The organism is Amycolatopsis sp. w19 (genome assembly GCF_051373225.1).
GTDB lineage: Bacteria > Actinomycetota > Actinomycetes > Mycobacteriales > Pseudonocardiaceae > Amycolatopsis > Amycolatopsis japonica.
Window position 1 is genome coordinate 56571 of the sequence record NZ_JBPQFM010000009.1, and the last position, 57008, is coordinate 113578.

Annotated in this window: 53 protein-coding genes (2 of these 53 cut by a window edge); 14 read left to right on the top strand and 39 right to left on the bottom strand. The window is 69.6% G+C overall.

Annotated elements, in window-relative coordinates; genetic code table 11:
* Both ACSMFO_RS19370 and guaB read right to left on the bottom strand, forming a co-directional pair.
* On the bottom strand, positions 1-279 hold the 5' portion of the coding sequence (locus tag ACSMFO_RS19370) for a DUF3574 domain-containing protein (RefSeq protein ID WP_436459987.1). 192 nt of this gene lie to the left of the window's left edge; only the first 279 of its 471 coding nucleotides appear in the window; its start codon is at positions 277-279; its stop codon lies beyond the left edge, outside the window.
* A gap of 81 nt (positions 280-360) precedes the next feature.
* The gene (guaB, locus tag ACSMFO_RS19375) at positions 361-1872 is read right to left on the bottom strand and encodes an IMP dehydrogenase (protein WP_038519695.1); all 1512 of its coding nucleotides are present in this window, start codon (positions 1870-1872) and stop codon (positions 361-363) included.
* Positions 1873-2007: 135 nt separating this feature from the next.
* Here guaB and ACSMFO_RS19380 point away from each other — a divergent pair, with 135 nt between their 5' ends.
* A complete protein-coding gene (locus tag ACSMFO_RS19380; RefSeq protein WP_005166667.1) occupies positions 2008-2394 on the top strand; it encodes a DUF5319 domain-containing protein in 387 nt (128 codons plus the stop codon).
* A gap of 89 nt (positions 2395-2483) precedes the next feature.
* Here the strand turns inward: ACSMFO_RS19380 and ACSMFO_RS19385 are convergent, their stop codons facing one another.
* From ACSMFO_RS19385 to ACSMFO_RS19405, 5 genes are all read right to left on the bottom strand, one after another.
* Positions 2484-3431 carry an anti-sigma-D factor RsdA gene (locus ACSMFO_RS19385; RefSeq protein ID WP_073847346.1) on the bottom strand — a complete coding sequence of 316 codons (948 nt, stop codon included), beginning with the start codon at positions 3429-3431 and terminating at the stop codon, positions 2484-2486.
* Positions 3432-4004: a sigma-70 family RNA polymerase sigma factor gene (locus ACSMFO_RS19390; protein WP_026467317.1), complete on the bottom strand. Its 573-nt coding sequence runs from the start codon at positions 4002-4004 to the stop codon at positions 3432-3434.
* A gap of 382 nt (positions 4005-4386) precedes the next feature.
* Positions 4387-4983 (bottom strand): response regulator transcription factor, encoded by a 597-nt coding sequence (locus ACSMFO_RS19395; RefSeq protein WP_003073605.1) that lies wholly within the window; start codon positions 4981-4983, stop codon positions 4387-4389.
* Between the two features lie 140 nt (positions 4984-5123).
* Positions 5124-5963 carry a hypothetical protein gene (locus ACSMFO_RS19400; RefSeq protein WP_436459988.1) on the bottom strand — a complete coding sequence of 280 codons (840 nt, stop codon included), beginning with the start codon at positions 5961-5963 and terminating at the stop codon, positions 5124-5126.
* 9 nt (positions 5964-5972) lie between these two features.
* A complete protein-coding gene (locus ACSMFO_RS19405; RefSeq protein ID WP_174492115.1) occupies positions 5973-6887 on the bottom strand; it encodes a MerR family transcriptional regulator in 915 nt (304 codons plus the stop codon).
* A gap of 248 nt (positions 6888-7135) precedes the next feature.
* Between ACSMFO_RS19405 and ACSMFO_RS19410 the strand changes: the two genes are divergently transcribed.
* Positions 7136-7438: a WhiB family transcriptional regulator gene (locus ACSMFO_RS19410; RefSeq protein ID WP_034305019.1), complete on the top strand. Its 303-nt coding sequence runs from the start codon at positions 7136-7138 to the stop codon at positions 7436-7438.
* Positions 7439-7765: 327 nt separating this feature from the next.
* Here the strand turns inward: ACSMFO_RS19410 and groL are convergent, their stop codons facing one another.
* The 3 genes from groL to ACSMFO_RS19425 all read right to left on the bottom strand — a co-directional run bounded on the left by groL (position 7766) and on the right by ACSMFO_RS19425 (position 10631).
* Positions 7766-9379, bottom strand: coding sequence for a chaperonin GroEL (gene groL, locus ACSMFO_RS19415; RefSeq protein ID WP_436459989.1), 1614 nt, complete (start codon positions 9377-9379; stop codon positions 7766-7768).
* A 100-nt stretch (positions 9380-9479) separates the two neighbouring features.
* On the bottom strand, positions 9480-9773 hold the full coding sequence (gene groES / locus ACSMFO_RS19420) for a co-chaperone GroES (protein ID WP_007031106.1): 294 nt from the start codon (positions 9771-9773) through the stop codon (positions 9480-9482).
* 207 nt (positions 9774-9980) lie between these two features.
* Positions 9981-10631 carry an HAD family hydrolase gene (locus ACSMFO_RS19425; protein WP_436459990.1) on the bottom strand — a complete coding sequence of 217 codons (651 nt, stop codon included), beginning with the start codon at positions 10629-10631 and terminating at the stop codon, positions 9981-9983.
* Positions 10632-10772: 141 nt separating this feature from the next.
* Between ACSMFO_RS19425 and ACSMFO_RS19430 the strand changes: the two genes are divergently transcribed.
* Positions 10773-12668 carry an N-acetylmuramoyl-L-alanine amidase gene (locus tag ACSMFO_RS19430; protein ID WP_436459991.1) on the top strand — a complete coding sequence of 632 codons (1896 nt, stop codon included), beginning with the start codon at positions 10773-10775 and terminating at the stop codon, positions 12666-12668.
* A gap of 14 nt (positions 12669-12682) precedes the next feature.
* On the opposite strand, the gene ACSMFO_RS19435 is transcribed toward ACSMFO_RS19430, so the two are convergent.
* Both ACSMFO_RS19435 and xrtP read right to left on the bottom strand, forming a co-directional pair.
* Positions 12683-14071: a glycosyltransferase gene (locus ACSMFO_RS19435; RefSeq protein WP_350575952.1), complete on the bottom strand. Its 1389-nt coding sequence runs from the start codon at positions 14069-14071 to the stop codon at positions 12683-12685.
* Positions 14071-14574, bottom strand: a complete 504-nt coding sequence (gene xrtP / locus ACSMFO_RS19440) for an exosortase P (RefSeq protein WP_436459992.1) — start codon at positions 14572-14574, stop codon at positions 14071-14073. The genes ACSMFO_RS19435 and xrtP overlap by 1 nt, the downstream gene beginning before the upstream one ends.
* Before the next feature lie 430 nt (positions 14575-15004).
* Between xrtP and ACSMFO_RS19445 the strand changes: the two genes are divergently transcribed.
* From ACSMFO_RS19445 to wecB, 3 genes are all read left to right on the top strand, one after another.
* Complete coding sequence (locus ACSMFO_RS19445) at positions 15005-15781, top strand: choice-of-anchor P family protein (protein WP_436459993.1); 777 nt, start codon at positions 15005-15007, stop codon at positions 15779-15781.
* A gap of 21 nt (positions 15782-15802) precedes the next feature.
* On the top strand, positions 15803-15982 hold the full coding sequence (locus tag ACSMFO_RS19450; RefSeq protein WP_007031099.1) for an LPXTG cell wall anchor domain-containing protein: 180 nt from the start codon (positions 15803-15805) through the stop codon (positions 15980-15982).
* A 106-nt stretch (positions 15983-16088) separates the two neighbouring features.
* A complete protein-coding gene (gene wecB / locus ACSMFO_RS19455) occupies positions 16089-17240 on the top strand; it encodes a non-hydrolyzing UDP-N-acetylglucosamine 2-epimerase (RefSeq protein WP_436460093.1) in 1152 nt (383 codons plus the stop codon).
* Here wecB and tsaD read toward each other — a convergent pair.
* Genes tsaD through tsaB form a run of 3 tightly spaced genes read right to left on the bottom strand, consistent with a single transcriptional unit; the run spans position 17237 to position 19418 of the window.
* Entirely contained in the window at positions 17237-18283 is a 1047-nt protein-coding gene (tsaD, locus tag ACSMFO_RS19460; protein ID WP_436459994.1) for a tRNA (adenosine(37)-N6)-threonylcarbamoyltransferase complex transferase subunit TsaD, read from the bottom strand. The genes wecB and tsaD overlap by 4 nt on opposite strands.
* A complete protein-coding gene (gene rimI, locus ACSMFO_RS19465; RefSeq protein WP_436459995.1) occupies positions 18283-18762 on the bottom strand; it encodes a ribosomal protein S18-alanine N-acetyltransferase in 480 nt (159 codons plus the stop codon). The genes tsaD and rimI overlap by 1 nt, the downstream gene beginning before the upstream one ends.
* Positions 18759-19418, bottom strand: a complete 660-nt coding sequence (gene tsaB, locus ACSMFO_RS19470) for a tRNA (adenosine(37)-N6)-threonylcarbamoyltransferase complex dimerization subunit type 1 TsaB (RefSeq protein WP_436459996.1) — start codon at positions 19416-19418, stop codon at positions 18759-18761. Before tsaB ends, rimI begins: the two co-directional genes overlap by 4 nt.
* Before the next feature lie 398 nt (positions 19419-19816).
* Here tsaB and ACSMFO_RS19475 point away from each other — a divergent pair, with 398 nt between their 5' ends.
* A complete protein-coding gene (locus ACSMFO_RS19475) occupies positions 19817-21238 on the top strand; it encodes an acyl-CoA synthetase (protein ID WP_436459997.1) in 1422 nt (473 codons plus the stop codon).
* Positions 21235-22566, top strand: a complete 1332-nt coding sequence (locus ACSMFO_RS19480; protein WP_436459998.1) for a carboxyl transferase domain-containing protein — start codon at positions 21235-21237, stop codon at positions 22564-22566. Before ACSMFO_RS19475 ends, ACSMFO_RS19480 begins: the two co-directional genes overlap by 4 nt.
* A gap of 73 nt (positions 22567-22639) precedes the next feature.
* Here ACSMFO_RS19480 and tsaE read toward each other — a convergent pair whose 3' ends face one another.
* The 8 genes from tsaE to glmS form a co-directional block, all read right to left on the bottom strand.
* Positions 22640-23104, bottom strand: a complete 465-nt coding sequence (tsaE, locus tag ACSMFO_RS19485; RefSeq protein WP_350591992.1) for a tRNA (adenosine(37)-N6)-threonylcarbamoyltransferase complex ATPase subunit type 1 TsaE — start codon at positions 23102-23104, stop codon at positions 22640-22642.
* Positions 23104-24201 carry an alpha/beta fold hydrolase gene (locus tag ACSMFO_RS19490; RefSeq protein ID WP_350575969.1) on the bottom strand — a complete coding sequence of 366 codons (1098 nt, stop codon included), beginning with the start codon at positions 24199-24201 and terminating at the stop codon, positions 23104-23106. Before ACSMFO_RS19490 ends, tsaE begins: the two co-directional genes overlap by 1 nt.
* Positions 24198-25328, bottom strand: a complete 1131-nt coding sequence (gene alr / locus ACSMFO_RS19495; protein ID WP_436459999.1) for an alanine racemase — start codon at positions 25326-25328, stop codon at positions 24198-24200. The genes ACSMFO_RS19490 and alr overlap by 4 nt, the downstream gene beginning before the upstream one ends.
* Before the next feature lie 28 nt (positions 25329-25356).
* Positions 25357-26448 carry an ABC transporter ATP-binding protein gene (locus ACSMFO_RS19500; RefSeq protein ID WP_038519743.1) on the bottom strand — a complete coding sequence of 364 codons (1092 nt, stop codon included), beginning with the start codon at positions 26446-26448 and terminating at the stop codon, positions 25357-25359.
* Between the two features lie 4 nt (positions 26449-26452).
* Complete coding sequence (gene xylB, locus ACSMFO_RS19505) at positions 26453-27880, bottom strand: xylulokinase (RefSeq protein ID WP_436460000.1); 1428 nt, start codon at positions 27878-27880, stop codon at positions 26453-26455.
* Entirely contained in the window at positions 27870-28685 is an 816-nt protein-coding gene (locus ACSMFO_RS19510) for a DeoR/GlpR family DNA-binding transcription regulator (protein WP_360123363.1), read from the bottom strand. Before ACSMFO_RS19510 ends, xylB begins: the two co-directional genes overlap by 11 nt.
* Before the next feature lie 266 nt (positions 28686-28951).
* Positions 28952-30391, bottom strand: a complete 1440-nt coding sequence (locus tag ACSMFO_RS19515) for an NAD(P)H-hydrate dehydratase (RefSeq protein WP_436460001.1) — start codon at positions 30389-30391, stop codon at positions 28952-28954.
* Positions 30392-30405: 14 nt separating this feature from the next.
* Positions 30406-32268: a glutamine--fructose-6-phosphate transaminase (isomerizing) gene (gene glmS, locus ACSMFO_RS19520; RefSeq protein ID WP_073847616.1), complete on the bottom strand. Its 1863-nt coding sequence runs from the start codon at positions 32266-32268 to the stop codon at positions 30406-30408.
* Positions 32269-32397: 129 nt separating this feature from the next.
* On the opposite strand from glmS, the gene ACSMFO_RS19525 reads away from it, so the two are divergent.
* Entirely contained in the window at positions 32398-33222 is an 825-nt protein-coding gene (locus ACSMFO_RS19525; protein ID WP_436460002.1) for a dienelactone hydrolase family protein, read from the top strand.
* Between the two features lie 51 nt (positions 33223-33273).
* On the opposite strand, the gene ACSMFO_RS19530 is transcribed toward ACSMFO_RS19525, so the two are convergent.
* The 5 genes from ACSMFO_RS19530 to ACSMFO_RS19550 all read right to left on the bottom strand — a co-directional run bounded on the left by ACSMFO_RS19530 (position 33274) and on the right by ACSMFO_RS19550 (position 38699).
* Positions 33274-33810 (bottom strand): hypothetical protein, encoded by a 537-nt coding sequence (locus ACSMFO_RS19530; protein ID WP_436460003.1) that lies wholly within the window; start codon positions 33808-33810, stop codon positions 33274-33276.
* A 29-nt stretch (positions 33811-33839) separates the two neighbouring features.
* A complete protein-coding gene (locus tag ACSMFO_RS19535) occupies positions 33840-36254 on the bottom strand; it encodes a hypothetical protein (RefSeq protein WP_436460004.1) in 2415 nt (804 codons plus the stop codon).
* On the bottom strand, positions 36254-36568 hold the full coding sequence (locus ACSMFO_RS19540) for a hypothetical protein (protein ID WP_005166844.1): 315 nt from the start codon (positions 36566-36568) through the stop codon (positions 36254-36256). Before ACSMFO_RS19540 ends, ACSMFO_RS19535 begins: the two co-directional genes overlap by 1 nt.
* Before the next feature lie 138 nt (positions 36569-36706).
* The gene (locus ACSMFO_RS19545; protein WP_037332633.1) at positions 36707-37012 is read right to left on the bottom strand and encodes an acyl carrier protein; all 306 of its coding nucleotides are present in this window, start codon (positions 37010-37012) and stop codon (positions 36707-36709) included.
* Entirely contained in the window at positions 37002-38699 is a 1698-nt protein-coding gene (locus tag ACSMFO_RS19550; RefSeq protein WP_436460005.1) for a fatty acyl-AMP ligase, read from the bottom strand. The genes ACSMFO_RS19545 and ACSMFO_RS19550 overlap by 11 nt, the downstream gene beginning before the upstream one ends.
* 15 nt (positions 38700-38714) lie before the next feature.
* Between ACSMFO_RS19550 and ACSMFO_RS19555 the strand changes: the two genes are divergently transcribed.
* Complete coding sequence (locus tag ACSMFO_RS19555; protein ID WP_436460006.1) at positions 38715-39647, top strand: cytochrome P450; 933 nt, start codon at positions 38715-38717, stop codon at positions 39645-39647.
* Between the two features lie 4 nt (positions 39648-39651).
* Here ACSMFO_RS19555 and ACSMFO_RS19560 read toward each other — a convergent pair whose 3' ends face one another.
* From ACSMFO_RS19560 to rplM, 6 genes are all read right to left on the bottom strand, one after another.
* A complete protein-coding gene (locus ACSMFO_RS19560) occupies positions 39652-40131 on the bottom strand; it encodes a hypothetical protein (RefSeq protein WP_360123342.1) in 480 nt (159 codons plus the stop codon).
* Between the two features lie 29 nt (positions 40132-40160).
* Positions 40161-42665 (bottom strand): WXG100 family type VII secretion target, encoded by a 2505-nt coding sequence (locus ACSMFO_RS19565; RefSeq protein WP_436460007.1) that lies wholly within the window; start codon positions 42663-42665, stop codon positions 40161-40163.
* Positions 42662-42973, bottom strand: a complete 312-nt coding sequence (locus ACSMFO_RS19570) for a hypothetical protein (RefSeq protein ID WP_037332644.1) — start codon at positions 42971-42973, stop codon at positions 42662-42664. The genes ACSMFO_RS19565 and ACSMFO_RS19570 overlap by 4 nt, the downstream gene beginning before the upstream one ends.
* Before the next feature lie 136 nt (positions 42974-43109).
* Complete coding sequence (gene glmM / locus ACSMFO_RS19575) at positions 43110-44444, bottom strand: phosphoglucosamine mutase (RefSeq protein WP_038519774.1); 1335 nt, start codon at positions 44442-44444, stop codon at positions 43110-43112.
* Between the two features lie 257 nt (positions 44445-44701).
* The gene (rpsI, locus tag ACSMFO_RS19580; RefSeq protein ID WP_038519777.1) at positions 44702-45199 is read right to left on the bottom strand and encodes a 30S ribosomal protein S9; all 498 of its coding nucleotides are present in this window, start codon (positions 45197-45199) and stop codon (positions 44702-44704) included.
* A 14-nt stretch (positions 45200-45213) separates the two neighbouring features.
* On the bottom strand, positions 45214-45666 hold the full coding sequence (gene rplM / locus ACSMFO_RS19585) for a 50S ribosomal protein L13 (RefSeq protein WP_016331117.1): 453 nt from the start codon (positions 45664-45666) through the stop codon (positions 45214-45216).
* A 276-nt stretch (positions 45667-45942) separates the two neighbouring features.
* On the opposite strand from rplM, the gene ACSMFO_RS19590 reads away from it, so the two are divergent.
* The gene (locus ACSMFO_RS19590; RefSeq protein WP_436460008.1) at positions 45943-46833 is read left to right on the top strand and encodes a hypothetical protein; all 891 of its coding nucleotides are present in this window, start codon (positions 45943-45945) and stop codon (positions 46831-46833) included.
* 3 nt (positions 46834-46836) lie between these two features.
* Positions 46837-47583 carry a DUF4333 domain-containing protein gene (locus tag ACSMFO_RS19595; RefSeq protein WP_436460009.1) on the top strand — a complete coding sequence of 249 codons (747 nt, stop codon included), beginning with the start codon at positions 46837-46839 and terminating at the stop codon, positions 47581-47583.
* 121 nt (positions 47584-47704) lie between these two features.
* Here the strand turns inward: ACSMFO_RS19595 and ACSMFO_RS19600 are convergent, their stop codons facing one another.
* The 5 genes from ACSMFO_RS19600 to eccCa all read right to left on the bottom strand — a co-directional run bounded on the left by ACSMFO_RS19600 (position 47705) and on the right by eccCa (position 54988).
* Entirely contained in the window at positions 47705-47989 is a 285-nt protein-coding gene (locus tag ACSMFO_RS19600; protein ID WP_073847324.1) for a WXG100 family type VII secretion target, read from the bottom strand.
* A gap of 50 nt (positions 47990-48039) precedes the next feature.
* Positions 48040-48360, bottom strand: coding sequence for a WXG100 family type VII secretion target (locus ACSMFO_RS19605; protein ID WP_073847323.1), 321 nt, complete (start codon positions 48358-48360; stop codon positions 48040-48042).
* Positions 48361-48593: 233 nt separating this feature from the next.
* Positions 48594-48956, bottom strand: coding sequence for a hypothetical protein (locus ACSMFO_RS19610; RefSeq protein WP_038519792.1), 363 nt, complete (start codon positions 48954-48956; stop codon positions 48594-48596).
* A gap of 12 nt (positions 48957-48968) precedes the next feature.
* Positions 48969-50912 carry a type VII secretion-associated protein gene (locus tag ACSMFO_RS19615; RefSeq protein ID WP_038519795.1) on the bottom strand — a complete coding sequence of 648 codons (1944 nt, stop codon included), beginning with the start codon at positions 50910-50912 and terminating at the stop codon, positions 48969-48971.
* Positions 50913-50980: 68 nt separating this feature from the next.
* Positions 50981-54988 (bottom strand): type VII secretion protein EccCa, encoded by a 4008-nt coding sequence (gene eccCa / locus ACSMFO_RS19620; protein ID WP_436460010.1) that lies wholly within the window; start codon positions 54986-54988, stop codon positions 50981-50983.
* Between the two features lie 514 nt (positions 54989-55502).
* Here eccCa and eccD point away from each other — a divergent pair.
* Both eccD and ACSMFO_RS19630 read left to right on the top strand, forming a co-directional pair.
* A complete protein-coding gene (gene eccD / locus ACSMFO_RS19625) occupies positions 55503-56867 on the top strand; it encodes a type VII secretion integral membrane protein EccD (protein WP_083650020.1) in 1365 nt (454 codons plus the stop codon).
* Between the two features lie 23 nt (positions 56868-56890).
* Positions 56891-57008: the beginning of a S8 family serine peptidase gene (locus ACSMFO_RS19630; RefSeq protein ID WP_436460011.1), read on the top strand. The gene runs 1535 nt beyond the window's last position; only the first 118 of its 1653 coding nucleotides appear in the window; its start codon is at positions 56891-56893; its stop codon lies beyond the right edge, outside the window.

Genomic DNA, 57008 nt, shown 5'->3' on the forward strand with positions numbered 1-57008 from the left:
CAGCTCGGTGAACCCGTCCGGGAACCTCGGCGTGACGGCCTTGTCGGTGAACGCGGTGAACTCGGCGTCGGTCAGCTCCCCGCCGCCCGGCTTCGTCGTCCCGAAGTACAGCTCGGTGCGCTTCCACAGCTCACCCGGCGACGCCTGGAGAGCGACGGCCTCGGGTGCGGACGGCGCGGCGGAAGCGGTGGGGACCGCGGAAGCCGCCACCCCGCCGCCGAGCCCGAGGGCAGCGGCGGCGAAGACGGCGAGCGCGGTTCGGCGCGACGTGAAAGACATCGGGTTCCTCCCAGGAGACTTGATCAGCGGGCCAAGTCTCCCGGGAACGGAACCGGATGGGTAAGTGTCCTAAGGGGCGGACTAACGGGTGGTGTAGTTCGGCGCCTCGACGGTCATGGTGATGTCGTGCGGATGGCTCTCCTTGAGCCCGGCCGCGGTGATCCGCACCAGCTGCGCCTCCTGCAGCTCGGGGATCGTCGACGCACCCGCGTAACCCATACCCGACCGCAGCCCGCCCACCAGCTGGTGGACGACGTTCGCGAGCGGCCCGCGGAACGGGATCCGCCCCTCGATGCCCTCGGGGACCAGCTTGTCCTCGCTCAGCACGTCGTCCTGGGCGTAGCGGTCCTTCGAGTAGGACTTCGCCTCGCCGCGGGACTGCATGGCGCCCAGCGAGCCCATGCCGCGGTAGGTCTTGAACTGCTTGCCGTTGACCAGGATCAGGTCACCGGGCGATTCGGCGGTGCCCGCGAGCAGGCTGCCGAGCATCACCGTGGACGCGCCGGACGCGATCGCCTTCGCGATGTCACCCGAGTACTGGATGCCGCCGTCGCCGATCACCGGGATCCCTGCCGGGCGCGCCGCCTGGTCGGCCTCGTAGATCGCGGAGATCTGCGGTACGCCGACCCCGGCGACGATGCGGGTGGTGCAGATGGAACCGGGGCCGACGCCGACCTTGATCCCGTCCGCGCCCGCGTCCACCAGTGCCTGCGCACCGGCCCGGGTCGCGACGTTGCCGCCGACGATGTCGACGGTTTCGCCCAGTTCCTTCTTCAGCAGCGCGACGGTCTCGACGACGGCGCGGGAGTGCCCGTGCGCGGTGTCGACCATCAGCACGTCCACCCCGGCGTCGGCCAGCGCCATCGCGCGCTTGTGCCCGTCCGGGCCGACCCCCACGGCGGCGCCGACGATCAGGCGGCCATTGGTGTCCTTCGAGGCGTTGGGGTACTGCTCGGTCTTGACGAAGTCCTTGACCGTGATCAGCCCGCGCAGCTTGCCCGCACCGTCGACGATGGGCAGCTTCTCGATCTTGTGACGGCGCAGCAGCCCGAGCGCGGCCTCCGCGGTGACGCCGACCTGTGCGGTGACCAGCGGCAGCTTCGTCATCACCTCGTGCACCGCGCGGGTGTGGTCGACCTCGAACCGCATGTCGCGGTTGGTGATGATGCCCACGAGCGTCCCGGCGGCGTCCGTGACGGGCACACCGGAGATCCGGAACCGCGCGCACAGGGCGTCGACCTCGGCGAGGGTGTCCTCGGGCGAGCACGTGACCGGGTCGGTCACCATGCCCGCTTCGGAGCGCTTGACGACCTCGACGGCGGCCGCCTGGTCGTCGATCGGCAGGTTGCGCTGCAGCACGCCCATCCCGCCCTGGCGCGCCATCGCGATGGCCATCCGGCCTTCGGTGACCGTGTCCATGGCGGCGGAGACCAGCGGGATGTTCAGGGTGACGTTGCGCGAGAGCCGGGTGCGGGTGCTGACCGCACTGGGCACCACGTCGGACTCGGCCGGCAGCAGCAGCACGTCGTCGAAGGTCAGCCCGAGCATGGCGAACTTGCTCGGGACGGGGGCGGTGACGCTGTCGCTGGTCATAGCAGGCGAAGGGCCTTCCTGGCGGTGATGGAGGGAAGCCGCCGTGGCTGGTGGCATCGTGGCGGGGGCCTGCTCCTCATGATATCCGGGCCGGGCGGCCGCCCGGCCCGGGTGGGCGCCCGGTAGCGTGCAGGCGTGCCGCAAGATGCGTTGCCCCCAGACCCGTTCGCGGATGACCCGGACGACCCGGCCCGCGCGTTCATCGACGACGCCGACCGGCTCGACGAGCCGATCAGCGACGAAGAGCGCACCGAGTTGCTGGCCGACCTCTCCGATCTCGCCGTGTACCAGGCGCTTCTCGAGCCGCGAGGAGTACGCGGGATCGTGGTCGACTGCGGTGAATGCGACGAACCCCACTATCACGACTGGCATCTGCTGCGCGCCAGTCTCGAGCAGCTGCTCGCCGACGGCCGCATGCGGCCGCACGAGCCCGCGTTCGATCCGAACCCCGGCGACTATGTGAGCTGGGACTACTGCCGCGGCTTCGCGGACGGTGTCACAGCCAACGAAAGCGCCTACTGAGCGCGTTTAGCCCGCTAAACGCGATTTGAGCCGGAAAGAGAAAGGGCCTGGTGAGAGATCTCACCAGGCCCTTTCGGCGTTCTGGGGTGTTACGGCGTCTCGACGGCGGCCGCGGGAGCCTGCGCCCCGGCACCCGGCGACGGTTCGTTCCGCGAGCCGCCCGGGTCGTTGCCCGAGGCCGGCGGGGTGGTCGACGTCGTGGGCGGCGGAGGCTCACTGGTCGTGGTCGGCGGAGTCGGCGAGGGAGTCGTGGTGCCCGGCAAAGTCGTGCCGGGGTTGCCGCCTCCCGGCAGCGACGTCGGCGGGGCCGTCGGCTGCGTGGTGGGCTGCGGGGTGGTCGCGACCGGAGTCTGCGAAGGCGACTGCTGATCCGGAGGCAGCGGCTGCTGACCGGGGTTCTGCAGCTGAGCGCTCAACTGACGGTGCTGTTCGAGCAGCTGATCGCGGTTCTCTTCGTCGGTCACCTGGTTCAGCGCGGCCTGGGCCTCGTCGAGCGCCTTGCGTGCGTCGTCGAGGCGCCCGCCGGCGAGCGCGAGGTTGGCCTTCTCGAGATCGAGTTTGGCCGCCGCGGCGGCCTCGACCGACCGGGCATGGTCGGCGTAAAGCACCTTGGTCAGGCCCCAGAGAGTGTCACCAGGCTGCGCGTCCTTCGCGGCGAGACCGGTACCGGCGAAGGCGATGGCCAGGACGGCCGCGGCGGCGGCCACCGGGACCAGCAGCCGGCGTCTTCCCCCGTGTTTACGGGCGAGCGCGGCGGTCTTCACGGTGACGACGGCGGTGTCGACGTCGACGAGTTCCGCCAGCGGTTCGCTGTCGATGTCACGACGCCAGGCCAGCAGCAGGGCGTTGAGCTCTTGGTCGCCGAGGTCGTCGGCCATCTTCGGATCCGAGCCGCCGAGAGCGTCGAGCAGCGCGTCATCGGCCTGAACGGCCGACAGATCCGCGGCGAACTCGGCTTCCGAGGGCGTCAGCCCTCTTTCGAAAGCCGTCAGTTCACGATCGGTCCCAGGGGAGAACCGACGGTCGCGATCGGTCACTCAGATCACCTCCTCAGCGGCCAGAACCTTACGTAGGCGCGCGAGGGCGCGATGCTGGGCCACCCGGACGGCGCCGGGGGTGGACCCCACGGCCTCTGCCGTCTCTTCGGCGGACAATCCCACGACAACCCGCAGGACCACGATCTCACGCTGTTTGTCGGGAAGGACGCGCAGCAGCTGCGACATGCGCTCGTTCAGCTCGCCTTGGAGAGCACGCTGCTCGGGACCGACGCCGCCCTCGACCTCGTCGGGGACCTCGGCGACCGGCTCGGCGCGGTTGCGGGCCGCGGCGCGATGCGCGTCGGCCACCTTGTGCTGGGCGATCCCGTAGACGAAGGCCAGGAACGGGCGGCCCTGATCACGGTACGAAGGCAATGCCGTGAGCACCGCGAGACACACCTCCTGAGCAACGTCGTCTGCGGAAGCGAACGAACGCTCCTGCCTGCCAACCCGAGCGCGGCAGTACCGCACTACCAAAGGACGGATGGCCGCCAGCAACCGCTCGACCGCTTGAGGATCACCCTCAACAGCAGCGGCGACCGGCTCATCCAGTCCGTCCCCCACATTGGCCATCGCAGACAACAGTCCCAGTGTTACGTATAGGCGTGCAAAGAGTCCGGCGTGTGACTTCGGAGACCACTACCGGTGACAGCTACCGTACCGCCCGGGTCCGACACCTTCACTGACGGCCGTCATCGGCGCGCCGCCTTTCCGGCGAGCACGCTGAACCCGGGTCCTTCCTGGTTCCCTTCGCTCGTAGTCGAACTTTCAACGAGCCAGAACGCAGTGGGGTACGACGGTCCGCCCGGAGGCGGACTCGCTCGGGCAAGAGTGCCCGAGCGTCGAACATAAAAGCGCGAAGCGTGACAGGGAACACAGGTACGGGCCAGGGGTACTCCCCCGGCCCGTTCGTCACCCGTTGTGCAATCTGACCGATGAAATCAGGAAAGCGTTGTCAGGAAACAAGTCCACGGCGAAATCCGTGGGCGACCGCCTGTGCGCGGTCCCGAACGCCGAGCTTGCGGAACAAGCGGCGCGCGTGGGTCTTCACGGTGTCTTCGGACAGGTACAGCTCGCGGCCGATCTGTCCGTTGCTCTTGCCCTGGCTCATCCCGCGGAGCACCTGGAGCTCGCGCTCGGTGAGCTGGACGCCGGGGTCGGATGGCTGGCGCGGCGCCGGCACCGAGGTGCTGGCGAGCGTGTGCGCCAGTGCGGCGACCAGCTCGGGACGCGAGGCGTCCCAGCGCAGGTAGCCGCGCGCACCGCCGGCGATGGCGGCGGCGATGCTGCCCGCGTCGTCCGGGGCGCCGAACACGATCACGTTCGCTTGGGGGTTCGCAGAGACGAGCCGCCGGGTGGCTTCGACGCCAGTCGGGACAGCGCGCTGGGTTCCGACCAGCACGACGTCGACCGGCTGACGGGAGTACCGGGCCAGCAGCTCGTCACCGTGCGCTACGCAGTCGATGCGACTGACCCCTGGGACCGCGGACATCACTCGAGTGAGCCCTTCGCGGACACTGCGTCGGTCGTCGCAGATCAAGACCGTCGTCACGGGGTTTCCTTCCTGCAGCCGGGTGACATTCCACTTCCCCTATCGGACGCTTTAGCCCGAACCTTGACACGATCCGGTGGCTTTTTTTGAAAGTTCTTAGCCCGGTTGCCGGAATGGGCCCTCCAACAGGCTAGACGCCCTCAGAGGGGGACCCACGGAGATTCCCGGGCGAGCCACCTCCCGCAAGGATCCGCATGCCGTAACACTGCGTGCAACAGTTCGGCACTTCTGGATCGATACTCATCGGCGTGTCCTGCCCCGAAGTCCGCCTCGAGCAGGCACGCCACCCACAGAAGTGAATTGAATTCGTATTTCTCGGCGGTTTCGCGCGCGCTCTCTACCAGCGCTTTCGCACGATCCCGCTCAGCGGAACCGCCATTCGCGATCGTCACGGCGAGTACAAGGCTCGATTTGACGACATGTCGGCACGCACCCCTGGCATACGCGGTTTCCCACGCCATTTCCGCCGGCGCGATGGCCGCCCCGGAAATGTTACCCGCCAGTTCGATTTCCGCGCCCACCCAACCGGCCCTGGTCCGGGTCCGCCAGTTGCCGCAGTGCACGTCCGCACTCGCGACCAACCGCCGAGCAGCGGTCAGCCTGCCGCGCCCGAGATTGTCCGCCGCGAGCCCCAGAAGGGCGTCCGCCCGCGCGCCCTCGGCGTCCAGACCATCCGGGTCGGGCTCGCCTGGCGGCTCCGTGATCACCAGCGCGAGCGCCTCGCCGTCGAGGACGAGGGCCGCCGCGTGCCCGCCCAACTGCCGCCGATGCGACGCCAGCGTGCTCGCGGCCAGCGACGCGAACACCGGGCCACCGTTCGCGCGCAACCCGTTCAGCAGCGTGGCCGCCGCCGCGTACCGGCCGCGGGCACCGAGCCCGATCGCGGCGAGCAGCCGTCCGCGAGGCGACGCGGGCACCGCGAACGGGCTCGGCGGCGGCACGCCGTCACCGAACGCGGCGGACCGCAAGGACGATTCCATGCGTCCTTTCTATCGCCTCGCACCGACAAGAACGTGCTCGATCCGGTCGGCTGCGGTCGTCAGTTCGCCGAGCAGTTCGATCTTGTCCGGGAGCGTGGCGGGATCCCAGCCGGGACCGCACGCGAACAGCCTGCTGCGCTGACGGCCGCGGGACACCCTGGCGAACAGGCGCGGGTCCGCGGTCGCCCGCCGCCCCGACCACAGGACGACCGCCGCCGGGACACTGCGGCGGACGGTCACCGCGAGCACTTCGGCGGGCAGGGACGCCCCGAACAGCTGGGCGCCGATCCGACGTCCCGCCAGCGCCGCGGCGAGGGCGTACATCGGCATGTTGTCGCGCTCGTCGGGGACACAGGTCAGCAGGACAGGGCGTTGGTTACGCGGCTCGCGGAGCACTGGTGTCGCGCGGACGAGGGCGGCGTACACGCATTCGGCGAGCAGGTACTCGACCTCCGCTCCGGCGCTCACTCCGCGCCAGCGCGCACCGAGTGCGGTCAGGACCGGCGACACGACACCGGTCCAGGCGGGCAGGACGCCGAGTTCGCGGATCGTGTCGGCGAGCATGCGCTGGACCGCGCCGAAATCCATCGCGAGAGCGGCCGTGCTCAACCGCCTGGCGAGGCGGGACGGGACGTCGTGATCTTCGGCGGCCGGCGCGGCGGCCTGCTCCGCCACTTGGACGACGGCGGATTCCGGGGGCTCCGTCGCCATCCTGGGCATCTGCTCGAGTGCGTACTTCGCCGCTTCGGCCGTCGAGGCACCGCGAAGGAGCGCGCGCTGCATCAGTTCGAGACGGCCGATGTCGGAGCTGCCGTAGCGGCGGTGACGGCCGTTGGTGTGGCGGCTCGGCCCTACGCCGTATCTGCGGTCCCAGGTGCGCAGGGTGGACGGTGCGACCCCGAGCCGGCGAGCGACGGAGGCCACCGGCAGGGTGGGTTCTTCACTGCTGGTCCGAGATCCCACTCGACCCAATATCCAGGCAGGCCGGGAGAGGGGCAACCGGAGCGGAAAGTACGGCTCACACATCCGGGGGATGCCTAACGGCTGAATCGTCTTGAATCTCTTGAACAAGTATTGGCGCGCTTCTAACGTTACCGCCGTTGCACCGAATGGAGTATCCGCAGCGCAGCAGAGCAGGTAAACGCTTCGACCGGATGACGGAGGCGGTCAGGATGGCGGACACACGCAGGCTCCCGGGGCCCAACGCGGATGTATGGGACTGGCAGCTCGAAGGGTCGTGCCGAGGCATGGACAGCGCGTCCTTCTTTCACCCTGACGGCGAGCGCGGGCCGGCCAGAGCCCGCCGCGAGGCGCGGGCCAAAGCCGTGTGCCTGGCCTGCCCGGTACTGGCGATGTGCCGGAACCACGCACTCGCCGTGCACGAGCCGTATGGGATCTGGGGCGGGCTGTCGGAATCGGAACGCGAGCACATCATCAAGGCGGACAAGCGCCAATTGAGCATGTCGAACGGCTGATCCGGCCGGGTCGGCAACGCGGAAGGGCGGCATCCGGGTGGGGTGCCGCCCTTCCGCATGTCCGGGCACCGGATCGCGTTTAGCCCGCGAAACGCAGGTCAGCACGGCCAGGGCACCCGGATCGCGATTAGCCCGCGAAACGCAGGTCGGCGCGGGGGTCCCGTCAGATCGCGGTTAGCCCGCGAAAGTCGCTCTGCCCGCGGTCGCGCCCCTCCCCGGCGCTGGATCGCGTTTCGCGGGCTAAACGCGATCCGGGCGCGGGAGGGGGCGGGACAGCAAAACGGGGCGGCCCTCCGAGTGGAGTGCCGCCCCGTTTCAGGGGTGGAACTAGTGCGCGTGGCCGTGACCGGCCGCGGCGGGCTCCTCCTCGACCGGCTTCTCGACGACGGAGCTCTCCGTCGTGAGCACGAGCCGGGCGATGGAAGCGGCGTTCGCCACCGCGGACCGGGTCACCTTGACCGGGTCGACGATGCCGGCGGCCAGCAGGTCGGTGAGCTCACCGGTGGCGGCGTTGAAGCCGTGCCCCCAGTTCTGCTCCTGGACCTTGTTCACGATGACCGCACCCTCGTGGCCCGCGTTGGTCGCGATCCAGAACAGCGGGGCGGACAGCGCGTCGCGGACGATGCGCACACCGGTCGCTTCGTCGCCCTCGAGGCCGAGGCCGCCGTCGAGCTCCTTGACCGCGTGCACGAGAGCCGAGCCACCGCCGGGCAGGATGCCCTCTTCGACGGCCGCCTTGGTCGAAGCCACGGCGTCCTCGATGCGGTGCTTGCGCTCGTTCAGCTCGGTCTCGGTGGCCGCGCCGACCTTGATCACCGCGACACCGCCGCCGAGCTTCGCCAGCCGCTCCTGCAGCTTTTCGCGGTCCCAGTCGGAGTCGGTGTTCTCGATCTCCTTGCGGATCTGCGCGACGCGGCCCGCGATGTCGTCCTTGGTGCCGGCACCGTCGACGAGCGTGGTGTCGTCCTTGGTGACGACGATCCGGCGGGCGTTGCCCAACTGCGCCAGCGTGGTCTCGGACAGCTTGTGCCCGATCTCGGCCGAGATGACCTCACCGCCGGTGACGACCGCGAGGTCGTCCAGGAACGCCTTGCGGCGGTCGCCGAAGAACGGCGCCTTGACCGCGACGGCGGTGATCGTCTTGCGCAGCGAGTTCACCACGAGGGTGGACAGCGCTTCGCCGTCGACGTCCTCGGCGATGATCAGCAGCGGCTTCTTGGCCTCGACGACCTTCTCCAGCACCGGGAGCAGGTCGGCCAGCGACGAGATCTTCTCGCGGACGAGCAGGATGAAGGCGTCCTCGAGGATCGCCTTCTGCTCCTCCGGGTTGGTCGCGAAGTGCGCCGAGAGGAAACCCTTGTCGAACTGGACACCCTCGGTGATCACGAGCTCGGTCGCCAGCGTGGACGACTCCTCGATCGTGATGACGCCGTCTTCGCCGACCCGCTCGACGGCCTCGCCGAGCAGGGCGCCGATGGCCGCGTCACGCGAGGTGACGGTGCCGACCTGGGCGATGTTGTCGCGGCCCTTGACCGGGGTCGCCTTCTCCTTGAGCACCGCGATGACCTTCTCCGCGGCGGCCTCGATGCCACGGCCGACGGCGGTCGGGTTGGCACCGGCGGCGACGTTGCGCAGGCCGACCTTCACCAGCGACTGCGCGAGCACGGTCGCGGTCGTGGTGCCGTCACCGGCGACGTCGTTGGTCTTGGTGGCGACGCTCTTGGCGAGCTGGGCGCCGAGGTTCTCGAACGGGTCGTCGAGCTCGATCTCGCGAGCGACGGTGACGCCGTCGAGGGTGATGGTCGGTCCACCGAACTTCTTGTCGAGCACGACGTGGCGACCGCGCGGGCCGAGGGTGACCTTGACCGCGTCGGCGAGCTTGTTCACCCCGCGCTCGAGCGCGCGACGAGCGTCCTCGTCGAAACTGATCTGCTTGGGCATGGCCTGTTCCGCTTACCTTCCAGTTCTAAAGCTCGGAAAACACGAACGCCCCGTTCCCCGGCAATGCGGGGCCCGGGGCGTCATGCGCTGAGAGCGGACGTCAGTTGATGACGGCCAGCACGTCGCGAGCGGAAAGGATCAAGTAGTCCTCACCGTTGTACTTCACTTCGGTGCCGCCGTACTTGGAGTAGATGACGACGTCGCCGACGGAAACGTCGAGCGGGACGCGGTTGCCCTTGTCGTCGATGCGGCCCGGGCCCACGGCCAGAACCTTGCCCTCCTGGGGCTTCTCCTTGGCGGTGTCGGGGATGACGAGGCCGGAAGCGGTCGTCTCCTCGGCCTCACTCGTCTGGACAACGATCTTGTCCTCGAGCGGCTTGATGTTCACGCTCACCGGGTTGACCTCCACGGTCGTCGAAAGCGTTGGCAGGATGAGTTACGGCTCCTACCACCCCCGCCGTCGCGGGTGCCGGGGCGTGTTCGGGCCGTGCAATTAGCACTCTAGCCATGTGAGTGCCAGCTTCGCAAGGAGGGTCCGCTCACCTTGTCCGCGAGCCCCTGACCGGCCGTTTTGTTCCGCCCCGGTTCCACCGGAGCGCGTTTAGCCCGCGAAACGCAGGTCGGCGAGGTCGGTCACCAGGGCATCGGGACCGAGGGCGGCGAGGGCCCGGCGCTTCGCCGGCGTCTTCGCGAGAGCGATCGAGGCGACACCGGCGGCGCGAGCGGCCAGGATGTCCGCCGCCGAGTCGCCGACCATGACGCACTGCCCCGGCGACGTGCCGAGCGCCTTCACCGCTGCGTCGAGGAGCGCGGGGTCGGGCTTCAGCCGCGCCGGGTCGCTCGTCGTCCGCGCGCTGATCCCGCGAACGAGCTCGGCGAGGTCGTGCAGCCCCAGGAACGCCCTGACCGCGTCGACGGAGTTGTTGCTGACGATCGTCACCGTGAACCCCTGCGCACGCCAGTCACGCAGCACGTCGGCGACCCCGGGCGACGGCGAGACCTGCGCGACCGCCTCCCCTTCGAAACGGCTGAGCTGCCGCTCGACGACGTTCGCGGCGTTCGGCCCGCAAGAGGCCGCGAACCGGAGCACGTCGAACGGATCGGCCGAGGCGATCACCTCGGGTTCGACGAGGCGTTTCAGCCTGTCGGCCACCTCGCTCGCCGGAAGCCGGGCGAACACGTCGCACACCGGACCGTCGAAGTCGAGGAAGACGTGGTCCTTCTCCCGCAGCAGCTCCCGCACCTCACCCATGCCCCCACCTTGCCACCGACCTGCGTTTAGCCCCCTAATCGCGATCCGGAGGGGCCTTACGGACCAAGCCGGTTTCTGGTTAGGTTCCGACCATTGGGGTCGGTCCTGTTCAGCAGACCTAGTCACTGGGGGTATACGCCCATGCCGCGTCCCTTCCGTCCCGTTTCCCTCGCGCCGCCCCGGCGCCGGTCCAGACGGACCGCCGGGCTCGCGATCCTCAGCCTCACCGCCGGGCTCCTCGCCGCTGTCCCCGCTGAAGCCGCTCCGGCGGATCAACAGCGTCAGCGGGACTTCGCGGCCGCCGCGCGTGAGTTCGGCGTTCCCGAGAACGTCCTGCTCGGCGTCTCGTTCCTGGAATCGCGCTGGGATTTCAACGCCGGCACCCCGAGCACGTCCGCCGGCTACGGCCCGATGCACCTGACCGACCTGCGCGAAGCGGGCACGGGCACGCATCACGACGACGGCGAGGAGGATCCGCGCGGAGACGACGCCCGCACGGCGAAACTCCCGGTGACGCCGGCGCCGAAGCCTCCCCCGCCCGGTCTCCAGACCATCGACGAGGCGGCCACGCTGATCGGCCAGGACGTCGCGACGCTGCGCACGAACACCACGCAGAACATCCGCGGTGGCGCCGCCCTGCTGGCGAAGTACCAGCGCGAAACCGGCGACTGGAGGGCCGCTGTCGCGCGCTACAGCGGCGCGAAGGACGCGGAGGGCGCGCAGTCCTTCGCCGACGAAGTCTTCGACACCATCTCCAAGGGCGTCAGCCGCAGGACCGACGACGGTCAGAACGTCACCCTCGCCGCGTCACCGGTGAGCCCGGCGCGCGCCGAGGCGGAGGCACCGAAGACGGAGTGCCCGAAGAAGGTCTCGTGCCTTTCGGTGCCGGCGCCGTACCAGGAGCTGCCGGACAACGACTACGGCAACCACGACAAGGCGGACCGGCCGAAGAGCCAAAAGGTCGAATACATCATCATCCACGACACCGAGGGCTACTGGGACACGGCGATGGATCTCGTCCGTGACCCGACCTACGTGAGCTGGCACTACACGATCCGTTCGTCGGACGGCCAGATCGCGCAGCACGTGCCGACCAAGGACGTCGCCTGGCACGCGGGCAACTGGTACGTAAACGCGAAGTCGGTCGGCATCGAGCACGAGGGCTTCGCCGCGAAGGGCACTTGGTACACGGAGGCGATGTACCGCACCTCCGCGAAGCTCGTCGGCTACCTCGCGCGGAAGTACGACATCCCGCTCGACCGCGCGCACATCCTCGGCCACGACAACGTCCCCGGCACCATCCCCTCGACCATCAAGGGCATGCACTGGGACCCGGGCCCGTACTGGGACTGGGCGCACTACTTCGACCTGATGGGCGCGCCGCTGTCCGGTTTCGGCCGCCCCGGCTCGCCGCTGGTGACCATCACGCCGGACTTCGCCACGAACCAGCCCGCGTTCACCGGCTGCGAGACCGCGGGAAAGCCTTGCCCGGCAAGGGGTTCCGGTTCGGTCGTGCTGCGCAGCGAGCCGAACGACGCGGCACCGCTGCTGAAGGACATCGGCCTGCGCCCGGACGGTTCGGCGAGCACGATGGCCGTTTCCGACATCGGCAGCCGCGCGGAGACCGGCCAGCGTTACGTGGTCGCCGAGCGGCGTGACGGCTGGACGGCGATCTGGTACCTCGGCCAGAAGGGCTGGTTCCGCGACCAGCGCACGACGAGCCCGGCGTTCGGCCTGGTCGTCACGCCGAAGCCCGGCCTGGCGACCGTGCCGGTGTTCGGTCGCGCGTATCCCGAGGCGGAGGCGTACCCGGCGAACGTGCCGGTGCAGCAGGTGATCCCGCTGCCGTACACGTTCTCGGCCGGGCAGCGGTACTCGCTCGGCAACGTCCTCGGTTCCGAGTACTACTCGGCGACGACGTTCGACCCGGCGAACCACGTGGTCGTCAAGGGCAAGACGAAGTACGTGCAGATCCAGTTCGGACACCGCATCGCGTTCGTGAAGGCGGACGACGTCCGGATCCTGCCCGCCATCTGAACCCGTCCCCGGGGTCAGGAGTCCAGCGCGACCTTGACCCCGGGGGCGTGCTCGGTGTTCCGCCGCGTCTTCGACCAGCCGTTGCGGCCGCGCACCAGCCGGAACAGCGCCCGCCACGACGTGATGTAGAACGTGTAGATGTAAAGCGCGTAGGCGAAGCCCATCCCCAGTCCACGTAGGACATTGCGGCTCTTCAGGCATTTGAACTGGTAGATCGGGCCCCACACGATGAACGGCAGCAGCCCGAACGAGCCGTAGATCGCGAACAGGATCCACGCGCCGTCGTCGGCGAACCAGGTCCACACCTGCGCCGGATCCCCCGCGGTGCTGAAGAGCAGCAGGATGAACGGGATCGGGTACAGCAGCGAGCCGAGCAGCTGCATCCACGGCTGCGCGAGGTAGTACATCATCTCCGCCGCGCCCAGCGTGCTCACGTGCGGCGAATCCCAGATCCGCCGCAGATACCGCGAACACTGCATCGTGCCCTGGCCCCAGCGCGTGCGCTGCACCAGGAATCGACGCAGGCTGTACAGACCTTCCTGTTTCACATGGGAATCCGGCGTGTAGCCGGTCCGCCAGCCCGCGGTCAGCAGGTGCACGCCGAGTTCGAAATCCTCCAGCAGCGAACCGCGCCACGGCTGCTCGTCCGGCCCGGCGATCGAGTCCAATGCGGACAGTCGTGTGAACTGACCGTTGCCGCCCATGGAGATCGTGCCGGTGAACCCGCGCGAGGTCTGGATGGCCGCGATGGCCGTGCGGAACTCGAGATCCTGCATCTGGGCCAGCTTCAGCCCGAACGCGCGGGAGAACCAGTTCTTCCCCGGCGGACGGGTGCCCGCGTTGCCCATCCAGACGTCGAGTTGCACGGCGCCGATCGTCTCGTCGCCGAAGAGATGGTCCGCGGCGCACACCTCGAGGCAGTTCTCCGCCGGCCGTCCGTCCGCGTCGACGACCACGACGACCACGTCGTCACGGCTCGCGTCCGGCCCCATCCAGTCGTTGAGCGCCTGATAGGCCGCGTTGAGCGCGTCACCCTTGCCCGTCCTCGCTTCCGGACGGCGGCGGGGAACGAGGTGCAGATAAGGGTCGTAGCCGCCGTTGCGCCGCCAGATCGACCGGACCACCCGGGCGGTGCGGTCCTCGGAGTCGTCGTCGACGACCCAGACGTGCGCCTGCCGGAACGTCGAACGCAGGTACCGCACGGTTTCCCGGATGACGGTCTGTTCGTCCCGGCACGGGACGAAGAAGTGCCAGGTGAAGTCGTCGGCGTCGCCGACGGGCGCGGGTTTGCGCCGCAGGTACGGCACGACGATCACGACGACGTAGACGATGAAGGCCACGCTCATGGTGAGCGCGAAGGCCTGCGTGATCGCGAGAAGGATCTTGATCGAGCCGCCGCCCATCAGGCGGTCCCGCGTTCGGCGCGGGGCTTGCGGGTGCTCAACCAGACGAACAGGACGAGGGCGACCGCGCCACCGAGGACGCTGACCATCGAACCGAGCAAGGTGTGCCCCCAGTAATAACCCTCGTCGATACCCATCACGTTCACGAGACCGACGATGGCCAAAACCCTCATCTGATTGACAAGAATGACGACGATCGCGGAAATCATCAACGAAGTGAAGAGCCTCTTCGCATTTCCCGGACGGAAATACAACATGACGGCGGTCACCAGGAGCAGCGGTAGCAACATGAATGCCGACGAGCATTCCGGAGTCATTCTTAACCCGAGTGGAGTATCGCCCGACAACCCAAAGTAGACAGTCTCGCGTTCACCGGCGACAAAGACACCCGATGTGGTGACGACCCGCAGTATCAGACCCGAGAGCTGGACCTCGAACACCCGGTACAGACGTTCGGCCAGCACCAGGCCGACCGCGACGGCGATCACCGCCGGCACCGCCATACGCAGGGTAAACCGGTGGTGACTCGGCAAAGGAGCGCTCGCAACGGCCACGGTGACCCTCTCAGGAAAGACGCAGCAGACGACGGGGATCCGGCGCAGCGGACAGGAACTCGCCGACGAGCGTAAGTCAGCGAGAACCGGCCCTTTCGACCGGGGTTCGCATTTCCAACGTGATCATGGGCCCTTTCGGCACGATCGTGGAAAAACTGACTAGGCCGAAAGGGTGAAGCATCCGGCGACCTGCGGGAAATATCCGCAAGACCACCTGATCCGGTGATCCTCGCAGTTTTCTGTTCAATTTAAGAAACACTCGGCGATAGACGATCCGCGAGCCGAGTCAGGCCAGCTGAGGATTCGTCCGCGACGGTTGTGCCTTCGTGCCGACCGCAGATCCAGAGAAACTCCCCCACGAATCAATTCGGAGGACCAGTTGAAGAACACGCACCTCTTGCGACGAGGCGGAGTACTCGCCGCTGTGGTGGCGAGCGTGGCTCTCGCCGGTGCGGTGCCCGCCTCGGCGGCCCCCGGCGACGGCTCCGCGTATGGCGTCAAGGTCGATGTGAAGCTCCTCGGCCTCGACGCGGTGAAGGCCGGGCCGCTCGCCGAGGCGAAGACCTCCGGGCCGACCACCAACAGCCTCGCGAAGGCCGACCTCACCGGTGTGCTGACCGCGGGCGCGATCAACACCGAGGCCAAGCGCGACGACAACTCCGGTGCCGTGACGGCCAAGGCCAGCACCGCCGACGTCGGCTTGCCGCTGTTGAAGGGTGCCCTCGGCGACGTCGGCATCAAAGTCGTCGAAGCCACCTGCACCGCGACCCAGAAGGGTGTGCAGGGCGCTACCAACCTGGTCGGCGCGAACTTCGGCAGCGCGGGCGCGGTCGACGCGACGCCCGCCCCGAACACGCAGATCAAGGTCGGCCTCGGCACGGTCAACGTCGCGACGATCATCCTGAACGAGCAGATCAAGAACCCCGACGGCAGCCTCACGGTCAACGCCATCCACGTGAAGCTGCTCGGTGACGCCCTCACCCCGCTCGGTTCCGGCGACGTGATCGTCTCGTCGGCGACCTGCGGTCCGGCCGGTCTGCCCGTGCCGCTCGCTTCGGGCGCGGGGCTGTGGATCGGTCTCGGCCTGCTCGGTGCCGTCGCCATCCCGGTCGGCATCCGCGTGGTCCGCAACCGGCGTCCGGCGACCACCGCCTGACCAGGGTGAAGTGAGGTCGAAATGTACAAGTTGCCTGGCGCCGGAGTCGGCGTCGCCGGTGGCGGGGTGGGTGCCCTCGCCGCCACCGGGGCCGATGTCGGCTGGTGGCTGGCCGTCGGCGTGATCCTGCTGGTTCTCGGAACCATCGCGGTCATCGCGGGCTACCGCCGCACGAAACGGCTCGGCGAGATGGGGAGCTGACGCTCTCCTGGACGGAACGGCCGCCGGCGTGGGCCCCTCGCACGCCGGCGGCCGGCACCCGCGTTTGTGCGGGACACTCGAATACGTGGATGAGGAGCGCGAACGCGTGGATGTGATGTTGCTGGCCGGGACGCGGCCGGAGGCGGTCAAGCTCGCGCCGCTGGCGCTGGCACTGGCGGAGCACCCGCACCTACGGCCCTTCGTAGTCCACAGTGGACAGCATCCGGGCATGGTCGAACAGGCGCTGATCCCGTTCGGCCTGCCTGTCGACGCCTGGCTCGACACCCCGCCCAGGGCCACCGGCACCCAGGCGGAACTGGTCTCCGGCCTGCTTCCCGCGCTCGACGAGGTGCTGCGACGGGTCGCGCCGGCCGCGATCGTCGTCCAGGGCGACACGACGACGGGACTCGCGGGCGCGCTCGCGGCGTTCTGGCAGGGCATCCCGGTCGTGCACCTGGAAGCGGGACTGCGCACCCACGACCTCGCCGCGCCGTTCCCCGAAGAGGGAACGCGGCAGATGCTCTCGCGCATCGCCGCCCTGCACCTCGCGCCGACGCCGGGCGCCGCGGCCGCGCTGCGCACGGAAGGCGTTCCGCGCCAACGGATCGCCGTCACCGGTAACACCGTCGTCGACGCCGTGATCGCGATCGCCGAACGTGATCTCCCCGCGCGGGACACCGCGCTCGCCTTGCTGGAGATGGAAATCGCCGAGGCGGGTGAGCGGCTCGTCCTCGTGACGTCGCACCGGCGCGAGTCCTGGGGCGAGCCGCTGAGCCGCACGCTCGCGGCCATCGAACTGATCGTCGCGGAACACAGCGACGTCCAGGTGCTGTTCCCGGTGCATCCCAATCCGGCCGTGCGGGATCAGGTGACGGCCGCGCTCGGCGGGACGCCGAGGGTGACGATCACCGAACCGCTCGAGTATCCCGATCTCGTGCGCGCGTTGCGGCTCGCCGAGCTCGTCCTGACCGATTCCGGTGGTATCCAAGAGGAAGCGCCGACGTTCGGTACACCCGTCCTGGTGCTTCGCGACGTCACCGAACGACGCGAAGCGATCGAGTCCGGCTGCGCCTGGCTGGTCGGGACGGACACCGGTCTCATCGCCGACACCGCGGCGAAGATCCTGAGTGGCGATCTGCATCCGACGCACGCCGGAAACCCTTACGGAGAAGGCAATGCCGCCGCGTTGTCGGTGGCGGCGCTGGAGGAACTGCTCAATCTCGCCCCGGCGCCGCGCACCGCCGCCGAATCCCGCTAGATCGAGACGATCTGCACCGGCAAGGCCGGGTTGGCGGAGAAGTCGAGCGAGGCTCGCGGCCGTCCGGCGGCGACCACGTGCGCACCGAGCGCGGCGATCATCGCGCCGTTGTCCGTGCACAGCCGCGGACGCGGGACCCGCAGGGTGATCCCGGCTTCGGCGCAGCGCTCGGCGGCGAGTTCGGACAGTCGTGAATTCGCCGCCACGCCACCGGAGATCACCAGCGTGTCCACGCCGTGTTCCTTCGCCGCGCGGATCGCCTTCATGGTGAGGACGTCGGCGACGGCCTCCTGGAACGACGCGGCGACGTCGTCGACGGGAATGTCCTCGCCACGACGCTCCGAACCCTCGACCCAGCGCGCGACCGCGGTTTTCAAGCCGGAGAAGGAGAAATCGAACTTGGCGTCGCGCGGCCCGGTCATCCCCCGGGGGAACGCGATGGCCGCGCCGTCACCGTTCTTGGCGGCCTTGTCGATAGGCGGGCCGCCGGGGTACGGGAGGCCTAGGACGCGGGCGACCTTGTCGTACGCCTCCCCCGCGGCGTCGTCCACAGTGGACCCGAGCTCGGTGATCTCGGACGCGATGTCGTCCACCAGCAGCAATTGCGTGTGCCCGCCCGAGACGAGCAGGGCGAGGCAGCGCTCGGGCAACGGGCCGTGCTGGAGCGTGTCGACGGCGATGTGCCCGGCGAGGTGGTTGACGCCGTAGAGCGGGATGTCGAGCGCGGCGGCGTACGCCTTGGCGGCGGCGACACCGACGAGCAGCGCACCGGCGAGACCGGGTCCGGCGGTGACCGCGATGGCGTCCACATCGGACAGTTTCAGCCCGGCCTTGGCGAAGGCGCGTTCGACCGTCGGGACCATCGCCTCCAGGTGCGCGCGGCTGGCGACCTCGGGCACGACGCCGCCGAAGCGGGCGTGCTGGTCGACGCTGGAGGCGACCTCGTCGGCGAGGAGTTCGACCGTGTTGTCGTCGTGCAGGCGGACGAGGCCGACACCGGTCTCGTCGCACGAACTCTCGATGCCCATGATGATGCGCGGCATCAGCCCGCCACCTCGTCTCGGACCTGGGCCCGCGGGCGGGCCATCGTGTAGGCGTCGGCGCCGGAAGGCTGGTAGTAGCGCTTCCGGAGGCCGACGCGTTCGAAACCGTGCCGCTCGTAGAGCGTGATCGCCGCGTCGTTGTCGGTGCGGACGTCGAGGAAGACCGGCGCGGCGAGCTCGTCCGCGCGGTCGAGGAGCGCTTTCAGCAGGATGGTGCCGATGCCCTGGCGCTGGTGGCCGGGGTCGACGCCGATCGTGTGGATGCTCGCCTCGTAGTCGCCGCGACGGCCGACGACGGCGAGCCCGGCGTACCCGATGACCTCGTCGGTCTCATCCGGACGGGCGACGAGATAGTGGCCGCCGGCGTCGAGCTCCGCGTGGAAGGCGTAGGCGGTCCAGGGCGAATCGCCGGGGAAGAGGATCTTCTCTATCTCGACACAGCGCGGGATGTCCTTGCGGCGTAAGGGTTCCAGCCTCACGGCGTGGTCACCTTCTTGCGCGCGGCCGGTTCCACGGCGTCGGGGCGGCGGAGGTAGAGAGGGGTGAGCGGCGCGGGCTCTTGGTCGAAGTCCTTGCGCGCGGCCTTGACCAGTCCGAGGGGCGACGGGAAGCGCGGCTCGATCGGCTGGACGCCGAGGGTGTCCGCGTAGAGGAGGGCGCCGTCGCCCGCCGCGACCTTGATGGTGGTCTGGAGGTCCGCGGGCCGCTCGACGTGGGGGCCGTCGGTGCGGGAGCCGTCAGCGGCGTAGGCGGCCCAGTAGACCTCGCGGCGCCTCGCGTCGGTGAGGACGAGGAAGGGCGCTTCGCCGGGGGCGACGTCGGCGGCGATCGCGTCGAGGCTGCAGACCGGGTAGGCGGGGATGCCGAGGGCGTGGGCGAGCGACGCGGCAGTGGCCATACCGGCGCGAAGGCCGGTGAAGGGGCCGGGGCCGACGCCGCAAACGATGGCGTCGAGGTCGCGAAGCGTGACGCCCGCGGCCTTGACGGCTTCGAGGGCGTGCGGCGTGATCAGCTCGCCGTGGGCGCGCGGGTCGACCGTGACGCGGTCGCCGCGTGACTCGAGGGCGTCGCCGTCCAGGGCGACGAGGCCCGCGGTGACCGCCGGGGTCGAGGTGTCGATGGCCAGTACCAGCACGGTTACCCAGCCTACGACCAGCGCCCCGGAGCGCGTTTAGCGGGCTAAACGCGATCGGGTGGCGTGGCCGCTCCCCTGGCGCCGGATCGCGTTTAGCCCGCTAAAGGCGACGCGCACCGGGCGGCCGCCGGGCCCCGCACCCCGCCCACCGGATCGCGATCAGGGGGCAAAACGCGATCTGGCGCCCCTGCCTGCGGATCGCAGTTAGCCCGCTAAAGGCGCTCTGGTGGGCCTCCACCTTCCGGACCCACAGATCGCGATTAGGGGGCTAAACGCAGGTCGGCGGGGGGCATGTGAAGCAGGTCGCTGGGGGCGGGCGGCTTGCGCGGTACGGTTCCGAAAGCGGGGTTCCTTGGCTCCAAGCGCCCCGGCCGGCGGAGTCGAGCAGGAGGTCACACGTGCCCGATCGGTTGTTCCCCACGCTGGCGAGCGGCCCCGACAAGCAGGCGCTCCGCTTCGGCGACACCTCCCTCACCTACGCCGACGTGGCGGCCGTCGCCGGCACACTCGCCCGCGATCTGCCGGCAGGCCGCGTCGCCGTCTGGGCGACGCCCTCGGTGCACACCAGCGTCGCCGTGATCGCCGCCCTGCTCGCGGGCGTCCCCGCCATCCCGCTCAACCCCAAGATCGGCGAGCGCGAACTCGCGCACATCCTCACCGACAGCGAACCCGTCCTCGTCCTGGCCGAGCCGGGCGTCGACCTGCCCGCCGGTCTCGACGGACTGCCGCGACGCGACATCGTTCTCGAAGGCGCACCGGTCGATCTCCCCGCGGAACCGGACGCCGAAACCCCGGCGCTGATCGTCTACACCTCCGGCACCACCGGCCCGCCCAAGGGCGTCGTACTCCCCCGGCGCGCGATCGCGACCACACTCGACGCGCTCGAGGACGCCTGGGCATGGACCGCCGACGACGTCCTCGTCCACGGACTCCCGCTGTTCCACGTGCACGGCCTGATCCTCGGCATCCTCGGGCCGCTCCGGCGCGGCGGCTCGGTCCGGCATCTCGGTCGCTTCTCCACCGAAGGCGTCGCACGCGAGCTCGCCACCGGCGCGACGATGATGTTCGGCGTCCCGACGATGTACCACCGCATCGCGGGCGAAGTCGGCGAAGACCCGTCGCTCGCCAAGGCATTGAGCAGCGCTCGCCTGCTCGTGTCCGGTTCGGCCGCGCTGCCCGTCCACGACCATCAGCGCATCACCGCGGCGACCGGCAGGCGCGTGATCGAGCGCTACGGGATGACCGAAACCCTCATGAACACCAGCATTCGCGCGGACGGCGAGCACGTTCCCGGAACCGTCGGTGTCCCGCTGCGCGGCGTCGATCTGCGCCTCGTCGACGAAGCGGGCGAGCCCGTCGAGGAGGTCGAGACCGTCGGCGAGATCCAAGTCCGCGGCCCGAATCTGTTCACCGAGTACCTCAACCGCCCCGACGCCACCGAAGCTGCCTTCGACGACGGCTGGTTCCGGACCGGCGACATGGCGACCCGCGACGCGGCCGGGTACGTGAAGATCGTCGGCCGGAAGGCGACGGATCTGATCAAGAGCGGCGGCTACAAGATCGGTGCGGGCGAGATCGAGAACGCGCTCATGGAGCATCCCGGTGTCGCCGAGGTCGCCGTGACCGGCGAGCCCGACGACGATCTCGGCGAGCGCATCGTGGCCTGGGTGGTGCCCGAGGGAGAACGTCCGGCGGAGTCGGAGCTCGCCGACCATGTCTCACGCCTGTTGTCGCCGCACAAACGGCCTCGAGTGGTCCGCTATCTGGAAGCGTTGCCGCGCAACGACATGGGCAAGGTCATGAAGCGGGCGCTCGGATGAGCAGGCCCTCGGCGCGGTCTGTCATCAAGGAGATCGCGACCGGTTTCGAGGACCTGGACGTTCCTCGTTCCGAGGAGCCGGACGACGGGCCGATCGACTGGCCGGGTTATCGCTCGGCGCGCGAGGCCGCCGAGGAGCGGACCGGTGAGAGCGAGTCCGTGCTCTGTGGGACCGCCATGATCGGCGACGTCGAGGCGGTGGTGATCGCTTTCGAGTTCGGCTTCCTGGGCGGCTCGATCGGCAGGCGGACCGGTGATCGCGTCGAGGCGGCGTTCGCGCGGGCCGTGGCGTCCCGGTTGCCAGTGGTGTCGCTGATCGCGACCGGCGGCAGCCGCATGCAACACGGGATGCGGGCGCTTTCGCAGTTGCAGCGCATCGCGCGGGCGGCGGCCGGGGCTCGGTCGGTTCCGCAGATCTCGGTGCTGCGCGATCCGACCACGGGTGGCGGCTGGGCGACGCTCGGTGCGAGCGCCGACGTCGTCCTCGCACTGCCCGGGGCGCAGGTCGGCTTCGCCGGTTCTCGCGTGCGGCCCGCCGGCGCGTCCGCGGAGGCATACACGGCAGAGGCGAAGCTCGCGTGGGGCCAGGTCGATCAGATCGTGACGCCGGCCGACCTTCCTTCGGCGTTGGAACGGTGGCTGCGCCTGCTGACTTCGTCGACGGCGGACGCCGCCGAGCCGCCCGGAGCGCTCGGGTCTACGGACCTGCCCGACAGTGGATGGGACGCGGTCCAGGCGGCACGCTCCGCTAAGCGACCGAAGGCTGCGGAGTACCTCGACGCGCACTTCGACTGGCGAGAGGAGCTCTCGGGCGACAGGTGCGGCGGAGTCGACTCGGGCGTCTTGTGCGGCTTCGGCTGGCGAAGCGGCCGAGCGATCGCGTACGCGGCACAGTGCGGAACGGCGACGCTGCCCGCGGGGTTCCGGACCGCGGCGCGTCTGGTGCGGCTCGCGTCGAGGCTCGGAATCCCGGTGCTCACCCTCGTCGATACCCCCGGAGCGGCGAACGACGAGGCGGCCGAACGGGCCGGTGCGGGCGCGGCCATCGCGGAGTTGTTCGAGGCGGTCGCGAGCGCGGCCGTGCCGATCACGACACTGGTGATCGGGGAAGGCGGATCCGGAGGCGCGCTCGCGTTCGCGGCGCCGGGGGCGACCTGGGTGACACCCGACGCGTACTTCTCGGTGACGTCGCCCGAGGCGGCCGCGGCGATCCTCAAGCTGCCCGCCGACGAAGTCCCCGCACTCGCCGACCGACTGCGGCTACGCCCCCAAGACCTGGTCGACCTGGGAATCGCGCGTTCCGTCGTGCGCCCCGCGGATCGCGATTAGCCCGCGAAACGCAGGTCTCCCCGCACAGATCGCGATTAGGGGGCGAAACGCAGGTCGGGCGGCCGGATCGCGATTAGCCCGCTAAACGCAGGTCGGGCGTGCGGGTCGCCCAGGTGCCGTGCGGCTCCAGGGTGACCAGGCGGACATCGTCTTCCCGGCGCTCAAGGCGTACGACGAGGTAGTCGTCCGACAGACGCTCGGCGGCTCCCTCGCCCCATTCGACGACCAGGGCCGACCGCTCCAGTTCGGTGTCGAGGTCCAGGTCGTCCAGCTGCGAGAGATCCCCGCCGAGCCGGTACGCGTCGACGTGCACCAGCGCGACCCCGGCCGCACCCGCCGGATGCACCCGCGCCAGCACGAACGTCGGCGAGCTGACCCGCCCGCCGACCCCGAGACCGTCCGCGATCCCGCGGGTCAGCGTCGTCTTGCCCGCCCCGAGCGGCCCGGCGAGCAGCACCAGATCGCCCGCACGCAGCGAACGCCCGAGCTCGCGCCCGAAATCCATCGTCGACTCGGGAGTCGGGAAAGCGAAATTCATCAGCGTTGCCACCACCAGGTCCGCCGTTCGGAAGTCTCACCATCGGTGCCCGTGCATCGTTGCACCAAGTCGATCAGGTGGCTGTTCACCAGTTCGGGTTGTTCCAGCTGCACCATGTGTCCCGCGCCGCGCACGCGCACCAGCTCCGCGTCGGGCAGCTCCGCCGCGATCCGCTCGGCGTGCGCGATCGGCGTGAACCGGTCGGAATCCCCGCCGACGACCAGCACGTGCGCGTGCTTCAGCCCGGCGAGCGCGGCGTACCGGTTGTGACTGCCGAGCGTGTCGACGAAGTTCACGAGCCCGCGCACCGGCGTCACTTCGAGCATTTCCAGCATGAAGTCGACGAGCCGCGGAGACACGTCCCGGCTGCCGAAAGCCAGCCTGCGCACGGCTTGCCGGGTCAGCTGCCCTCCCGCCGCGCGCACGAACTCGACGAGCCCCGGCTGCCAGCCGGCCAGCCCGCCGACGCCTCGCGTGAGCGGGTTGTACTTCGAAAGCAGCGACCGCGGCAGCCCCCGCGCGCCGACCTCGCCCGCGGCGGTCGCGATGAACGCGACGCCGCAGACCCGGTCGTCGAACAGTTCGGGATGCTCCGCGGCGAGCTCCATGATCACCATGCCGCCCATCGAGTGCCCCATGAGCACGATGGGCCCCTCCGGCACCACCGAGCGCAGGACCATGTCGAGGTCGCGCGCCAGCTGCTCGATGGTGCTGGTCTCGGCGGTCGCGGCGCCGGATTGCCCGTGCCCGCGATGGTCGTAGTAGACCTGACGCACCCGCGGCAGCTTCAGCGAAGCGAGGTCTCGCCGCTGAAAGTGCCAGCAGCGCTTCGACAACGCGAAACCGTGCACGCCGACGACGGTCAGCTCCGGTTCTCCCCCATCGGCCGGATCGATCTCCTCGACCGCGAGCGGCGTGCCGTCCTCCGCCGCCACTGTCGATGTCCGGTCCGGTTCCAAGTCCCCCAACGGCTCGTCCACGAACGGATCCTCACTCTGCCGCCGCTGCTGTGCGGCGACGGCGATCGCGGCGGCGGTGCCGGTGGCCACCGCACCGACGCCGCCGACGATGGCCAGCAGTCTTCGTGAAGGTGTCACGAGCCTGCCTCCAGATACGTCCGGTGGACCCGCGGGCGGTACATCGAAGTCACGATCTCGTAGTCGATCGTCCCCAGCTTGTCGGCCCATTCCCGCGCCGTGGGCCCGTCCTTGCCGAACAGGATCACCTCACTGCCGATGGACGGCTCGTCGTCTCCGCAGTCGACGATCAGCTGGTCCATGCAGACGCGGCCGACCACCGGCCGCCGCTTCCCGGCAAGCCACACGTCCATGCGGCCGGACAGCGACCGCGGTACGCCGTCCGCGTAGCCGACCGGGACCAGGGCGAGGGTCGTGTCGTGCTCGGCCGTCCAGCTGTGGCCGTACGAAACCGATTCGCCGGACGGGATTCGCTTCGTGAGCACGACGGACGATTTGAAGGTCATCGCCGGGCGCAAGTCGTCTTCGGTGGGCACCGGGTTCAGCCCGTAGATCGCGATCCCGGGGCGAACGAGGTCGAAGTGCAGGTCGGGCCTGGTCAGCACGGCGGCGGAGTTCGCGATATGCCGCATCGGGTTCAGGCCGGCCGCGCGGGCGATGTCGTAGGCCTCGTCGAACCGCTTCGCCTGCGCGTCGATGGAGGGGTGGCCCGGCTCGTCGGCGCAGGCGAGGTGCGACCAGATGGCGACGACCTCGATGAGCGGTTTCGCGGCCGCCGCGGCCTTGACCAGGGCCGGCCATTCCGCAGGTGGGCAGCCGTTTCGACTGAGCCCGGTGTCGATCTTGAGGTGAACCCTGCAGATCGCGTTTAGCCCGCTAAAGTCGCGTGCCCGGCGCGCGCCGTCGACCACGCGGGCCAGCTCGTCCAGGGAGCTCACGGCGACGTCGATGTCTTCGGCGACAGCGGGTGCGAAGTCGGCTTCGGGGGTGTCGAGCCAGCTGAAGAGCCGGACGCCGATCCCGGCCCGGCGCAGCGCGAGCGCCTCACCGAGGGAGCAGGTGCCCAGCCAGGTGGCGCCGCCCTCGACGGCGGCCCGGGCGACCTCGAGGGCTCCGTGCCCGTAGCCGTCGGCCTTGACCACGGCCATCGTCTGGGCCGAAGGGGCGCGGGAAGCGAGCAGGGCGACGTTGTGCCGGATGGCGGACAGGTCGATGACGACCTCGGCACGCGGGAAACTGGCGGTCATAACGACCACCAGTTTCCCACGAACCGGCTCAGGACAGGCGCGCCCCGTCGGTGGCGGAGAACACGTGCAGCTCGTCGGGGCGGATCCGCAGGTGCAGGGTGTCGCCCATGGCCGGCGGTGTGCGCGGGTCCACACGGGTGACGACGTTCGACTTCGCGCCCTCGGCGTCGGTCTCGGCCAGCTTGCCGTAGACGTACGCGTCCGAGCCGAGCTCCTCGACGAGGTCGACCTTGATCGGCAGGGTGCCGTCTTCGCTGGTGGTCACCTCGAGCGACTCGGGGCGGAAGCCGAGAGTGACCGTGTCGCCGTCGGCCTTGGCGAGGATCTCGCGGGTCAGCGGCACCCGGGCGCCACCCAGCTCAGCGCCGTCTTCAGTGAGCTTCGCGGTGACGAGGTTCATCGCGGGCGAGCCGATGAAACCGGCGACGAAAGCGTTTGCGGGCTTGTCGTACAGGGCGCGCGGGGTGTCGCACTGCTGCAGGAGACCGTCCGAGAGGACGGCGACCCGGTCGCCCATCGTCATGGCCTCGACCTGGTCGTGCGTGACGTAGACGGTGGTGACGCCGAGGCGGCGCTGCAGCGCGGCGATCTGCGTACGGGTGGAGACACGCAGCTTCGCGTCGAGGTTCGACAGCGGCTCGTCCATGAGGAAGACCTGCGGCTCGCGCACGATGGCGCGGCCCATCGCGACACGCTGGCGCTGACCACCGGAGAGCGCCTTCGGCTTGCGGTCGAGGTACTGCTCGATGTCGAGCAGCTTGGCCGCGTCGAGCACCTTCTGCTTGATCTCCGAAGCCGGACGACCCGCGATCTTCAGCGCGAAGCCCATGTTCTGGCCCACGGTCATGTGCGGGTACAGGGCGTAGTTCTGGAACACCATCGCGATGTCGCGGGCGCGCGGCGGCAGCTGCGTGACGTCGCGGTCACCGATCCACACGGCGCCTTCGTCGATGTCCTCGAGGCCGGCGAGCATCCGCAGGCTGGTGGACTTGCCACAGCCGGAAGGCCCGACCAGCACGAGGAACTCGCCGTCGGCGATCTCGAGGTCGAGTGCGTCCACGGCGGGCCGCTCGGAGCCCGCGTAGCGCCGGGTCGCCTTGTCGTAGGTGATCGTGGCCATCGGTTCAGTCCTCTTTCGGTTTCGCGGAATTGCCGTGCCCGAGTTCGCGGGCTTCGAGATGCCGCTGCTGGATCCGGCGCCCTTCGGCGCGGTCCGCTTCGGTCGGCTCGAGTGGGGTGTAGCCGTGCTGTTCTTGCCAGCGGGGAGGTTCCGTGCTGGAAGCGAGGGCCCAAGCCGCCTGCCTCGCGGCACCGACCGCGACGTACTCGGCGACTTCGGGGATGACGACGGGCACGCCGAACACGATCGGCGCGACCGCGCGGACGGCGGCCGACTGCGCGCCACCTCCGATCAGGAGGACGCGACGGACTTCGAGCCCCTGTTCGCGCAGGGCGTCGAGCCCGGCGGCCAGACCGCACAGCATGCCTTCGACGGCCGCGCGGGCGAGGTTTTCGGGCGTCATGTTCGCGCGGGTCAGGCCGAAGAGCGTGCCGTTGGCGTCCGGGAGGTTCGGCGTCCGCTCACCGTCGAGGTACGGCAGGAAGGTGAGGCCGCCGGAACCGGGCGTGGCGGCGAGCGCCAGCTTGTCGAACTCGGCGAGCTCGACGCCGAGCATCGCGGACGTGGCCGTGAGCACGCGGGCCGCGTTGAGGGTGCAGGCCAGCGGGAGGAACCGGCCGGTGGCGTCGGCGAATCCCGCGACGATGCCGGAGGGGTCGGCGCTCGCCGTCTCGGAGACGCCGAACACGGTGCCGCTGGTGCCGAGCGAGACCACGACGTCGCCGGGGAGGAGTTCGAGACCGAGGGCGGCGGCCATGTTGTCGCCGGTTCCGGCCGAGACCAGGATCCCGTCCGCGGTGTGGCCCGCGGCTTCGGCGGGGCCGATGACCTTGGGCAGTTCGGGTGTGCGGCCGCCGAAGGCGTGCGCGAGGAGGTCTTGGCGGTATTCGCCGGTGGCGGGCGAGAAGTATCCGGTGCCGGAGGCGTCGCCGCGGTCGGTGACCGGCTCGGCGCCGTCGCCCAGCAGCCGCCAGGTCAGCCAGTCGTGCGGGAGCAGGACGCGGGCGACGCGATCGGCCAGTTCGGGCTCGTTCTCCGCCATCCAGCGCAGCTTCGTGACGGTGAAGCTGGCGACCGGCAGCGAACCGACGGACTTCGCCCAGTTCTCGGCGCCGAGTTCGGCGCCGAGGTCTTCGGCCGCCTTCGCGGACCGGGTGTCGTTCCACAGCAACGCGGGCCGGACGACCTCGCCGGCTTCGTCGAGGGCGACCATGCCGTGCTGCTGCCCGCCGATGCCGATGGCGCCGACGCCGTCGAGGAGGCCGTCCGTGGCCTCGCGGAACGCGTCCCACCACGCGGAGGGCGCGACCTCGGTGCCGTCGGGATGCGAGGCGCGGCCGGTGCGGACGATCTCGCCGGTGCTCGCGTCGCAGACGACGACCTTCGTCGACTGGGTCGACGAGTCGATTCCGGCGACCAGGTCAGAACTCATATTCCGGCCCCTCCGGTGCGCATTCGACCTGCTCGATGGCGGTCCCCGCGGTCAGCGCCGCCTCGATCTCCTCGGTCGGCGTCTCTTCGTCGGTGATCAGGAGGTCGTAGTCGCCGATGTCGCCGTACGCGTAGGTGGCGGTGCGGCCGAACTTGGAGTTGTCGACGACCAGGACGTTGCGATCGGCGGTGCGCAGCGCGGCCTTCTTGAGCTCGGCGTAGTCCTGGACCGGATGGAACAGGCGGCCGACCGCGACCGCGGCGACCGAGACGAACGCGATGTCGGCGTGCGTGCGGTCGAGGAACGCGACGACGTCCGGGCCGGCGCACGAGTCGAACTCGTGGTGGTAGCGCCCGCCAGCCAGGACGACCTCGACGCTCTTGGCGGACCCGAGGATGCGGGCGGCTTCGAGCGAGTTGGTGATGACGGTGAGGTCCTCGACCTGGCCGAGGCGGCGGACGAGCGGGAAGAGCGTCGTCGAGTCGTCGACGAAGACCGTCTGGCCGGAGTGGACGTGTGCCGCGGCGGCCTCGCCGAGCGCGTCCTTGGTGGCCTGGTTGAAGGTGTCGCGGAAGCGGGCGGCCGACTCCATGGTCGTCGCGGGGTAGGCCTCGACCTTGCCGCGGAGTTTGCGGAGGAGGCGGCGGTCGGCGAGGTCGTCGAGGTCGCGATGCATCGTCATCAGGCTGACGCCGAAGCGGGTGGTGAGGTCGTCGATGCGGACCTCGCCGGTGGCGATGACGTGGTCGAGGATCTCCTGGCGTCGCTGCTCGACGGCGGCGTCCGAGGGCCTGGTCTTAGACATGGGCGACACCGTTCACGACCCGGACCTTCGCGGTCTCGGCGGGGTGGGTGTCGGCGCTCACACCTGCTTCTTACCAGATTATTCGCATGGAGTTAACACGTAACTCGATAACTCCCGCATTTTTTCCCACTCGCGCCGCCTGCCCCGCCGACCCGCGTTTTGCGGGCTAACCGCGCTCTGATGGCGCCTGCCCGCAGAATGTGGGTATCTGAGGGCGCCCGACCGCAGAGCGCGGTTAGGGGGCAAAACGCAGGTCGGGGCCCTGGTCAGGAGGTCAGGGAACGAACGGACCGGAGGGCATCGGGGATCGCGCCGAGGATGCCGGAGGCCGAGGTGGGGGCGCCGTCGGCCGCGAGGGACCCGGCGAGCGAGTGGACGTGCGCGGCCGCCCCGGCAGCCAGCCACGGATCGAGCCCGGCGGCGAGCAGCGCGCCCACCAGACCGGACAGCACGTCGCCCGAACCCGCCGTCGCGAGCCACGACCCCCGCGGCGTGTTCACCAGCGCGCGCCCGTCCGGTGCCGCGACCACCGTGCAGTGCCCCTTCAGGAGCACGACCGCGTCGTATTTCCGCGCGGCCGCCCGCGCCGCCGCGACCCGGTCCGCCCCCGGCGGCGAACCCATCAGCCGCTCGAACTCCCCCGCGTGCGGAGTCAGCACGAGCGGCGTGTCCGGATCGCGCGCGTCGAGCACGTCGGGCGAACGCGCGATGATCGTCGTCGCGTCGGCGTCCGCGCACACCGGCACGCCGCGGCCGAGCACGAACCGCAGCACGTCCCGGCCCTCGTTCCCAGTGCCGATGCCCGGCCCGACGACCCACGCCTGCACCCGGCCCGCGTCGGTCACCGACCCCGTCGCGATGACCTCGGGCCACTGCCCGCGCACGACGTCCGCCGCGTGACCGGCGTACCGCACCAATCCGGACGTCGCCCGGACCGCCGCGCCGGCCGCGAGCACGGCCGCCCCCGGATACGTCGCCGACCCGGCGGCCACCCCGACCACGCCCTGGCTGTACTTGTCGTCGGCCGGACCAGGCACCGGCCACGCGGCGGCGACATCCGCCGTGTCGAGCCGTTGCAGATCGGGCTCAGTGAGACGCAGTCCGATATCCACCAAGAAGACCTCGCCGCAGGACGCGGGAGCCAGGGCGTGCACCGGCTTGAGCGCGCCGAAGGTGACCGTCCGGTCGGCCACGACCGCCGGACCGTCGACGGCGCCGGTGTCCGGATCAACCCCGCTCGGCAGGTCCACGGCCAGCACCGGCGCGCTCACGTGCTCCAGCAGCGCTGCGGCGTCCGGCCGCAATGGCCCGCGCGCCGAGATCCCGACGATCCCGTCGACGACGAGGTCGGCCCGCCGAATCCACTGTGGACCGTCCTCAAGGGACACGACCTTGCCGCCGGATCGCTTCAACGCGGCCAAACCCGGGCCGTGCGCGCGTTCGGGCTTCAGCAGGATCGCGGAGACGGCCACGTTGCGGCGACGCAGGAACGCGCCGGCCCACAGGGCGTCACCACCGTTGTTCCCCGACCCGACGAGCAGCGTCACGCGCCGCCCGGACACCGAACCAGTGTGCTCAGCCAGCATCTCGGCGGCGTGCACCGCGAGCCCGAAAGCCGCGCGACGCATGAGCTCGCCGTCGGGAGTGACGGCGAGCAACCGGTCTTCCGCCGCGCGAATCCGTTCCGTGGTCCAGATTCCCTGCACGACGCCTCCGGTCTCTATTCGACGGTGACCGACTTCGCCAGGTTACGCGGCTTGTCGACGTCGTACCCGCGCGTGCGGGCGATCTCGGCGGCCAGCACCTGCAGCGGCACCGTGGAGACCAGCGGCTGCAGCAGGGTCGGGACGGCCGGGATCTCGATCAGTTCGTCGGCGAACGGGCGGACGGTCTCGTCGCCCTCTTCCGCGATCACGATCGTGCGGGCGCCGCGTGCCTGGATCTCGCTGATGTTCGACACCAGCTTCGAGTGAAGCACCGCGCGTCCCTTGGGCGACGGCATCACCACGACGACGGGCAAGCCTTCTTCGATCAGCGCGATCGGGCCGTGCTTGAGCTCGCCGGCCGCGAAGCCCTCGGCGTGCATGTACGCCAGTTCCTTGAGCTTCAGCGCGCCTTCGAGGGCGACCGGGAACCCGACGTGACGGCCGAGGAACAGTACGGCCTTCGAGTCGGCGATCCGGCGGCCGAGGTCGCGGACCTGGTCCACAGTGGACAAGACCTTCTGCACCGCGGCCGGCATCGCCTCGAGTTCGGCGAACTCGCGGGCGACCTCGTCCGGGTACTTGGTGCCGCGGGCCTGCGCGAGGGCCAGGCCGACCAGGTAGTTGGCCGCGATCTGCGCGAGGAACGCCTTGGTCGAGGCGACACCGATCTCCGGACCGGCGTGCGTGTAGAGGACGGCGTCGGACTCACGCGGGATCTGCGCGCCGTTGGTGTTGCAGACGGCCAGGACGCGGGCCTTCTGCTCGCGCGCGTGACGGACGGCTTCGAGGGTGTCCGCGGTCTCGCCCGACTGGGAGACGGCGACGACCAGCGTCGCGCGGTCCAGCACCGGGTCGCGGTAGCGGAACTCGCTGGCCAGCTCGACCTCGACCGGGAGGCGGCACCAGTGCTCGATCGCGTACTTGGCGACGAGGCCCGAGTGGTACGCGGAACCACAGGCGACGACGAAGACCTTGTCGACGTCGCGCAGGTCCTGGTCGGAGATGCGCTGCTCGTCCAGGATGATCCGGCCGCCGTCGAAGTGGCCGCGCAGCGTGTTCGCCAGCGCCTCCGGCTGCTCCTCGATCTCCTTGAGCATGAAGTACTCGTGGCCGCCCTTTTCCGCGGCCGAGAGGTCCCAGTCGACGGTGAACGGCTTGGCCTGGGCGGCGTCGCCGTGGAAGTCGGTGACCTCGTAGCCGTCGCGGGTGATCACGACGAGCTGATCCTGGCCGAGCTCGACCGCCTCGCGGGTGTGCTCGATGAACGCGGCGACGTCGGAAGCGACGAAGTGCTCCCCCTCGCCGACGCCGACGACCAGCGGCGACGAACGACGGGCTGCGACGACGGTGTCCGGCTGGTCGGCGATGGTCACGACCAGCGTGAACGCGCCCTCGAGACGACGGCAGACGGCGGCGACGCTGGCCGCGAAGTCGCCCTTCGTGTCGCCCTCGGTGTAGGCGCGGGAGATGAGGTGCGCGGCGGTCTCGGAGTCGGTGTCGCTCGCCATCTCGACGCCTTCGGCCTCGAGCTCGGCGCGCAGGGCGGCGAAGTTCTCGATGATGCCGTTGTGCACGACGGCGACGCGCTGGGAGGCGTCGCGGTGCGGGTGCGAGTTGCGGTCGACCGGGGCGCCGTGGGTGGCCCAGCGGGTGTGGCCCATCCCGGCGGTGCCGGTGAAGGCGTCCCTGCCGACAGTGTCGAGCTGGGTCTCCAGGTTGGCCAGGCGGCCCGCTTTGCGCTCGACGTTCAGCGCGCCGGCGCCGTCGAGGACCGCGACGCCTGCCGAGTCATAGCCGCGGTACTCCATCCTGCGCAGGCCGCCGATGACGACGTCCAGGGCCGGGCGGTGTCCGACGTATCCCACGATTCCACACACGGCCACCAGCCTAACGACGGGAATCCGGCCTCCTCGCCCGGGCGCCCACGCGTCGCGTTTAGCGGGCTAAACGCGACGCGCAGGGCGGCGCGCGGGCCGGACGGGGGTGCGGGCAGTAAGGTCACGACCATGGCCAGCAAGCCCAAGCAGCTGCTCGCGGAGCTGTCCCACCCAGGTCCGCACGACGTTCTGCGCGGCAACCTCGCCCTGGTCGGACTGCCCGGTGTCGTGTTCACGCCCCGTTCCGGGCTCGGTCTGCCCGCGATCGCCTTCGGGCACGGCTGGCTGCAGCCGACCGGGAGCTACCGGCATCTGCTCCGGCACCTCGCGAGCTGGGGCATCGTCGCGGCGGCTCCGGCCACTCAGCGCGGGCCGCTGCCTTCGCACCGGCTGCTGGCCGGCGACCTGCTCACCACGCTCGAGCTGATCACGACGGTCCGCCTCGGACCGGACGGCATCAGCGTCGACCCGGCGAAGCTCGGCCTCGCCGGGCACTCGACCGGCGGTGGTTCGGCGGTGCTGGCCGCCGCGCAGGCGGCCGAGAACGACGAGCGGCCCGAGATCCGCGCCGTCGCGACCATCACTCCCGCGCAGACGCTGCCGTCGGCGACGGTGTCGGCCCGGTCGGTGACCGTGCCCGGCCTGCACCTCGCGGCGAGCGAAGACCTGGTCGCGCCGCCGGTCGGCCATGCCGAAGCCATCGCGGACGCGTGGGGCGGGCCGGTGCAGCTGCGCAAGCTCGGGAAGTCGTCGCACCTCGGCGTCACCGAAGGCAGGCACTGGAGTCAGCTGTTGCTGCACGGGAAGCCGCACCGCGGGACCCAGCAGCTGGCGCGGGCGCTGTTCACCGCGTTCTTCCTCACGCATCTGACGGGGACGACGAAGTACCAGCCCCTGCTGGACGCCGACGTCAAACGCGCCCCCATCGAGCTCCAAGACGAGCCCGCCGCCTGACCGCCCCGGATCGCGTTTAGCGGGCTAAACGCGATCCGGGGGTGAAGCAGGTCAGTCGACCATCCACGAGTTGTTCGAGAAGTCGTCGTCGTCGAAGCCCTTGTCGTCACGGGCGTGACGACCACGACGGCGCGCGGGCGTGCCAGGCGCTTCAGGCGCTGCGGCACTCGGAGCGGGCGTCGGCGCCTGAGGCGGGACGTCCACCGTCGCCGGCATCCCGGGCACCCCAGGAGCGACCGGAGGAGGCGGCGGAGGCGCCACCGGCCGCGGCGCGTCAGGCCGCGCCCCGAACTCGGCGAACCTGGCGTCCGGCTTGTCGTCGTCCTCGATGTCGAAGCCGATGGTGTGGCTGCGGTCGGCGGTCGTCTTGCCGGTCAGCCAGCCGCCCGCCTCCTTGCTCCGCTTCCCCAGCTCCTGCATGTGAGCGGCGTACTTGTCGTGGATGGCGGCGTCCTTCTGCATGGTCTCCACCGCCTGGGCCTTGGCGTCGGCGAGATGCCGCTCCCGCAGCCCGCGCTGCTCCAACTGCTCCGTGATGGCGGCGTCCTGCCTGGACATGGCGGCCGCCAGCCGGTCGACAGCGCTCATCGGTCCTCCCTCGTTCCCCGGTCAGGCGATCATCGCTCGTAGCTGATCGAACGGTCGCCACCCTCGTCGTCGAGCGATCCGCTGATCCGGCCGCCCGCACCACTGGTCTCGAAAATGCCACCCTCGACGCGGTACTGGCTCGACCCGCGCTGCGTGTCACCCCCGCCACCGCCTGCCGCGCCGCCCATGGCGCCCATGCCACCCATCATGCCGCCCATTCCGGCGGGCGAGCTTCCGGCACCGGCACCGCCGGCACCCGCGGGCGCCGGATCCATCCCGCCGGGAGCCATCCCGAGACCGCCTTCGGCCCCGGCCGGCTGCGCGCCGCCTCCGGACTGCATACCCGCTTCCAGCGACCCGGCTTCGTTCAGCGAGCCCGCCGAAGCACCCTCCATGGGGCTCCCGAGCGCGCCTTCGAAGCTGCCGCCGCCTCCGCCGCCACTGGCGGTCGGCACGGTGCCATCGCCACCGGCACCCGAAGCGCCACCACCACCGGCGGCCTCGGCTCCTGCGGACGCCCCGGCGGTCCCTTCGGCGCCGACACCGACCTCGACTCCGCCAGGAGCACTGAAGCCGCTGCCACCGCCACCGCCACCGCCGGGAGCCATCCCGGCCTCGGCCGGAGCGGGCATCGTGCGGATGTCGTCGGTCTTGCCGGGCTGCGGGTTGCCGGGATTCCGGTCGTCGAGACCGTTCTTGAGGTCGTCGCCGGGCTTGAGTTCCTTCTTCTCACCCTTTTCGTCGAGGGTGTAGGTGGTCGGCTCGCCCTTGCCGTCGTCGACGGTCACCACGGTCGGGCCGTTCGGACCGTCCGGCTGCTCGGCGGTGATCTTGAGGTTGCCGTCCTGGATGTGGATCTTGCCGTCCGGGCCGGGCCGGTAGACGCCGTCGGGGCCGGGCTCGCCTTCCTTGACCGTGCCCTTCGGCCCGAACTCGCCGTCCTTACCGTCCTTACCCTCTTCGCCGGGCTTGCCGTCCTCGCCCTTCGGGTCGTCGAAGTCGAGCTTGTAGTCCTTCTCGTTGCCCTTGCCGTCGTCGACCTTGATGTCCATTTTGCCGTCTTTATCCGGCTCGGTCATCTCGATCTTGTTGTCGCCCTTTTGGACGGTCATGGTGTCCTGACCGTCGATGCCGTCCTTGATCGCCTCACCCGTCGCGGGGTCGATCGGGTACGGCTTGCCGGTCTCGGGGTCGATTTCCAGCGGCTTGCCGGTGACCGGGTTCGTGCCCTCGGCGGGCTTGTCCTCGGGCTTCGGCGTCTCGGGGACCTCCGCGGCCGGTGGCGTGCCGGCACCGCCACCACTGCCGCTTCCACCGCCGCTCCCGCTGCCACTTCCACCGCCGCTACCGCTGCCACCGCCGCTGCCGCCGCCGGTGTCGTTGCCCTTGCCCTTGCCGTCATCGGGGGGCGTCTTCTCGGACCCGGGCGCGGGGAACGGGTTCGTGTAGTCCTCCATGAACCGCGAAAGTTCGTGGTACTGCGTGTTGATCGTCTCGGTCGCGTTCTTGCAGAGCTTCTTGAAGTTCTCGTACCGCTCACCGAATTCGGTGGCGAAAGAACCCTTCAGCCACTGCTTCGCGGCCCCGATCGCGTAATCCTTGTTCTCGTCGTTCAGCTTGCAGTCGTCGTGACGCAGCCGTTCGGCGAGGTTGTTGCCCGGACACGCGGAGTCGAGCCAGTACGCGACGTCCATGAGCTTTTCTTTGGAATCGACCTTGCCGTTCGCGATGTCGACGACCTGCTTCGCGATGTACAGGGGTGCAGTCGCGACCTTGTCGACCCGGAGCTTCAGCGTCTCGTCGACCTTCAGCTTGAGCGCGCTGTAGATCTTGTCGATGGTCGAAGGCACCAGTTTGATGGCGCCTTCCATTTGCGCGATGAGTTCTTTCGCGTCGGGCTGGATCCGCTGCTCGTACTTGACCTTCGCGGCCGTCGCGCCCTCGCCCTTCCAATCGTGGAAGAGCGTGGTCAGCGCCGAACTCGCGTCCTTCTGGGTCTGCTCGACGATCTTCTTGGCGTCGGAGAGGTCATCGACCTCGTCGAACATCTTCTGGAAATTGATCTCGCGGTTCTCGTGGAACCGGTCCCAGATGTCGGTCTTGTAGCTGATTTCGCCCGACTTCTCCGGCATCTTGTTCCAGACCTGCTCGGCCCAGTCGGAGAAGAAGTCCAGTGCCGGCTTTCCGAGGTCGAGCACCTGGTCGGATTTGGTGGTCGCGCCCCCGGCGGCCGGCCGGGACATGGAGTCGAGGTCCTTGTCGGCCTGTTTCGTCTCGGCCGCCTGCTTCTTGTCCCCGGCCGCGTTCGAGTCACGTTCGGCGACGGCCTTCTTGTAGGCCGCTTCCCGGTCACCCCACGGCATCATCAAGGCGTCTTTGGTGCCCTGAGTGACGTAGGGGTCCTTCAGCATTTCGTCGATCTGTGCCTGCGTCGGTTGACTCATTACTGGGCTCCCGCCTTGTTGGCAGCCGCGGCGTTCGCCTGGTCGGAAGAGGTGTATCGGGTCGACGCGGTGCTGACGCCGCCGGCGAGCTGGGTGAGCTGGCCCGCGTAGCCCTTCATCGCGTCGGAAATGGCGAGAATCCCGGTGGCATAACCCTTTTGATAGTCCTTGTGGACCCGGCCGAAGTTCTCGGGCGCGACCTGGGTCGGCCCCACCTTCCCCGCCTCGGACGTCGTTTTCTCAGCCGCGCGCTCCAACGACGTCGACGCCGTGAGCATCGCCTCTGAATCGGCTTTGTAGCCCCCGTCCGGCATGACCGGTGCCCCCTTCGTCCCGCTGTATCCGCCTCGTTGTCCTACCTACGACGCACGCCGACGGCATCAGGTGCCGTCGCATATGCACACAGAATGTACCCACCGGTCATCGAGACCGCAGGGACATTCACACCTTTGCTAACTCAAACGATTTCGGCGCAAGAAGCCTGGTAGACCGCGTTTTCGCGGTTTCGCGCCCGCCTCGACGGCCTCGGCGAGCACGGTCGCCGCGCCCCGGATGTCGACCAGGCGGTCCAGCTCGTCGAGGTCGAGGTCGACACCGAACTCCACCTCGACGGTCGCCAGGAGCCGGACGCGGCGCCGGGAGTCGACCCCCATCTCGGCGAAGGGCGTGTTCTCGTCGATGGTCTCCGGATCGACGTCGAAGGTCTCGCAGACGAGGGCCTTGATCTCGTCGACGTACTCGCTCCCGTCAGCTGCCATGGGTGGATTCTGTCCCATCCGCCGTCCAGTACCGCGTTCTGGCCGCGGAACGCGCGACCTTGCCGCTGGAGGTCCGCGGGAGGCCGCCGGGTTTCACCAGGAAGAAGGCGCGGAGACGCACGTCGTGTCGCTCGGCGACGGCACGAGTAGCGGCTCGCTCGATCTCGGATTCGTCGAAGTCGGGGGCCTTCCGGGCGCGCTCGGCGACCACGACGACGCCCTCGCCTTCGTCGCCGTCGACCGAGAAAGCGGCGACCCGCTCGGGCCCGAGAAGGGGATGCGAGGCGGCGACCGTCTCCTCGATGTCGTGCGGGCTGTGGTTGCGGCCGTCGATGATGATCAGGTCCTTGATGCGGCCCGTCACCGACAGCCTGCCGTCACGGATCGTGCCCAGGTCGCCGGTGCGGAGCCAGCCGCCCTCGCCGTCGAGTCCGGCGTCGAACACCTCGGCGGTCAAGTCCGGACGCCGCCAGTACCCGGCCGCCACGTTGGGCCCCTTCACCCAGATCTCGCCCACTTCGCCTTTAGCGGGCAAAACGCGATCCGGGGTGGGGACGACGCGGATCCGCTGTCCCCTGGGCCAGCCGATCTCGACGACCTCCCGGCCGTCCACTTCGGTCACCACGGGGCCGTCGGAATCGCCGCTGGCGACGTAGACCGTGGCCTCGGCAAGACCGTAGGACGGCCGGAACGCGCCACGCGGGAAGCCGTGGGGTTCGTAAGCGGCGAGGAACTCCCGGACGGTCGCCGCCCGGACCGGTTCGCTGCCGCTGAGCGCGATCGACACCGTCGAAAGGTCGTACTCGGCGCGCTTCGCCTCGGGCACGGCCTCGGTCACCAGGTCGTACGCGAAGTTCGGGGCCGCCGTGAGCGTGTTCGGATAGGACGACATCAGCAGCAGCCAGCGCTCCGGCCGCCGGATGAACTCCAGCGGCGTGATGAACACCGTCCGGCCGCCGGAGTGCATCGTCCCCGCGAGCAGTTGCGCCAGCCCCATGTCGTGGAAGAACGGGATCCAGCCGACGCACGTGGTGCGCTCGTCGACGTCGTAGGCGTCGCAGATCTGCCAGCAGGCGGCCGACAACGCCCGATGCGTGACGATCACGCCCGCCGGTGATCGCGTCGTGCCGGAGGTGTACTGCAGGTAGGCGGGGTCTTCGGGGGAAACCGGCGAGGGCAGCGACCGGTCCGCCGGATCCGCCGGCAGGGTGTCGACGGCGATGATCTCGCGGGGCGCCGGAACCGGCTCGGTCGCGGCGAACTCCGTCAGCCGCTCGACCAAGGCTTCCGAGGTGAGCCAGATGTCGGCGTCGCAGTCGTTGAGCACGCCGACCAGTCGCTCGCGGTGAGCGCGGACGTCCGGCGCGGACAGTGGCACCGCGACGGCCCCGGCGTACAACGCGCCGAAGAACGCGACGACGTAGGAGAGGTCCTGCCGCGCCGTGATCGCGACGCGGTCTCCCGGCTGGATCACCGCACGCAGCTTCGCCGCGACCGCCCGGACGTGGACGAGCAGCTCCGCCCAGGTCAGCGTGTCCTCGACGGGTTCGTGCCGGTTCGAGCAATCGAGGTGCGTGTACGCCGGGCGCTCGACGTCGGCGCGTTCGAGCAGCCGCCGTACTAGCGGGGTCCGCAGAACTTCTTCGGGGACTTCTGAGCGCACTGGCACATCCTCCGGCCGCGGCATGGGCATCATACGAACGTGGACGACTTCTTCGTGCTGGACGATCCGGCGGATCGCGTCAAGGCCCTGCGCGGCCGCGAGCTCAGCTCGAACCCGGGCGGCGCCGCGGCCGAGACCCCGAACCTCCTGCTGATGGACGGCGCGGACCACCGGCGGCTGCGCGCGGTCGTCAAGGAGGTCATCGCCCTGGTGGAGCCGCTTCCGGAGGCCGTGCTCACCGACCTCCGGAGCGCGATTAGCCCGCTAAAGTCGCTCCGGCGGTTCGATCTGGTGGCCGATTTCGCCAGGCCCGCGGCGGCCAGGGTGACGGAGGCGGTGCTCGGCACGGTCGAGCCGCTCGGCGAGAAGCTGCTGACGAACCTTTCGGAGACCGCCGCGAACCTGGACGTCTGGTCGGGCGGGCCCGCCGGTGCCGACACCGCCGCGCTGAGGGTCGCGATGTTCTTCCTGAAGGCGACGGCCGTCGAAGGCGGCGGGTTGGCGCTGCTCCGCGAAGCACACGAAGCGGGCCGGATCACCGAGGACGAGCTGATGATCACGCCGGTGATGCTCGCCCACGCGGCGTACGAGAACTCCATGAACTTCCTCGCCCTCGCCGGCCTCGAACTCCTACGCCGCCCCGACGCTCTCGACGACGTACGCGGCCTGATCCACGAAGTCGCCCCGACCCGCTTCGCCGCTCGACGCGTGACCACGCCGTTCTCCTTGGCGGGCAGGGACTTCACGACCGGGGACAAACTGGCCATCCCGCTGGGCCCCGACGCCGAGCTCGCCTTCGGCCTCGGCAGGCACACCTGTCCCGGCTCGCGGGTCGCGGTCGCCGAGGGCGAAGCCGCGCTTCGCGCCCTCGCCGAGATCCTGACTCCCGACCACGTCGCCGAAGACGTGCGATACAAGACGCACGCCGTCTTCCACGGCGTCGAGCGGGCCATCGTCACGCTGCGGACCTGACCGCTCAGGTCGCCAGCCAATCGGTGTTGGCGAAATCGTCGTCGTCACCCCGCGCGGCCGCCGCCCGCCGGTGCCGCCCGGCCGGACGCTCTTCCGGCACGGGAGCCGGCGCAGGCGGCGGAGGTGTCGGTGCGGGAGGAGCGGGCGGCCGGAACGCGACCGGCTGCTCCTCCGCCGTCCGATACCCGGCCCGACGCTCGTTCTCGGCCTCGTCTTCCTCGAACCCGAAGTCGCCGTCGTCCTCGACCTTCTCGCTCAACGTCGACTCGGTCGCCCAACCACCCGCGGCCTTGGCCTTGCGGTTGCGCTCCTGCAGCCGGACGATGACGCCGCCCTGGATCTTCGACTGCTTGTCGAACTTCTCCTTGGCCTCGGCGAGCGCCTCTTCACGGCGTTTGTCGAGCAGGGCCATCCTGGCGGAGTTCTCACTCTCCAGATTCGCCAATTTGCTCTTCATCGCGGCAAGCGCGTCCTCGGAACCCACGGTCAGTCCTCCCTCGCTGATGCCGGCCGCTAACGGAACCCGATGACACCGTCGTCGTCGAGAGAACCGCTGATCCGGCTGCTCGACGTCGCCGTGTCGAAGAGGCCGCCGTCGACGCGGTAACCACTCGAGGAACGCTGCTGGTCCTCGCCACCGCCGCCGCCCGCGCCGGCACCACCCATCATGCCGCCGCCCATCATGCCCATTCCACCGCTCATGGCGGCGGCCTGGTCGCCGCCCCCGCCCGGCGCCGAGCCGAGCCCCGAGGTCGCGGAGGTGGACGCGCCGCCGCCGGCACCCGCCGGATCGGAGGTCTCGCCGAGTGCACCGTCGTCACCCATGGGATTGCTCAGTGACTGCGGTGATGTCGACTCCGAATCCGCGGCCGGCGTGGGCTGCTCGGTGACGGCTGCCGGGACTTCGTCCGCGCCGGAAGCCGGAACGTCGTGCGTCCGCACGGACTGGGCTTCCCCTTGCGACGCCGGCTCCGGAGCGGCCTGCGCCGTCGCGTGGTCCCTCGCCATCGCCTCCACGGGCTGGCCGGAAACGTGCTCGGCGGCGTGCCTGCCGCCCGGCACCGCGGCGTCCGAACGAGCCTCGGCGGCGCCGCCACCGGCTCCAGCGGCCGTCTTGGCCACGGGATTCTCTTCGCCAAGGGTGTACGTCGTCGGCTTGCCGCTGCCGTCGTCGACCGTCACCCGAGTGGGCCCATCCGGCCCGTCCGGCCGCTCCGCGGTGATCTTGAGCGCGCCGTCCTCGATGTGGATCTTGCCGTCCGGACCGGGTTTGAACGCCTGGTCGTCCACACGCGGAGCGTCCGGTCGTTGTGCGGTGTCACGATGGATCGCGCCGCCCGTCGCGGTGTCCCCGCCGGGTCCGCGGTTCGGGGTGTCGTCCGGCAACGGCCGCGAGTCACCGAAGTCGAGCTTGTAGTCCTTCGGCTGCCCTGAGCCGTCGTCGACCGAGATCCCCATCTTGCCGTCCTTGCCGGGCTCGGCCATGGAGATCTTGTGATCGCCCTGCTCGACGGTGACGGATTCCGGGCCTTCCGGCTTGACCGCCTCTCCGGTGCGCGGATCGATCGGGTACGCCTCGCCGGTCTCCGGGTCGACTTCGAGCGGCTTCTCCGTGACGGGGTTGATGTTCGGGTCCGGAGGGCTCGGCGGTGCCGGCGGGGCGGGAGGGTTCGCGTCGCCGATCGGCGTGGTGTTGCCGCCGCCACCGCTACCGGGCCCTGTGCCGGGACCGCCGGTGTGCCCGCCGCCGTTCTCCTGGCCTCCGCCGGTCTTGAACCCACCGCCCGACGTTCCGGCGGCCGCGTCGAGATTGACGAACGGGTTCTCTTCGAGCTGGCTGAAGAAATCGGTCAGCCCTTGCCAAGCCCCGGCGACCGCGGTGTGCGTGTTGGCGCACATGGTCCGGAAGTCGTTCAGGTACTTCGAGCAGAACGGATTGAAGGTTCCCGACAGGTAGCTTTTGACCTGTCCGATGATGTGCTCGATCGTGTCGTCGTCGAGGTCGCAGTCGTCGTCGTTGATCATGTCGCGCGACTGCTGGTCGAGGAACTTCGAGCAATGCTTGAAGTCGTCCTGGCTGGCGTTGTTGCCGAGCTCCGCGATGCGGATGATCCGGTCCAGATCCTGCGCGGTCACCTCGCCGATCCGGTCGCACGAAGCCTTGATCATCCAGTCGGCCTTGTCGCGACAGAACTTCGCGACCGATCCGGCCGCCGTCATCATCGCGACGGCCGCGTGCTCCGCGCCGTCGGCGACGACCTTCGTCTTGGCCTCGTAGTTCTGCTGATAGGTCCGCGCCTGATCGGCGGCGGCCCCCTCCCAGCCCCCGAGGTTCTTGTTCATCTCTCCGGAAACGTCCCCGGAGGACGTCGCGACCGCTTCCTTCAGCTTCGTGAACTCGTCGGCACCGGCCGCGAATTTGCCGAACGGGATCTTCCGCTGCTGGTCGTACAGCTCACGCAGCTGGTTGACGTCGACCGGAGCGCCGGAATGCACCGCCGCGACCGAACGGTTGTAGAGCGGGACGAAGGTCTCGATGTTCTGGAACGACGCTTTGCCGAAGTCCAGGATCTGGTCCGAGGTCTCTGCGGCGGGATTGGTGGCGGTCGCCTTGGAGGCCATCTGATCGAGGCCCGCCCTGGCGTCGGCGTTGGCCTTCCGGTTCGCCTGGCGTCCTTCTTCGGCGAACTTGTCGACATAACCCTTGGCGTTGCCGTACGCGACCTGGACGCTTTCTTCCAGGCTGTTGATCACCGGGATGTCGGACAGCATCCCGCCCCAGAAGTTGTTCCCGTTGAGATCGCCTTCGCTGATCTTCATCTGCGCCTTTACGGCGTCACGGAATCCGTTCTTGTCCTCATCGCTGGCGAAGCCGACCTCGTCGGGGTCTTCGTCTTCGATGTAGTCGATGTACTGGAGGGCGAGATCCCGACGGACGTCCCAGGGGATGCGCTCGTCATTGATGATCTGCTCGACCTCGGCGCGGGTCGGGAGGTCGTCTTCTTCCTGGGCGGTCACCGGCCACTCGCTTTCACGGCCTGGTTCGCGTCGGCCTCGTTGGCCTCGTACTTGCCACCCGACGCGTTCAGTTTCTGCGCGAACAGGTCAGCGGCCTTGAGGTAGCTGTCGGCCATGTTCGCCAGCCGCGTGACGGCGGGCCGGTACGGGCCGTAGCTCTCCTGGTGTCCCTGCCCGAAGTCCATCGCGATCAGCTGGATGTCCTTGACCGCGGCCAACGGCTGTTCCAAAGCGTGCTTCGGAATGTCGCTCAGTGCCTTGGCCGCCTGCGTCAACGCCTGCGGATCGACCTTGTGGCCGCCGGCCATGTCTCCCCCTCACCCTGGGCAACGATCTGCGTCGGAGATCAGACGTGGCCCAAGCCCTCCCGGTGCCGTTCCTTGCACACGGAATGTACCGGGCCGGTAACCGCAGCGCAGCGACTTGGGGAGAACGTGAGAGGGCTTACGAGGCGGAGGAGACGACTCCCGCGAGCCTGTCCGCGGCCGCTTGCGCGGTGTCGTGCGCGGGGGCCTCGACCATGACACGGACCAGCTGCTCGGTGCCCGAGGGGCGCAGCAGGACACGGCCTTCTTCGCCGAGTTCGGCTTCGACGGCGCCGACGGCGTCGCGGACCGCGGCCGAGACGGCGACCGCCGCCTTGTCCGCCACCGGGACGTTCACCAGCACCTGCGGCAGGCGGTTCATGACGGCGGCGAGGTCGGCGAGCGACTTGCCGGTGGACGCCATGCGGCTCATCACGCGCAGGGCGGTGAGGAGCCCGTCGCCGGTGGTCGCGTAGGCGGGGAGGACGACGTGGCCCGACTGCTCGCCGCCGAGCGCGAACCCGCTCGCGCGGAGCTCTTCGAGGACGTAGCGGTCGCCGACGGCGGTGGTGACGAGGTCGATGCCGTGCGCGCGCATCGCCAGGTGCAGGCCGAGGTTGCTCATCACGGTCGCGACCAGGGTGTTCTTGGTCAGCTCGCCGGTCTCGGCGAGGGCGAGCGCGAGGACGGCCATGATCTGGTCGCCGTCGATCAGTTCACCCGCGGCGTCGACCGCGACACAGCGGTCGGCGTCACCGTCGTGCGCGATCCCGAGGTCGGCGCCGTGCTCGACGACGGCCGCGCGCAACGCGTCCGGGTGATTCGACCCACAGTGTTCGTTGATGTTGACGCCGTCCGGGTCGGCGTGGATCGCGATGACCTCGGCGCCTGCCTTGCGATAGACGTCGGGGGCGGCGAAGGAGGACGCGCCGTTGGCGCAGTCGACGACGACGCGCAGGCCTTCGAGCGAGTGCGGGGTGGCCGACAGCAGGTGCTCGACGTAACGGTCACCCGCGTCGGGGACGTCCTTCACCCGGCCGACGCCGATGCCGGTCGGGCGGGTGACGGGAGCGGCGAGACCGGCTTCGATCTCGTCTTCGATCCCGTCGGGAAGTTTGTGGCCGCCCGCCGCGAAGAGCTTGATGCCGTTGTCGGGCATGGGGTTGTGGGAGGCGGAGATCATCACGCCGAGGTCGGCTTCGAGCGCGCCGACCAGATACGCGACGGCGGGCGTCGGGAGGACGCCGAGGCGGAGCACGTCGGCACCGGCGGACGTGAGGCCCGCCACGACGGCGGCTTCGAGCATCTCGCCGCTGGCGCGCGGGTCACGGCCGACGACCGCGACCGGGCGGTGCGAGCGGTCGTGGGCGGCGAGGACGCGGGCGGCGCTGGCGGCGAGCGAGAGCGCCAGCTCCGGGGTCAGCTCCTCGTTGGCGAGGCCACGTACGCCGTCGGTACCGAATAGACGAGCCATCTGTCGACCTCCTTGAAAAACCACCACGACAACCTAGCCAGTGCCCCTGCCCACCCTCCCGCACCCCCGGTTCGCCTTTAGCGGGCTAAACGCGACGCGCGCGACTTTAGCGGGCTAAACGCGACACGGGTGGGGCACATGTGGCGGGTGTGACAGGTGGGACTGGGGGCGAGCGGGGAACCGAAGGACCCCGGAAACACGGAAGCGCCCATCCGAAAGACGGATGGGCGCTTCCGCGGGTTGCGCCAGGGGCGCGATCAGCGCTTGCTGTACTGCGGAGCCTTACGGGCCTTCTTGAGGCCGTACTTCTTCCGCTCCGTGGCGCGGGCGTCACGGGTCAGGAAGCCGGCCTTCTTCAGCGCCGGGCGGTCGTCGGCGTCGACCTCGACGAGCGCACGGGCGATCGCGAGACGGAGCGCGCCGGCCTGGCCCGAGATCCCGCCACCGTGCAGGTTGGCGAAGATGTCGAACGAGTCGGGCTTGTCGACCGTCACCAGCGGCTCACGGATGAGCTGCTGGTGCACCTTGTTCGGGAAGTACTCTTCGAGCGTGCGGCCGTTGAGCTTGAACTCACCGGTACCGGGAACGACGCGGACCCGGACGACGGCTTCCTTGCGGCGGCCGACGGTCTGGGCGTTGCCACCGGCGGCACGCGACGGGCGCGGGGCGGCGGGGGTTTCGCTGGTCGCGACGGCGTCGGCCGGGGTCCCCGCGGTCTCGACAGCCTCGACGGCCTCGGTCTCGGTGCTGGTCACAGACTGTTCCTCACTCACTTCGCGACCTGCGCGATCTTGGTGATCTCGCGCGCCTGCGGCTGCTGCGCGGCGTGCGGGTGCTCGGCGCCGGCGTAGACCTTGAGCTTCTTCGCCTGGGCGCGGCCGAGCTTGTTCTTCGGGAGCATGCCCTTGACGACCTTCTCGAGCAGGTGCTCGGGCTTGGTGTCGAGCAGCTCGCCGAAGGAGCGCTTCCGCAGACCACCGGGGTAACCGCTGTGCCGGTACGCGAACTTCTGCTCGCGCTTGTTACCGGTGAGCGCGACCTTCTCGGCGTTGACGATGATGACGAAGTCACCGGTGTCCACGTGCGGGGCGTAGGTCGGCTTGTGCTTGCCGCGCAGCAGCGTGGCGACCTCGGTCGCGAGCCGGCCGAGCACGACATCCTCGGCGTCGATCACGTGCCAGGCACGAGTGACGTCGCCGGGCTTGGGGCTGTACGTGGGCAAGGGTCTACCTCGTCGTCAACATTGCGTGTGGGTTCTGTGCGGGCCTAGCGCTTACGCGCCGCAGCGCACAACGACATATGAAGATACCCCCACGCCCGACCCTACTGCGAAGCGGGGGTCGGTCCGGGGTCCCATACTAGGACCGGCGCCCGGCGGGCGCCCCGCAACTGTACCTCGCCGGTGTGGCGGAACCGCCCACGGCATCATCCTTCGCGGGAGAGGATGAGACGATCCGGACGCGCACCGCGCGCGGGGGACTCGATCAGGGGAACGGCGATGAACAAACGTCCAACGACCATCTTGTGCGTGCTGAGCGCCGTGCTGGCGCTGACCACCGCCTGCGGCCAGGGGCGCGCGGGCACGGCCGTGCCGAAGGGCGACGACGCGGCGACCTACGTCGGCACGAAGTTCGAAACCGCGATGAACAAGCTGCAGGACACCATCGGCCAGCAGCGCGACGTCACCAGCGAGTCGGGCGCCTACTTCCGGTTCGACGAGAAGTACATCCGCAGCACGATCTCCTCGGCCCGCACCGGCTCGCCGGAAAGCCGGGTCAGCCGTCAGCGCTCGCAGAAGAACCCGGACGACAGCATCGACTGGTACACCCCCGGCGACGGAGCCGTCGAGTACGTGTACCTCGGCCCCGTCTACAAGAGCCTCGCCCCGACGCCGTGGGTTTCGATGCTGAAGTCCGAAGCCGGGCTGACCATCCCCTGCGCGTGGGTCGGGATCATCCACGCCTGCAAGATGGCCGACGCGATCGCCGTGTCCTACAACGCGGACAAGAAGATCGTGAAGGGCGCCAAAAGCCTTCCGGAGAACCGGATCGAGCTGACCGCCGACGTCCCGTTCGGCAAGTTCATCGAACGCCGGGTGGAGGTCCTGCCGACGTCGATCAGCAGCGCGGTCACGGCCGAGATGAAGAAGGCCCCGGTGCACACCACCGTCTCCCTCAACTCGGACGGGACGCTGAGCCAGATCGTGATGGAGGCCAAGATCGAGGGCGGCGGGCACAAGATCGAGCTGCGCTACGACTTCCGCTTCACCGGCAAGGCGAGCACGCAGGATCTGCCGAAGCTGCCGGACGCCTCGCAGATCACCGTGCTGCCGGACAAGGCCGCCAAGGACGACTTCAACCGCCGCTTCAACGAGCTGAAAGGCGTCTGAGGCATGACCGAACAGCAGCCGCAACAGCCGCAGCAGTGGTGGCAGCCCCCGGCGAACCCCGGGAACCAGCAGCAGGGCTGGCAACAGGAAGGCCAGGCCACCGGACCGCATGCCGGGCAGTGGCAGCAGAACGACGCGGGCGCCGCGAACACCGGCTCCTACACCGGGCAATGGCAGCAGCAGCCCGGCGTCACCGGCTCTTTTTCCGGGCCCTGGCAGCAAAGCGCACCCCCGGCGCAGGGCACGGGGTGGCAGCAACCGCAGCAACCGCAGCAGCAGCCGATGCCGCAGCAGCAGGATTGGCAGGCACAGCAACAAAGTCCGGGCACTCCCCCGCAGGGTCAGTACGGCGGAGGGTTCCAGCCCGCGCAGCAGGCACAGCCGTCTCAGTACGGCGGGCTCGGCGCCTTCGGGACGGAGCCCGCGAAGAAGCCCAAGGCTGCCAAGAAGACCTTGCTGATCGGCGGGATCGCGGCCGCCGTCGTGATCGCGGGCGGCGTCGGGGCCTGGCTGCTCGGCGCCTTCGCCGGTGACACGCTCGATCAGAAATCGGTCCAGGACGGTGTCGTCCGCGTGCTCAACGAAAACTACGGGGAGCCGGACGTGAAGAACGTGAGCTGTCCTTCCGGCCAACCGGTGGAGAACGGCGCCACGTTCGACTGCTCGATCGACCTTTCGGGACAGCAGAAGAAAGTCACCGTCCGGGTGCTGAACACCACCCCGGAATTCGAGGTCGGCGCGCCGCACTGAGCGGTACGGACACGGAAAGCCGCGACGGAGACCGTCGCGGCTTTTCCTTTGACACAAACGAAACGGCGGGCTCGGCATCCGAGGATGCCTGCCCGCCGTTGCTCGTTCGGAGCCGGGAGACTCAGAACAGGCCGGTGACGCCCTGCTCCGTGGCCTGGTAGCCGTCGGCCAGCTGCGGCAGCACGCCGGCGACCTGCGCGAGCAGCTGCTTGAGCTCCTCGAACTTGTTGTCCCACTCCTGCTGAGCGGCCATGTACGCGGTCTTCGCGTCACCGTCCCAGGTGTTGACCAGCGGGGCCAGGTCGCTCTTCAGCTGCCCGAAGAGGGACTCCAGCTCGCCACCGGTGTTCTTGCAGTCGTCGGCCGCCGCGTGGATCGTGGCGTAATCGACCTTCATCTCGCCCATAAGTTCCTCCAGTAATCAGAAAGTCTTGGTTTTGGTGCGGTGTAGCCGAATCAGCCGAGGACGCCGAAGCCCTGGTTGACCGACTTGATGAGCTCCTGCTGCTGCTGCTCGGTCGCGTTGTACTTCGAACCGGCCTGCTCGAGCAGGTCACCGATGTTCTGGAGGGCCTGGTTGAGCCCACGGCCCGCCTCGTCGAAGCGCTTCATCACGTTGTTGAACGCGATCGAAGCGTCACCGGTCCAGCCCGCGCGGGTGGCCTCGATGTTGTCGCGAAGCTTGCTCAGGTTCTGGTCCATCGAAACGCGGACCTCGGTCACGCGCTTCTCGGACTGAGTGAACTGCTCAACTGTCCCGGTAAATCCGCCAGCCATGGGAGCTACCCCCTTCGTTCGTGGTTTATCCGTACTCGGTGAAGTTCGTTTGGTACGGACCTACGACGGAGACACTGCCACGTCTGGTTCCCTCTTGTCGCTCGTTGGTTTCAAGTAGTTGCTTGCGTTAACGCTCCCGGCGGGAACCGCACGCGGGAATCCGGCCCGCACCCTGCGAATCACGCGGGAAAAAGGGCTTCCACCACGCGATTTAGCGAATGCACAGCGGCCGGTCAATCGCCGCGGCTCATGATTCGCGACTGCGAAAAGTCCTCGTCGTCGTCACCCACACGTGGCCGTCTGGACACAGGTTCCGGCCGAAGGGGAACCAAGTCCGCCGCCGAGGGCAACGCGGGAACCGGAAGACCGGCGCCCGCGCGGAACCGTTTCGCGGCGTTCCGGACGACGGCGGGGGTCGGCGCGGTCTCACCACCCGCGAGCCGTCCCTTGCCGAATTGCTTCGCGAGTTCGGCGTTCTCGCCCCGGCGGCGTTCGTAGCGCGCCTTGGCCGTACGGGCGACCTGCCGGGCATAGGTGACCGCGTCGCGTCCTGTGCGCGCGAAGTGCTCAGCGGCGGTCTCGGGTTCGGGTGGCATGAGCCTCCCCCTTCAGTTGACGACCACCATCGTTTTGACGACCTGCTCGCAGGCCGCGCTCACCCGTTGCTCGTGCGGTGAGCCGGTGCCGTACTGGCAACCGATGTGGACGCGGATCTTTCCTTGAGCGACGACGTACCAGTCGACGCGGGCACTCGGTTTGCTTTCGCGGTAGTAGATGACGGACTTGCCGGCGTATTCCGCGGCGCCGTTGAAGCCGCTGTACTTGTCCGGCTCCAGCCGTGCCAGGCCGCCGAGTTCGTCGACGAGCTTCTGTCTGTCGGCCGTCGCGTCGTAGTCCATCACGTTCTCCTGGGCGACCACGAGGTCGTCGCCGGTGAGGGAGTCGCTCGGGTGGATCACCACCTGGCGCTTGGCGACACGGTCGTCGGTCTGCGTCCAGTCCAGCGGCGCGATGAAGCGGTAGTCGTACTGGGCGAGCGTCCGGCCCTCCGGCTCGGCCTCACCGCTGTTGACCGCGAAGAGGACGCCGCCGGCGATCGCCGCCACGACCACCACGGCCGCGGCGATGATCCAGGGCGTCTTCTTGTTCTTCCCGCCGCGCTCGGCGGGCTTGGTCTCACGTGCGGGCTCGCCCGGCCGCCACGGCGGCGGGGGCGGGGGCGCCACCCCCTGCTGGCCCATCGGCGGCGACGGCGGCCCCTGCTGCCGCGTCGCGTTTAGCGGGCTAAACGCGCTCTGCGGGGGCGGGCCGGGAGGGAAAGGGGGGCGCGGGGCATCGGGACGCCGATCGGCGGGCGCGGGGGCACCGCCGACCCGGGAGACCGCGGAGCCCGCCAGCGAACCCGTCCGGTCCGGATCGATCAGCACGGCACGCAACGCGCCGCGGGCGACCACGGTCTCCGGCTGGTCCAGCGTGGTGGGGACGACCCCAGTCCGCTCGTGCACCAGCCGGGACACCATCGGGATCCTGCTCGACCCGCCCACGAGGAAGATCGCCGTCAGCTGCTTCGGCCGCAGCCCGGAATCGCCGATCGCGGCCACGGTCAGCTCGACCGCGCGCCCGAGCGGCCCCGCGATCAGCCGCTCGAGGTCCTCCCGGGTCACATGCGCGTCGGCGAACGGCGGCGGCATCGGGACGTCGGTGTACGCGTGCCGCGACAGCGTTTCCTTCGCGCCGCGCACGTCCTGCCGCAGCACGCGGCGCCGCCGCCTGTCCGTGAGCTCGCGGCCCTCGACGAGCTTCCGCCATTCCGGCGGATCGACGGACGACACCAGCGAACCCACGTGCTCCAGGAGCGCCTGATCGACGTCCGCTCCCCCGAAGCTCGGATCCCCCCGCGTGGCCAGCACCTGGAACCCGGCGCGTTTAGCGGGCGAACTGCGATCCGCCGGGCTGCCGGGCATGCGCTGCACCACGGATACGTCGACGGTGCCACCGCCGAGATCCAGGACCGCCAGAGCGTCTCCAGGGCGGCCGCTGAACTCGACGGTGCGCTCGGAGTTGAGGTCGGCCGGGGCGAACGTCGCCGCGTGATAGACCGCCGCGGCGACCGGCTCCGGCACGAGCGCGACCTGGCGCGCGAGCCCGCCCGCGGCCTGCCGGAGCAGCCGGGTCCGGGTCGCGCCCCAATCCGCGGGATGGGTCAGGACGAGCAGCTCGACTTCGGCGTCACCGGCGAGCCGCCGCGCCTCGGTCACCGCGCGCTTAAGCACGGCGTGGACGACGTCGGTCACGCGCAGGACGTTGTCGCCCAGCAGCAGGTCGCCTTCGTCGATCCGGCGCTTCGGATTCGGCTCGTAGCGCGACGGGTCCACCGCCGCCTGCCGTTCCGCCTCCTGGCCGACGAACAGCGTCCCGTCCGGCGCGGCGTAGACCGCCGACGACATCAAGGGCTGCCCGTCCACCACGACGACCTGCGGCTCGCGGCCGTTGATCGAAGCGACTACGCAGGTGCTCGATGTCCCGAAGTCCACCGCAACCCGCACTGTCACAAGCCACTCCCGCAGATCGTCGTCGTCACCCCACGCCCGGCCCTTCCCTCACCTGGTTCCGCGGGAGGTCAGTCCGGCTGGATCCACGAGACCTGCATGAGCTGCTTGCCGTGCTTCCGGGTGACGAGGTTTCCTCGTCCCGGCGGCATCTGGCTCGGCTTCACGTTGGCGACCAGGTTGCCCTCGTCCCGCGAGCCGTTCATGACCATACCGGGCGCCGCGATCTCCCTGAGCTTGCCGAGGATCGGGTCGAACATCGCCCGGCTCGCGCCACCACTGCGGCGCACGACGACGATGTGCAGACCGACGTCCTTCGCCTGCGCGAGGAACTCGGCGAGCGGCTTCAGCGGGTTGCTCGTCTGCGTGGCGACCAGGTCGTAGTCGTCGACGATGACGAACAGCTCCGGACCGGTCCACCAGGACCGCGTCTTGAGCTGTTCCTGCGTGACGTCCGGGCCGGGGAGGCGCCGGGTCATCGACCCGTGGACGTCCTTGACCATGCTCTCCAGTTGCGCGGCGGACACCGCGTAGCCGAGCAGCTGGTCCCCGCCGATGAAGCCGAGCATCGTGCGCCGGTAGTCGACGAGGATGATGACCGCTTCCTGCGTCGTGTACCGCTCGGTGATGCCCCTGGTGATCTGGCGCAGCAGGTTCGTCTTGCCCGACTCGCCGTCCGCGAACGCGTAGAAGTGCGAGTCGGCGGCGAAGTCGAGGTAGATCGGCTGGAGATCTTCCTCGTTGACGCCGATCGGCACCAGCTTCGTGTTGCGCTTGGAGTCGATGGACAGGACCTCGTCGTAGGTGACCATCTCCGGCAGCAGGCGGACCTGCGGCGCCGGGCGGCCCTTCCACGCGGCCTTGATCTTCGCGACCGCGTCGGCGACACCGGCGGCGACGTCGTCCGGGTTGCTCGATCCGTCGATCCGCGGCAGACCGGTCAGCAGGTGGAGCTTGTCCCTGGTGAGACCGCGGCCGGGGCGCCCGGCCGGGACGTTCACCGCGACCCGGCGGTCGATGTCCGACTCGCTCGGGTCACCGAGGCGGAGCTCGAACCGGGTACCGATCATGTCCTTGATCGCCGGGCGGATGTCCGCCCACCGGTTCGCCGCGATGATGACGTGCACGCCGTAGGAAAGTCCCTGGGTGGCGAGCTTGGTGATCGAGATCTCCAGCTCGTCGAAGTCGTCCCGCAGGGCCTTCCAGTTGTCGACGATCAGGAACGCGTCGCCGAAGGCGTCTTCCTCGGGCTTGATCTCGCCACGCCGCTTGCGGTTGCGGAACTCGTTCATCGAGTCGATGCCCATGGCACCGAACCGGCCTTCCCGCTCGGTGAGCAGGGTGGTCAGCTCGGCCACGATCCGGCGGGCCTTGTCCGGCTCGCGCCGCGCGACCGCGACGCCACCGACGTGCGGCAGGCCCTGGAGACCGGCCAACGTACCGCCACCGAGGTCGAGCGCGTAGAACTGCGCTTCCTCGGGGGTGTGGGTCAGCGACATCGACATGATCAGCGTCCGGAGCATGGTCGACTTGCCCGACTGCGGGCCGCCGACGATCACACCGTGCCCGGCGCCACCGGAGAAGTCGGCCCACAGCAGGTCACGACGCTGCTCGTACGGGCGGTCGACGATGCCCATCGGCACCTGCAGCCGTCCGTTGCCGAAGAACCCGACCGGGGAGAGACCGCGGTCGTCGGTGGGGTTCAGGTTCGGGAGCAGGGTGTCGAGCGAGTTCGGCTCCTTGAGCGGCGGCAGCCAGACCTCGTGCGCGGGCGGGCCCTGGCCGATCAGCCGGGACACGATCACGTCGAGCTCACTGGGCTCGACGGCCTCCTCCGACTTGGCCTCCTCCACCGGCGCGGCCTCGATCTGCTGCGGCTCCGGTTCCTTCGGCAGTTCGACGAAGTCCGGGACGAACAGCTGCGGGCGCTTGTCCGCGCGGACGACGGTCGCGACCGGGCCGGCGGCCTTGATGCCCGCGGGCCGGTACGGGCCCGAGACGTACGAGGCCTTGAAGCGGACCAGCGTCGAGGTGTCGTACTTGAGGTAACCGCCACCGGGAACGGACGGCAGCTCGAACGCGTCGGGCACGCCGATCGCGGCACGGGATTCCGCGGCGGAGAACGTCTTCAGACCGATGCGGTAGGAAAGGTGCGAGTCGAGACCGCGCAGCTTGCCCTCTTCCAGCCGCTGCGACGCGAGGAGCATGTGCATCTGCAGCGACCGGCCCAGACGGCCGATGGCGACGAACAGGTCGATGAAGTCCGGCTTCGCGGCCAGCAGCTCGGAGAACTCGTCACAGACGATGAACAGCGCGGGCAGCGGGTCGAGGTCGGCGCCGTTCTCGCGGGCCTTCTCGTACTCCCAGACGTTCTTGAAGTTACCGCCGTTCTTCAGCGCTTCCTGGCGCCGGTTCATCTCGCCGGCCAGCGCGTCCTTCATCCGGTCGACCAGCGTGACCTCGTCCGCGAGGTTGGTGATGACCGCGGAAACGTGCGGAGCGGCGTCCAGACCGAGGAACGTCGCACCACCCTTGAAGTCGACGAGGACGAAGTTCAGCGTGCTCGACGAGTGCGTGGCGAGCATGCCGAGCACCAGGGTACGGAGGAACTCCGACTTACCGGAACCGGTCGCACCGATGCACAGGCCGTGCGGGCCCATGCCCTCCATCGCGGCTTCCTTGATGTCCAGCTCGACGGGCTGGCCGTACTCGCCGACGCCGAACGGGACGCGGTAGCGGTCTCGCACCGGGCGCGGCCGCCAGGCCTGCTGGACGTCGAAGGTCATCGGGTCGCCGGGGATGCCCAGCAGTTCGAGCAGACCGGGGTTGGACAGCAGCGGCTCTTCCTCGGCGGCGTCCTGCGCGGCGGTGCCGACGCGGTACGGAGCGAGGAGCCGGGCCAGCGCTTCGGACTCGACCACGCTGAGCGTGTCCGGGCGGCCGAACCATTCGACGCCGCCGGCACTGCGCGCGCCGAGACGGTCTTCCTCGACTACCAGCCGCAGACCACGACGGGCCGCGAGGTTGCCGATGGAGTCGGAAAGGTCGATCAGGGTGACGCCGACCAGACCCTCTTCGAGGATGATCTGCTCTTCGCGGGTGACCTCGGCGTCGTCGACGATGATGACGATGTGCGGCTGGTCCGGGGCGGGCGTCGCGTTGCGGGAGAACCGCTGGCGGTCACGGAGTTCCTCGTCGAGCCACTGCTCGATCTGCGCGAGGGAGCCCGCCATCATCCGCAGCTGGCCGATACCGTCGGCGAGCGCCGGGTGCTGGGCGTGCGGCAGCCACTTCGCCCACTCCCACTCCTCCTTGGCGCGGCCCGCCGTCGCGACCGCGATGAGGACGTCGTCGGGGCTGTGGAAGGTGACCAGCTGGGCCAGCATCGCCCGGGTCAGGCCGCGGGTGAGACCGCGGTCGCCCTGCATGCTGACCGCGGCGAACCCGCGGAGGGTGATCTGGGTCGGGAGGTCCGGGACGATCGAGTGCGCACGGACGAACCGGCGCAGCGCGAGCGTGGCGATCGGCTCCAGCTCGTCGACCGGGCCGGTCTGCGGCGGCACGAGCCGCGTCGCGAGGCGGTGCGAGCTGCGGCCGACGCGGAGGTGGAGGAAGTCCTGGTCGTTCTGGCGGCGTTCCCACATGCGGCGGCTCGCGGCCAGCGACCACAGGGTCTGCGGGTCGGGGTGGACCCATTCGAGCGCGGCGCGCTGATCGACCATGGCCTCGCGGGCCCTGTCGCGCATCTGACCGAGGTAGCGCAGGTAGTCCTTGCGGTCCTCGTCCATCTCGGCCTTTTTGGCGCCGCCGCCCTTGCCCGCGCCGCCGGCCATCATGCCGACGGTGCTGAGCACCATCATGCCGCCCATCATCATCATCATGGGATTGCGTCCACCCGTGGTGAACATGAAGACCATCATCCCGAGGGAAGCGACGATCATCACCGCGGGGAGCAGCTTCATGACGATGTTGCCGGGGATGGTGCGCGGCACCTCAGGCGGCGGTTCGAGATGCACCTCGCCGCCCGGCGGCCGCGGCGCCGCCAGGCGCGGTGACTTCTTGAACTGCAGCGTGCTCATCGAAGGACCCCTCTTCAAACTCGACGATGGCGGCCACCGTTGGTGCGCGTACGGGTGCGCGAGACAACCTATCGAACGTGGCCGGTGAAATCCGGACAACGCCGAGAACGGCCCCGACCGGGACCATACGCATTCCGGGAGTGTAGGGCTCCGGCTGCGCCGACGTGCGTTTAGCGGCCTAACTGCGATCCGGCTGCCCAGACGCCCGACGTGCGTTTCGCCCCCTAAACGCGATCCGGCCCGCCCAGACGCCCCACGTGCGTTTCGCCCCCTAAACGCGATCCGGCGGTCCGGGGCTCCCAGGTGCCCGGGGCTCCGGCGCGTCGCGTTTAGCCCGCTAAAGTCGACGCGCCGGCAGCCGGGAGCGGGCTTCGGAGGTCGCCTCTCCTACTTTTGCCGGTCTTTTTCCGACAGTCGATGATGTGGGCACCCGGGTTCGGTATAGGTTCCCCCGGGAGCAGACTCTCAGGGCAGGGGGAAGGCAGTGGCAACGGGCACGACGGTATTCAGCAGGGTGACGGTGGTCGCGCCACGCACCCGGATCGACGTGGCTTTGCCGGCTGACGTCGCGGTGGCGGACCTGCTGCCCATGCTGTTGGAGATGGCGAAGGAGGCGACGCCGGACGGCGGCGCCCGCCACGGCGGCTGGGCGCTGGCTAAGCTGGGCGACGCACCGCTCGACCCGAGCCGGACCCTCGCGTCCCTCGGCGTCGTCGACGGCGAGCTGCTGCAGCTGCGCAAGCGCAACGAGAACCCGCCGCCTCCGCTCTACGACGACGTCGTCGACGCGATCGCCGAGTCTTCTCCGGACAGTTTCCGTCCGTGGACCAAGGAGACGGCACGCCGCTTCGGGCACGTCGCGGGCGGCCTGGCGCTGTTCTTCGCGGCCCTCGCGCTCTTCACCAGTGGCTCTTTCTACGGCGGCAACGCACTCGCCGCCGCGATCGCCGGCGGTGTCGGCGCGATCGCGTGCGTCGCGATCGGCGCGACACTGGCCAAGGCCTACCAAGCCGAGGCGACCGGTGTGCTGATCGCCGCGGCGGGCGGTCTGCCGCTGGCGTTCGTGAGCGGTTTCTACATCGTGCCGGGGCTGTCCCTGTGGGCGAACCTACTGCTCGCGAGCACTCTCGTGATCATCGTGGCGGCGGTCTGCATCCTCGTCATCGGGCACGGGATCACCACCTTCATCGCGGCCGCGACGACGGCCACGATCTCGGCGCTGACGTTCCTGGCCGCGACGCTCATCGACACCCCGATCGCCGGGATCGCCGCCGGCGCGACCGCGTTCTCGCTGGCCTGCATCTCGATCCTGCCGCGCGCGACGATCAAGCTCGCCGCCCTCCCGACGCCGCACGTTCCCGGTAGCGCCGAAGAGTTGAAGGAAGACTCGGGCTTCCCCGACTACCGCGCCATCGAACGCCGCACCGCGGTCGCCCACGAGTACATGACCGGTCTGCTGACCGGTTGCGGCGCGGCCACGGCACTGTTCGCGATCATCGCCTCGACCTCGCCGACGGTCTTCGGCCCGATCCTCGGCGTGATCGCCACGCTGGTCCTGCTCCTCAGGGCGCGGGCGTACGCGAACGGCGCGCAGGCCATCGCCCTGCTGACCACCGGCATGGTGTCCGGCGCGGGCATCCTGCTCGGCTGGATGTGGTCGGCGAGCCCGCTGAACCGCGTTCTGTTCGTGTTCGGCGCGCTGCTGCTGATCGGTGCCGGCGCGCTCGTGGTCGGCGTGATCTTCCCGAACCAGCGCTTCTCGCCGCCGCTGCGGCGGACCGTGGAGATCTTCGAGGCCGTCTTCATCGCGACGGTGCTGCCGCTGGCGCTCGGCGTCATGGATCTCTACACGACGCTGCGCCACCTCAACTTCAAGTGACGACCCGATCGGATGATGCTCTGATGGCCGTAGCGCGGAAGTCCAGAGGGACGCGCGTCCGCCACCTCGGCCTCGCCGGACGTACCGGAACGGTGCTGCTGGCGGCCGGTATCGGTGTTCTCTCGCCGGCGTCGGTGGCTC

What these genes read in the sequence shown, in the direction of transcription:
- glmM (WP_038519774.1), bottom strand. Translation starts at nt 44,444, where the DNA reads ATGGCTCGTCTATTCGGTACCGACGGCGTACGTGGCCTCGCCAACGAG.
- ACSMFO_RS19605 (WP_073847323.1), bottom strand. Translation starts at nt 48,360, where the DNA reads ATGGCTGGCGGATTTACCGGGACAGTTGAGCAGTTCACTCAGTCCGAG.
- xrtP (WP_436459992.1), bottom strand. Translation starts at nt 14,574, where the DNA reads ATGGCGGTGCCGGCGGTGATCGCCGTCGCGGTCGGCCTGGTGCTGGCC.
- alr (WP_436459999.1), bottom strand. Translation starts at nt 25,328, where the DNA reads ATGACCGCCAGTTTCCCGCGTGCCGAGGTCGTCATCGACCTGTCCGCC.
- ACSMFO_RS19525 (WP_436460002.1), top strand. Translation starts at nt 32,398, where the DNA reads ATGGCCAGCAAGCCCAAGCAGCTGCTCGCGGAGCTGTCCCACCCAGGT.
- ACSMFO_RS19510 (WP_360123363.1), bottom strand. Translation starts at nt 28,685, where the DNA reads ATGTCTAAGACCAGGCCCTCGGACGCCGCCGTCGAGCAGCGACGCCAG.
- ACSMFO_RS19540 (WP_005166844.1), bottom strand. Translation starts at nt 36,568, where the DNA reads ATGCCGGACGGGGGCTACAAAGCCGATTCAGAGGCGATGCTCACGGCG.
- tsaE (WP_350591992.1), bottom strand. Translation starts at nt 23,104, where the DNA reads ATGAATTTCGCTTTCCCGACTCCCGAGTCGACGATGGATTTCGGGCGC.
- ACSMFO_RS19435 (WP_350575952.1), bottom strand. Translation starts at nt 14,071, where the DNA reads ATGGGCGGCGGCTCGATCAAGATCCTTCTCGCGATCACGCAGGCCTTC.
- ACSMFO_RS19390 (WP_026467317.1), bottom strand. Translation starts at nt 4,004, where the DNA reads ATGGCCAATGTGGGGGACGGACTGGATGAGCCGGTCGCCGCTGCTGTT.
- ACSMFO_RS19500 (WP_038519743.1), bottom strand. Translation starts at nt 26,448, where the DNA reads ATGGCCACGATCACCTACGACAAGGCGACCCGGCGCTACGCGGGCTCC.
- ACSMFO_RS19590 (WP_436460008.1), top strand. Translation starts at nt 45,943, where the DNA reads ATGAACAAACGTCCAACGACCATCTTGTGCGTGCTGAGCGCCGTGCTG.
- ACSMFO_RS19570 (WP_037332644.1), bottom strand. Translation starts at nt 42,973, where the DNA reads ATGGCCGGCGGCCACAAGGTCGATCCGCAGGCGTTGACGCAGGCGGCC.
- ACSMFO_RS19450 (WP_007031099.1), top strand. Translation starts at nt 15,803, where the DNA reads ATGTACAAGTTGCCTGGCGCCGGAGTCGGCGTCGCCGGTGGCGGGGTG.
- groL (WP_436459989.1), bottom strand. Translation starts at nt 9,379, where the DNA reads ATGCCCAAGCAGATCAGTTTCGACGAGGACGCTCGTCGCGCGCTCGAG.
- ACSMFO_RS19530 (WP_436460003.1), bottom strand. Translation starts at nt 33,810, where the DNA reads ATGAGCGCTGTCGACCGGCTGGCGGCCGCCATGTCCAGGCAGGACGCC.
- ACSMFO_RS19480 (WP_436459998.1), top strand. Translation starts at nt 21,235, where the DNA reads ATGAGCAGGCCCTCGGCGCGGTCTGTCATCAAGGAGATCGCGACCGGT.
- ACSMFO_RS19600 (WP_073847324.1), bottom strand. Translation starts at nt 47,989, where the DNA reads ATGGGCGAGATGAAGGTCGATTACGCCACGATCCACGCGGCGGCCGAC.
- ACSMFO_RS19400 (WP_436459988.1), bottom strand. Translation starts at nt 5,963, where the DNA reads ATGGAATCGTCCTTGCGGTCCGCCGCGTTCGGTGACGGCGTGCCGCCG.
- ACSMFO_RS19425 (WP_436459990.1), bottom strand. Translation starts at nt 10,631, where the DNA reads ATGGGTGAGGTGCGGGAGCTGCTGCGGGAGAAGGACCACGTCTTCCTC.
- ACSMFO_RS19595 (WP_436460009.1), top strand. Translation starts at nt 46,837, where the DNA reads ATGACCGAACAGCAGCCGCAACAGCCGCAGCAGTGGTGGCAGCCCCCG.
- ACSMFO_RS19410 (WP_034305019.1), top strand. Translation starts at nt 7,136, where the DNA reads ATGGCGGACACACGCAGGCTCCCGGGGCCCAACGCGGATGTATGGGAC.
- ACSMFO_RS19535 (WP_436460004.1), bottom strand. Translation starts at nt 36,254, where the DNA reads ATGAGTCAACCGACGCAGGCACAGATCGACGAAATGCTGAAGGACCCC.
- ACSMFO_RS19550 (WP_436460005.1), bottom strand. Translation starts at nt 38,699, where the DNA reads ATGCCGCGGCCGGAGGATGTGCCAGTGCGCTCAGAAGTCCCCGAAGAA.
- xylB (WP_436460000.1), bottom strand. Translation starts at nt 27,880, where the DNA reads ATGAGTTCTGACCTGGTCGCCGGAATCGACTCGTCGACCCAGTCGACG.
- tsaD (WP_436459994.1), bottom strand. Translation starts at nt 18,283, where the DNA reads ATGCCGCGCATCATCATGGGCATCGAGAGTTCGTGCGACGAGACCGGT.
- ACSMFO_RS19430 (WP_436459991.1), top strand. Translation starts at nt 10,773, where the DNA reads ATGCCGCGTCCCTTCCGTCCCGTTTCCCTCGCGCCGCCCCGGCGCCGG.
- guaB (WP_038519695.1), bottom strand. Translation starts at nt 1,872, where the DNA reads ATGACCAGCGACAGCGTCACCGCCCCCGTCCCGAGCAAGTTCGCCATG.
- ACSMFO_RS19610 (WP_038519792.1), bottom strand. Translation starts at nt 48,956, where the DNA reads ATGCCACCCGAACCCGAGACCGCCGCTGAGCACTTCGCGCGCACAGGA.
- eccCa (WP_436460010.1), bottom strand. Translation starts at nt 54,988, where the DNA reads ATGAGCACGCTGCAGTTCAAGAAGTCACCGCGCCTGGCGGCGCCGCGG.
- ACSMFO_RS19545 (WP_037332633.1), bottom strand. Translation starts at nt 37,012, where the DNA reads ATGGCAGCTGACGGGAGCGAGTACGTCGACGAGATCAAGGCCCTCGTC.